Here is a 57671-nt window from a genome sequence, read left to right as displayed (position 1 = left end):
ACGGCCTCAACCAGGTCCGCACCGAACTGGATAAAAGAATGCCAGGCCAGCTCCCCGCCAAAAAACCAAAATTCCTCATGTGAGGACTGGCCGTCCAGGCACACGCGCCTTCGGCGCCATTCTTGCCTGATCACCCCCTGTACTGTCATCCTGAGCGACCCTGAACGGAGTGAAGGGGAGTCGAAGGACCCGCACGAACAAGAAGAGCTTCCCCTGAGCAGAGTCCAAGGGTTCGTGCGAATTGTTGCGCAGCAACAACCGCCCTTAGCAACGATAGCCACGAAAAAGGGTGCCCCATCCTTTCATCGGGGTTTTCGATGAAAGGGTGGGAACCACAAATCTCAACGAAAAAGCCGCTGCTTTCGCAGCGGCTTTAAGCATTTGTGGGATCAACCAACCAGCGACCAACGGGAGCGGGCAAGCAGAAGCACAATCCAACACAGAGGCAAGAATGGCGCCGAAAGGCGCGTATGCCTGAACGGCCAGTTCAGACTTGCATGATTTCGGCTTCCTTCTTTTTCGCCATCTCATCCATACGCTTGATTTCTTCATCCGTCAGCTTCTGAATCTCTTCAAGCGAGCGCTTCTCTTCGTCTTCAGAAATCTTCTTGTCCTTCGACGCCTTCTTGATCAGGTCATTCCCGTCGCGCCGGATATTCCGCACCGCAGTCTTGTGGTCTTCAAGCACGCGGGCAACATGCTTCACCACTTCGCGGCGGCGGTCTTCGGTCATGGGAGGAACCGGCACTCGCACAATCTTTCCATCGTTCTGCGGATTGAACCCAAGGTCGGAAGCTCGCAGCGCCTTTTCAATCTCACCCAGGATGCTGACATCCCACGGCTGAATCACAATCGTATTGGCGTCGGGAGTCGTGAGCTGCCCCACCTGGTTCAAAGGAGTAGGCGTGCCATAGTAATCGATCTTCACCTGGTCAAGCATGGCCACTGAAGCGCGGCCGGTGCGCGTGGATGAGAGATGTCCCTGAAAGTCTTTCACCGCCTTTTCCATGCGCGCTTTCAGTTGCTGATGCACTTCCTTGAGAGCCGGAATTCCGGCCATAGCTGAGACTGCCATCGTTATCTTCCTTGAATAGTGTGCAAAAGCTGTATTTTACTTGGCCTGAAGGGCAAACGTCATCCGGCAGGGACTCCTGGCAGAACACAATGAGTCATTGGATCAGTTCATGTCTGATTTGCGAGTCTCTGTGTTGAGTTCTTCAAAGTAGGCCTGAAGCGAGCGCGGTTCCCGGCCAAGAATGGCGCGCAGCGTCAGCGGATTGCCGAGCAGGCCGTGATGTTCGTAGTGCTCGAACATCGTTTTCATGGGAACAGGAATTTTGCCAGGCGCATTCGGATCGCGTCTTTCGACTTGAATCTCACGGCCAGTCACCTTCCCGATCAGTGCGGCCACATCCCAGCGGTTCAAGATTCCAGGTGAACAAAGCTCAAACGTCCCGTAGAGCAACTTGTCATCTGTAAGAGCCAGAGCAGCGACCTCTGCAACATCCCGATAATCGACTCGCGAAAAACGAGTATCAGCTGACCACGGCTCGGCCAGCACGCCGGTCTTCACAATCTCGGACCAGGATCGAGCGTAGTTCTGAAAATAAAGCGCGGGGTGAAGAAAGGTGTACTCCAGGCCGGAGTTGAGCACTGCTTCTTCCACCGCAATCTTGGCCGCGTGATTGACGAGACTCGTGAGCACAGGGTGAATCACCGACGAGAATACGAATCGGCGCACGCCGGCCTGCACCGCCGCTTCCACCATGCCTTTTCCCACATTGGCTTCGTCTGGAAGGAACGCCGGAGCGATGTAAAAAACAGCCTCGACGCCATGGAGGGCACGATCGAGGCTCGACCGGTCATTCAGATTTCCGGTGACAACTTCTGAAGCGCCATTTCTCCGCGCGAGTTCATTCTGCTCTGGCTTATGGATCAGGCCACGCACCCGCGCCCCGCGCTCGATCAATGCAGGGATGACAAGGCCAGCGAATTTACCGGAGGCGCCAACAGCAAGAATTGTCATATGGAAGGCTCAGCCTTCGACTCAATCTCACGAATGGCCAAGGTGCGCATTAATTCCAAACGCGCTCGATACCTTGCCCAGCTCGACCCGTACCTTCTCCCACTGCGTGGCCAGACGCCCGGTCACCTGCATGTTTATCAGGATCCGGTCAATCTCCTGAGCGCTGTTCATTGTGGCTTCGATCGCCACATCGCCCTTCTTCGACTTACGGAACTCATTCAGCATCTCGTCGGTCTTCTTCTCAAAGTCCTCAGCCAGCTTTCGCGCGTCCTTTTCCTCGCTTGTCTTGCGGATCGTGCTCTTCTTGAGCTCATCGTCAAAACCCGAGCGGAAGGACTTCGCATCCTCGTGCAGGTTTCTCATTAAAGCTTCCACATCCTTGTCGCTCAAACGCTGCGCATCGAGGGAAGGGCATGCATACGTACCCATCAAGCCCAGAAACACCGCAATCGAAAGCCACGCACGCAGCCGGCGGCCCATCTTCATTCCATTTCTCCTGCAACCCAAAACGCAGATTCCCCGGCCTGCGCGTGAGCGCAACCCGGCATTGGGCATTCATTTTCTACTATTTAGTACGATGCAATTCCCCGAGGCCCGTTATCCCACGAAGTACACCGGAAACCGAAAGTATAAACACAACAATAAGAAATTCCACTCGGAACCTGCATCAGCAGCAATTCCTTACAAATTGTCATCCTGAGCGGAGACGCGCCTGAGCGCGTCGCAGTCGAAGGACCCGCAGCGCAAGCTGCGCCCCAGTCGCGCGCAGCGCAACCTTCGACACCCTGGGAAATCTTGTCAAGCCCACCAAAAGTAACAATCTCCCCCAACCATCAGAAAAATAAGCAGATACAAGCCAAAGAAACTTGGCATATTATTACCGCTCAAAATGCTATCCTGAAATTAAGAAGAGAAAAAAGAAAAGCGCCCTCTGGAGATGGGGCGCTTTTTCATTTTCCGGGAGTCGTCACCCGGGCTCTCTCTTCAGCCCCATCGCACGAACGGATCCGTGCGATGGGGTTTCTTTATAGAGCAACCATGACCGGAATTCCTGGACTGCGCGGTGTCCGCAGGCTGGGAGCGAGCATCCACCGGCAGCTTTCATTCCTGAGAAGGACCATAATCTGATTTATCGGGACGGCACCTGGGGGACGGCACGGCCTCAGTCAGCTGAAACAGGCTGCCAAAGCTCCACACGATTTCCCTCTGGGTCGGTGATCCAGCCAAACTTGCCGAAGTCATAGCTTTCGCGCTTCGGATCGACCGTAACGCCTTCAGCCAGCAACCGGGCCAGTACTCCATCGAGGTCATCTACCTGAAGGTTGATCATCGCTTTCTGTGCCGGCGGAAAATATGCATTGTCTTGTTTGAAAAGGGCGAAGACGACCTGGGCATGTTGCGTCGGCGCAGGAAACGCATACGATCCTCCGGAATTCACCAGGCCAAGATGCCGCTCGTACCATTGATAAAGAGCTTTCGGATCATTCGTTCGCAAAAAGATACCGCCAAAACCTGTGATTGAAGGCATAGAGTCTCCTGTGAGGAACGTTTGTTGGAAGGTCGGGCTTATGGCCCGGCCTTTTGATTTTATGTCGTCATGACTGCGGCAGCAGCGATGGGCTAGACGGGAGCCTTGCGGCGGAGGACGGCTGCCGAGATGAGAGTAAGGATAAGGCCGACGGGCAGGGGCTCCATGAAGGTGTAGGCCATGTTGACCAGGGGATTCTGGTACAGCTGCTGGGAGCGTTGTATGGCAGAAACCCGCGCGGCGGTAGTGGCAGGATCAAGTCCGGAGGACTGGATTTTATGGATCTGCGCGGCGAAGTAGCTGTCCATGAAGTGGGGCATGAAGTTGAAATAGACGATCTCCCACATGGCTACGTAGCAGACGGTGGTGATGAGGGTAATGAGGATGCCGCAGACGAAAGCGCGTCCGAAGGAGATTTGGCCGGCGAGGGTGTTGTCGCGGTAGCTGCGGATGCCGAAGTAGACCAGCAGAAACGACGCCACCATGATGGTGTAGCCGAGTACCATGCTGTGGCCGGAGCCGATCTTGTCGGCGAAGAAAAGCGAGCCGCCCATAAGGACGGAAATCATAAGGCCGGATATAAGGCCAAAAGTGAGGACAACTTTCTTCATGTGAGTTTCCTGATGCCTGTGAGGATGGAGTCACCATGCAGTGTACCGGTCCGGATGTCGTCACCCATTCGGGTGATTTTGCAGGAATAGAGCAGAAATCATGTTTTCGGGTGATGCGATTACGGCAGGAGGCCCAGTTCCTTGCCGCGCTGGACGGCCTGGGTGCGTCGAACGGCTCCAAGCTTGTCGAAGGCGCGGGCACAGTGTGTCTTGACAGTATTTTCGGAAACGAAAAGCTGCGTCGCGATCTCTCGATTGCTGAAGCCGCGCGCGATCAGAGTGAGGACTTCGAGCTCGCGTGCCGTGATGCCGATGGTTTGCTGGTGAGCTGTGTTGGGAGCGAAGGGTTCGGGGGTGGAGGCTTCCGCAGGGACAAGCACTTCCCTCACCACGACCGTTTCACGTACAGTTTCGCGCCTGCGCGTGATGCGGAGGCCAAGCCAGATACCGAAGGCCGAAAAAAGAATGGCGACAAGCGCGCCGTAGAGCTCGACGGAATGCTCGATGACAACGAAGCGGTATTCGGTGTATTGGAGGATGGCGATCAAAAGACCGCCGACAAAACCGAAGACGAGGACGTGGCGCCTCATATAGACAGGGTGTTATCCGGAAGTATATCCAAAAGCTAATGCTTGAGCGCTGCGCCCTGCGACCTGTGCTTTGAAATTACTGTCAAGCCCGCCAAGATGTCATTCTGAGCGGAGCAACGCGGACCGGGGTCCCCGGACTGCGCGCTGTTCGCAGGCTGGGATGGGGGCGTCGAAGGACCCCCACGAGCAGAAAGAGCTTACCTTGGGCAGATCAAAGGGCTCGTGGGAGGTCGGCCAAAGGCCGACGGGATGCGGATCAAGACGACACAACCAAAGGAAGCCAGGAACAACGAACCAAAGAACGTTTTTCTGAGTGCCCTGACAAGGTAATACCTAAAACAGACCCCCCGCTAAATATATGAAAACACTGGAGTAGTGCGCAAGCAATAGAAGAATCAATAAGATAGGAGGGGTAACCCTCCGCTATCTCATTGAAAACAAACAAAACCAAGTGCTACATAGGGGGAGGGGGGTACCCCCTCCTAAGTCATTGAAAACAGATAAAATCAGCTATTTGGTCTCGAGCGTGTCGTACAACGGCTGAGCAGGCTTCACTGCCGGCTCTTCCTTGGCCACCGAGACCGCCAGGATCCGCACCTTGTCATTCGACGGGAGCGTCAGCGAGGTCGCATGGGGCGGCAGCGGAATCTCGTAGGCAAAGAGGTAGCTGTACTCATACGGCTCGTTCAGCCCCTCCGGAGTGTGGTGGTGGGAGGCGTACCACGCCAGGTCCGCCGTCTTGATAAATCCGGGGCGAAGTCCGACATAGTCCTCCGGATAGCGCGGAGCCCAGTTCGCCGATCCCCGGTTGCTCAGGTCCCAGGTCGCATGGTTGGCTGAAACCGCCCAGTCCTTGCGCAGCGGCACTGTCTTCTCCTGGCCGTTTGGACCGGGCGACGTCCGCACCGTCGTGGTGTCCGGCTCCGGCTTCCAGAGTCGCGTGTCCCACTGGCCGATGAATCCGCCCCAGTCCTCGACGGTGAAAGTCACCGGCTTGCCGCCGGCAGTGAAGGTCGCCTTCTGGTCTCCGTCCTCAGAAGCAGCCAGAACGTAGACCCGGTTGTAATCCCCCTCGGGGAGAGGAATCTTCTGGCCTCGGGCTACAACAGCATCGGACTTCGATGCGCCACCCGGAGCCAGCTGGAAATCAACTCCGCTGAACTTCAGGTCCTGTGGCAGCATTTCCGCTGGCAGAGCATCGCCCTTCGCATTGAAGCCGCCGGTCGACTTGGTGTCATCCTCGCTCGCCGCCGCCAGATCGTAGTGCAGCGTCACCGGCTGCGACTTCACCGGATCAAGACGTACCGGAGCAGCTCCCAGCTTCAGGGCAAAGGTGCGCGGCTGGTTGCCTTTGAACGATGTTTCAAGCGCTCCGCCGGCAACATTCGCCGGGCCGGTTGGAAGCTCCTGCCCGTTCACCTCGCGCGCTTCTGTGATCGGTCCGGCGAACTTCACCTGGACATTATCCGCCGGTTTGCCGTCCAGCTCCACCATGCGCAGGATGACATCGTCGCTCAGCTCCGCCTTCTTGAGCGCCAGCACCCGGACACGCGGATTGTTGATCGTTACCAGCGAAAAGTTCTTGCCCAGCGAACCCGCATGCTTCTCCGTCTCGAAGGCCACCAGAGGCGAGCTCAACCGATAGGCTTGCCAGTCCGTCTGGCCATCGCGCCAGTCACCGGAATGTCCAGCCAGACCGAAGATGATCTCATGGTGTCCCCAGTCCTGGTTGAGCTGGTCAGAGTATGCGCGGCGCGGGGGGCCCGGGGGCATGCCCGGCGCTGGCTGCGGGTTGTCCTTCCGGTAGCCCGGCGAGCGCAGCAGCGTCAACCGGATCGTCTGGTCATCGCGCTTGTCCGATCCGTTCTTCACTCCGGTAAGAACCGTCGCCCCATAGGAACCGCTCTGATCCGTCAGGTCGATCCAGTGGTGAGAGGCCACTTCGAACTGGCGGTCATACGCATTGGGCCGCTGGATGGTCCCCACCTCCCAGTTGTAGGTCGCCATCTTGTTCGTCGCCGAGAGCGGAAACACCGCCTTCAGGTTCGCCGACAGCGATTTCCAGTCAATCGACTCGCCGAACTCCACGCGGTTGCCCGCATCGCCCGCCGACAGGCTGACCCTCTGCACAAACTTCGAGCCTTCCGTCTCGCGCTCCACCTCGACCGCAACGCGCACCGGCCCGTTCTCGACCACCCGCACCTTCGCCGGCCCGCTCACATACGACCGCGGAGCAGCCTGCTCCTGGTCAAAGTCCATATTCCATGCCGGCCACATCTGCGGAGAATCCTCCGAAATGGCCAGCCGCATCGGCGCTGACAGCAGCTCCTTGTTGACCTTCTTGTCGAAGATGCTGCTCACATCGCCGTCTTTGTTCAGCTCAACCTTGTACCGCGCATTCTCAAGCGACGACTCGCTGACCTTCAACTCCGACGATCGCGCCGATGAATTGCCGCGCTGCACATCGTAAACCGCATATCCCACCGAAGGAGTCTTGGCCACAAACAGCACCTTGCCGTTCTCCACCTGTGCCGGAACAGCATTGCCATCCGGCCCCACAACGCGGACCGCTTTAGCGCCTGCGAACGGAACCGACGCTTCGACAATGTCCTCGCGCTCAATGTTCAGCGGGTTGTAAACCACCACTGGAACTCCGTTTACTTGAGTATTCAAGCCGGAGGCAATCGACTGGGTCGCGCTGGTCAGCACGCCGGCAAACTGGTTGAGCGCAATCACATCATCATTCTGAGCAAACTCATACGACCGCGGCGTTGCCGTTCCTGCGCCGGTGTCGTGGAACTGCCCGCCCATCACCAGGTACCAGGCATCATTCAGCCGCTGCTGCGGATAAGTGCGTCCGCCCATCCACGCCGCAGCCACCGACGCCTTCTCCGCCGCATCGGCCAGCAGCTCGTTCTCGCGGTTCCAGCGCTTGTGATATGCCTGCGATGTCAGCGAACCCGCCGAGTGATTGATGAGCTCAAGATCGCCCTTGTAGCGAGGCATCTTCGCCGTCATGTCCGGCTTGATGTCGAGGAACATCTGGTCCGCCGCCGTCGAGACAACGTTCACAGGTCCGTCACCCATGCGGACCGGAGATGTCGAGCCCGGAAGCTCGGCCTCGCCCTTCGTCACCATGGCTTCCAGCAGCTTGACCGAATTCTCATCAGTCGCGCCGCCAATATCGCCTGTGCCGATGTAATGATAATCGGCGTACACGCCCGTCACCTTGCCATCCAGCTCGATGCGCTTCGTCCAATCCGGCTCGTGCTGCTGCCGCGGCCCGGTCGTAGGAGTGCCCGGCGGCGGAGTCTTGCTCAAGTCCGAATGAATCTGGCCGTTGTAGCTGCCGGGGTTGAGCGCCGCCATCACCGTCTCGCCATCAGGCCCTTCCCACACGCCTACATTGAAAGGAATGCCTTCCGGAGTCTGCTCCGGTGAGTCAGGACCGCCCACCTGCGGAGCAGGCTGCCATGCCGCATTGAGCTTCTGCGTCGAAAAACCCTTCACGCCCGCATGCGCCAGAATGGTCGGCAGCGATGCTGGAAAACCGAAGCAGTCCGGCAGCATGTACTCCGCGCTCGCCTTGCCGAACTCCTGCCGGAAATAGGTGTTGCCGTACAGCACCTGGCGAAAGATCGATTCGGCGCTCGGCAGGTTTACATCGCCCTCTTCCACCGACGAGCCGGCCGGATACCAGTTGCCCGCCGCGATGTACTGCTTCATCTTGGCGTAATCGTTGGGAAAATACTCCTTCATCAGGCGGTAGCGGTTCGAGCCCGTCCAGTTGAAGACATAATGCGGATACTTCTGGATGTAATCGAAATTCACCCGCATTGTCTTCAGCAGGTACTCACTGATCGACTGCTGGAAGTTCCAGCGCCACTGCGTATCAAGGTGCGCATAAGGGACAACGTAAAGCGTAGGCTGCTTGGTAATATCAGGCGCCTTCATCGTCTGCGCCGAGGCGCTTAATGCAATAGCCTGCGCGACCGCGGCAGCAAGAAGGCGTTTTGAAAAACGAGGCATGACAAATCTCCGGGAGTCCATCAAGTTTTTGACTATCTGATTTTCGGTTTCGAGCCAAGGGAGCGCATACAGAGGAGTGGAATCGATACCATCCGCCGCCACACAGGATTACTGACAGAAAGCCTCTTGTCAAGCTCTTCAGTCGCCAGCGAAAATCCCCTCTGCGTAACCTCCGTGTCCTCTGTGCTCTCTGTGGTGAAAATTCCCTCTGCGAATACTCAGCGTCCGGGCCTGCCCTGAGCGAAGCCGAAGGGCGGTAAAAATGCCAGTGATGACATCGACGTAGAAGTGGTAGCCTTGGTGCGCCATCAAAATACAACCCGGCGCGGGCGCCCATGATCAAGATGCGACTCCTCTGCTCACTCAGCCTTCTCGTTCTCTCTCTTCTCCCGGCAACAGCGCAGCAAACTTCCTACCCCTTCAACGATCCTTCTCTGCCGATGGAGAAGCGCATCGACAATCTTCTCTCGCTGATGACCATCGACGAAAAAATCAACTGCCTCGGCACCATTACCGCCGTGCCCCGTCTCGGCGTGAAAAACTTCGGCGCCTCTGAAGGCATTCACGGAGTTGTCCAGCGCGGCGGAGGTTTCCTCAACCGGACAGCCATCACCACTACGCAGTTTCCCCAGCCTCCCGGCATGGGCGAATCATGGGACCCCGACCTCGTCCGCAAGGCAGGCGGCGTCGAAGGCTACGAAGCCCGCTTCATCACGCAGACCCCGAAATACGACCGCCAGGTTCTCATGCTCTGGGGGCCGCAGTCTGACCTCGCTCGCGATCCGCGCTGGGGCCGCAGTGAAGAAGTCTACGGAGAAGACCCATTCTTCAACGGAACCATGGTCACCGCCTTCATCAAGGGCCTGCAGGGCGATGATCCGAACTACTGGCAGGCCGCGGCATTGCTCAAGCACTTCCTCGCCAACAGCAATGAGGACTACCGCACCAGTTCATCCTCCAACTTCGATCAGCGACTCTTCTGGGAGTACTACTCCGTTCCCTTCCGCATGGGCTTCCTCGACGGCGGAGCCAAAGCCGTCATGGCCTCCTATAACGCCTGGAACGGCACGCCCATGGCCATCAATCCGATCCTCAAGAGCATCGTCCGCGACAAGTGGGGCGTCGACGTTCTTTCGAGCGACGGCGGAGCCGTCAGGCTCCTCGTCACCGCGCACAAGCGCTTCGCCAACCAGAAAGAAGCCGTCGTCGCCTGTCTCAAGGCCGGTATCAACCAGTTCCTCGACGTCTACAAAGACGAAACCAAAGCAGCTCTGAAAGACGGATCCATCACCGAGGCTGAGATCGACAGCCTGCTCCGCCCGAAGTTCCGCGTCTCCATCCGCCTCGGACTGCTCGATCCGCCGGAGATGGTTCCCTACTCGAAGATCAAAGACTCGCCCGAGCCCTGGAACACCGAAAAAGACAAATCCGTCTCGCAGCAGATGGCGCTCGAATCTGTAGTGCTACTCAAGAATTCCGATTCTCTTCTGCCGCTCAAGAAGGACGCAATCAAATCCATCGCCGTTATCGGCCCGCTCGCCAACGCAGTTCACTGGGACTGGTACGGAGGCACGCCGCCCTACGCCATCACGCCGCTTCAGGGCATCAGGGATGAAGCCGGCCCCGGAGTCAAAGTCACCTATGCAGAAAACGAAATCGGCAACGCTGTCTACAACGCGGCTAAATCATCCGACGTAGCCGTGGTCATGATCGGCAACGACCCCACCTGCGGCCCGGACATGGCGCACGACTGGCACGACACTCCCTACGACGGTGGCGGAACGCTGCCCTGCGCCTCGCCCAGCGATGGACGCGAAGGTCGCGACCGCGAAAGCATCGACCTCGCCCAGGAGCAGCTGGTGAAGCAGGCTTATGCCGCCAATCCGAAGACCATCGTCATGCTGGTATCGAGCTTCCCCTTCGCCATCAACTGGTCGCAGGCCCATGTCCCCGCCATCCTGCACATGGCTCACTCCTCGCAGGATGAAGGAACCGCTCTCACTAAAGTCCTCTTCGGCGACTACAACCCCGCAGGCCGCCTCGTCGTCACCTGGCCTAAATCCGTCGACCAGCTGCCGCCCATGATGGACTATGACATCCGCCATGGCCGCACCTATATGTACTTCAAAGGCGATCCGCTCTATCCCTTCGGCTATGGATTGAGCTACACCACCTTCCGCTACTCCAACATCAAAACCAGTTCCACCCGCATGGCAAAGGACGGGACCATCACTGTCAGCGTCGACGTCACCAACACCGGCACCCGCTCCGGCGACGAAGTCGTCCAGCTCTACGTCAAGCAGCCGCGTTCCAAAGTCGAGCGCCCGCGCGAGCAGCTGAAGGGCTTCAAGCGCGTGACCATACAGCCCAATGAAACAAAGACCGTCGAGATTCCCCTCAAAGCCTCTGACCTTGCTTATTGGGATGAGAAGCAGCAATCCTTCAAAGTAGAAGCCGAGCCCCTGGGTATCCTGATCGGCAGCTCATCAGCCGACATCAAACTAACCACCACTGCGCAGATCGAATGAAAATCGAGATTTCCTCTGCGAAACCTCCGTGTCCTCTGTGCTCTCTGTGGTGAAAAAAATTCCCTCGTGAACCTTGGAGACTTGGCGTAGATTTTGTCTCCATATCTTCCATTTGTCTGAACTATAAATGCTGTTTATACAAGCCTCCTGACCGGATTTTTCGGCAAAAAGACAAACCGGCTGACCTATGATTGGTGTCAGGCCATCCGCATAAAAACATGAATGACGCCACTGTGAAAGGCGTCATCCATATCTGTCGATCTGTCGGAAAATCATTCCGTTATTCCTGGCCGAAGTGTTTACGGACAACGCATTGTGCGCGGCAATTGATTTTTGAGGGAGGCAACAAATGGGAATCACAAGGCGCGACTTCTTAACCCGAGTGGGACTGGCCGGCGGATACAGCGCCGCCTTCACCACCATGCAGTCGCTCGGGCTCATGCCCATGCCGCACGCTGAAGCCGTCACCTGGAACACCGCGCCCAACGCCGGCAAAGGCGCGAGTGTCGTCATTCTCGGCGGAGGCATCGCCGGCCTGGTCTCCGCCTATGAGATGGGCAAGCTTGGCTATCGATGTACCGTGCTCGAAACACGCGAGCGCCCCGGAGGCCGCAACTGGACCATCCGCAGCGGCACTACCATTGAATTCACCGACGGCACAAAGCAAACCGCAGACTGGCAATCGGACAGCTATTTCAACGCTGGCCCTGCCCGCCTCCCTTCGATCCACAAAACCATGCTCGGCTACTGCAAAGAGCTGGGCGTTCCCCTCGAAGTCGAAGTCAACACCTCGCGCAGCGCGCTTCTCGTCAACGATAGCGTCTTCGGCGGCAAGGCCATCGAACAGCGCGAAGCCATTAACGACACCCGCGGCCATGTCTCCGAGCTCCTGGCAAAGTGCATCCATCAGAACGCGCTCGATCAGGAGCTGACCGCCGATGACCGCGAGCGCATGCTTGCCTTTCTGCGCCTCTATGGCGACCTCAAGCCCGACTTCACCTACAAAGGATCCTCGCGTGCAGGCGACAAATGCCTGCCCGGCGCCGGTGATGTAGCCGAAGAACCGAAACCGCCGCTCGACATGCATGCATTGCTCGACGCCGGCTTCTGGCAAGGCATTCTCTTCGAAGAGACCCTCGACATGCAGGCAACGATGATGCAGCCCGTCGGCGGCATGGATCGCATTCCCTATGCCTTCGCAAAAAAGCTCGGCAATGTCGTCGAGTACAAGTCCTCAGTAAAAGAAATCCGCCGGACCGCGAAAGGTGTCCGCATCGTCTATGCGCAGAACGGCGCTGAAAAAAGCATCGAGGCCGACTACGCCATCTGCGCGCTCCCCATCTCTGTCCTGAAAAACATCCCCAATGATTTCTCCCCGCGCATCAAGCAGGCCATCGACGAAGTCAGTTACGACGACGCCTACAAGATCGCCTGGGAATCCAAACGTTTCTGGGAAACCGATTTCGAAATCTATGGAGGCATCTCCTGGGTCTTCAGTGGGCCCGTGCGAGTCATCTGGTATCCCAGCGGAAAGCTCTTCAATGAAACAGGCGTCGTAGTCTCAGGCTATGGGGTTGAGCACATCACCGATCTCTGCAAGCTCCCGAACATGCAGGCCAAGTTCGATTGCTCCCGCGCCGCCATCGAAAAGCTTCATCCCGGATACGGCAAGTATCTGACCAAGCCCGTGTACGTGAACTGGGGCAAGATCCCGCATAACATGGGCTCCTGGGTAGGCCGCGCCCCCAGCTACGTCGAAGGCAAAACCACCGTCTACTACGACGGCCCGTACAAGCAGTTCATCGAGCCTGACGGCCCCTTCTTCTTCGCCGGCGATCACTGCAGCCACATCATAGGCTGGCAGGAAGGAGCAGCACTCTCAGCGCACCGCGCCTTAAAACTCATAGGCGACCGCATCCAGTCCACATAGCATCGGTAGCCACCACCACGGGTGCCCCAGAGCCTGCCCTGAGCGAAGTCGAATGGGTTCGCGCAGCTAACCTGGGGTTGTTCGTTTTGTTTTGACAGTCACGCCGCACCCACCTCAAGCCTTCGGCAACCGCCCCGCCATCTCCTTGCCGAAGCGCACGCTCTCCGACACCCCCCGATCCTCCGGATAGTAAAAACAGGTATCGGCAATCTGCAGCCCCTGAATCGGCGTCTCTACCGGCGGAAGCTTCGCGGCAAACCCCGGCTCGCACACCGGCTGCGCATAACGAAGACGCGCGACATGTGTCGCAATCAAGTCTTCCTTCGTCAGCGCCGGATTTACCCTCTGCAAATATCCGAAAGCCTCATCGAGCAGCGCCTCGTCCGTCCAGCTGAACTTCGGATGGTCGGTCGGCATGTAATAGGGAACATACACCACGCTCGCCCCTTCCACCGGCCTCAGGTTTGAAAACTCGATAATCCCGGGAACCGCAATGTCCGGCTCGCTGATGTTCACCCAAAAGTGCGGAGTGATCGAACGCTTCAGCTTGAAAACCAGGCAACAGATGCCTGTATTGATAATCGAATCGTAGCGCTGCTTCCAATCTTCCGGCAGGTCAGGAACCATAGCCGCAATCAAAGGCGTCGGCACAGTCGAAATCACCGCATCTGCCGTGACCGGACCTCCGCGAGTCAGCACGCCCGTCACCCGGCCATTTTCCACTACAACCTTCTCTGCCCCGCAGCCTGTCGAGATGCGCCCGCCGCGCTCCAAAATTGCCGCGCACAGCGCATCTACCAGGGTCTGGCTGCCGCCTTCGAGATACCCCAGCTCTTCCTGCATCATGGAACGGCGAGACCGTCCCACTCTCCGGATTCGCGTCCAGATCCATGCAGCCGAGATGTTGTCCGCATAGCGGTAAAACTTGAGCTCGAACAAGGGCCTCCACAGCCGGTCATAGACTTCTGTGCCGCACCACCGCGTGATCCACGAACGCGCTGACTCGGTCTCGATCGAGTCCCAACGGTCGCGGCGCACGGAAAGAAACGCGAATGCTGCATACCTCAACCGTGAGATGAGGCCGATCTCGTCAAAGCTCAGCAGCGCTACCGGCGTCCCCCATGCGTGCAACTGCCCGCCGGTAAAGATCCCCATCGATGTGTCTCGCCACCGCAGCCGGTCGCGGATACCAAGCTCTTCGAGTAGCTCCATCGTCGGCTGGTCGCTCTTGCAGATGAAATGGTAAAACCGCTCAATCGACAGCCCGGCCAGATCAAAGTGCGCGGCCATTCCCCCCGGCTCGGGAGCTGCCTCCAGCACTTCCACCGTATGTCCAGCATTGAGGGCATGAAAGGCCGCAGCCAGCCCCATCACTCCTGATCCAATCACAACAACGTTTGCGATAATGCACCTCTTGAGAAATTCCGCAGCAGCAAAAATTCAGAACCAGTCATAAGAAGAACTAAAAATCTAAAACGACCCGCGAATACACGGGATCCCGGAAGGTCTCCTCCAGAGCCTGCTCGAGCGGCGTCGCCCGCACTCCAAAGATTCCAGGCCAGTCAATCACTTCAAAGACATCCGGCGTTACCAGCGCCTGAAGCTGCTTGACCGTGAATGCCGGGTTCCGGTCAAAGAACGAGTTCACCTTCAGCAGCCCCCAGAACACGCTGTATGGAATCTTCTGCAGATGCGTCTTTGCGCCTATTGCTCTCTTTACTGCGCGGATCAGGTCGATGTAATCAATCCGCTCCTGCCCTGTGATGTTGTAGGCTCCCGTTTTTTCATTCATCAGCGAAGAGACAATAATCTCGCAGAAGTCCGCGGCATAGAGCGGCTGGCGCAGAAATTTCCCCGAGCCGGGAATAGGAAAGACCGGGACGCGCTGCATAAATCTCGCTAACCATCCCACATGCTTTCTGTCGAACCATCCGAACATCAGCGTCGGCCGCAGCACCACCTGCTTGATCCCGCTCGCGGCAACCAGAGCCTCCTGCGCCTTCTTCGTTTCCGTGTAGTTGTCCACCGCCATCGAATTCACCACCGACGACGAGATGCTCACGATGTAAGGAACCTTGTGCCGCACCGCTGCCTCTAGAAGGCGCTCCGTGGCTTCGACATTGTTGCGTATATACTCCTTCGCTTCGATACCCCCGATCTGCGCATGCCCGATCACCAGCGCGCGGCAGTCAGCCATCTCCGCTTCCCACGCGCTCACCTGAGTCCCATCGGCCAGATCGTTGTGGAGCACACGAACCTCAGGGTGATATTGCTCTAGGATTTTTACATTGGTGGGGTGTTTGTCGATAGCGACGATTCCCTGGAAGCCCTTTGCCGTCAATCGGGGAATCAGGTTCTGTCCGACAAGACCGGCAGCCCCGGTGATGATGATCTTTCCATTCTTTGTTTCTGCCATATTTTCAAGCGTCAAGGAGGCGAGCGAAGAGTCAGGTTTCGCCTCTCCCTTTACCATCTTCTCCTTCTAGGGCCTCTTTGTTTCGGGGGCAACCTCAGCGGGCTTGCAGCGCTCGACCTTTGACCCATGTAGATTCCACACTACCGGATAAAGGGAAAGGGAATCCGATTGCCGCTGTGCGCAAATAACCGATGACGTTTTAGACACCAAGCCGCTATCTCTTTATGAGTTCCATTGTCCATGGAACCGGCACGATTGGAATAACAACATGTTGTCCTGGTCTTGCTTTTTGCACCTGCTGCGCATAGACCTCAAAATGCTCATCAGGAAATGCCTTATACCTCCAGCCTGCAACGAGGCCCACAGGCATAAAAACGAGTGCAAGAGTCCCGGCCAGCCGTAACGGTCTAGCTGAAGCACGCAGCGCACACCAGACTGAGGCCCAAACAAAGACAAGAGAACTGAAAAACCAGTACCTACTACCGCCAGCCTGTGCGAGCACCTGCCATGGAGATCCTTGCCCAGAGGCAAGTGGGCTGCGTAGTCCAGCGAGGAGTATTGCCACGCCGTATACGATAACGAGCCTCAGTTCGAGACTGGCATGACGCAAGCAATACAGACAAATGGTGACTCCACCCATAAAGATGACGAGGAGTAGAGCGAATGGCAGTAAGACCGCAAATCTATGCGCGCCCAAAATTGCTGCGGTAAAGACGTTCCCACCGATCATTCGCACGAAGAGTTGAGGGGTAGCCCCGAGCGTTTCGACAAGCCGATTGCCTTGATAGTGGGCTAATGAAAGAAGTTGGGCGATCGTGCAAACCGCTGATATTACTAGTATCATCAGGCTCCAGGACTGACGGCGGAACCACCAGAAGACGAAGATAACAGGTGTAAGGAATATGCAGAACGGTCCGCTTAGAGCAGCGAACGTTATCACGATGCAATCGAAGAGATGCCCCGGCCACGCTTTCGGGGAGGTCGCTACTGCCAGCAAGACCGCGGCCAAGGCAAGATGCCACATGGCGTTGGTCAAGACAACATGGATCTCGCCGGCATTAGGAAGCTCAAGATAAGCTGCTGCAAACAGTACGCGTATTATGAATGGGGCCAGCCGGCAGCATCGTGGCGACAGCAGAATCGCTATCGGGAGCCATTGCACAATCATCCCTATGAACGCCATGATAAGCGGCGCAAACGACAACGGCACCAGCAACGAAATCGCTGCACCGAGCCGCTCGAGGAGGACATAATAGCCAACGTTAGACATTATGAGCGAATGTAGACCGCCCAGATTATATGCGTCTGCGTACCATCTGATTCCATCCTCTGCATAGAACTGCGCATGTGTGAATAGACTTGGATTGCGGCTGTAAATTAGAGGAATTGCAACTGCGAACACCACAATCTGCCATTTGGTATCTAAGCCTTTGTACTCGTCTTTTGCCGTCAGGCTTTCAAGTTTTTTGATCTTCTCACGTAGGTAGCCCAACATCATCCTTCTCCTATAGAGATAAAGCTGCTAACGCACCGCACAAGATGTATGTCCGCCTTGCCACAATCGGAATCAGATTGCTTCAAGTTTCTTCTCGCATTGTAGTCATCCTGGTATGGAACTACAGGTGCCGTGCGGTACAGGATGCCGAAAGAGGCAAGAGTCGGAAACAGCAGGGCTAGAAGCAGCAGGATGGTCGTCCATTGCCGGGCGCCCTGGCTTACCGGAACACGAGGACTCCCCTTCTCCTGGCTGGAAATCTTGGATGTCATGGTTTATGTCGGAATACGTAGTTTTTATTATCCATAAACATTCTTCACTCTACGCCTCATTCTTTAGTTACCAACGAGGGAGTGGGCTGCCTGCTGTTTATTGCTTCATGCCAAAATCTCTGCTTCCTCTTGACAATCTAGACGAGTCGAGGTCACTCTAGATCATCTAGGGGAGACTGCATGTCCGGAAAACCCAGCGATCTTGTTCAGGGCACACTTGAGATGCTTGTCCTGAAGACCCTGGCTCTCGAGCCTATGCACGGCTACGGCATTGCTTTGCGGATCGAGCAGATGAGCCATGGAGTCTTCTGCGTCAATCCAGGGTCGCTCTTTCCTGCTCTCAGCCGCCTTGAGAGAGACGGCCGCATTCAATCCGAGTGGCGCGCTACGGAGAACAACCGGCGAGCCAGGTACTATCTGCTGACTGAGCATGGGCACAAGGCCCTTCAAGATGAGACCCAGGCATGGGGGCGTCAGGTCGCCGCCATTGCCAGAATCCTGGAAGCCTGACGGAGGGTGCATGCTGCGCAATCTGCTTACCGGACTGAAGGCCGCCTTTCACAAAGATGAGCACAGCCGTGAGATGGATGAAGAGCTGCAGGGCTTTATTGAAGCATCCACGACGGAAAAGATTCGCCGCGGCATGACTCCGGAACAGGCGCGACGGGCGGCGCGAGCAGAGATGGGGAGCGTGGAAACAGTAAAAGAGAAAGTCGCGGCGGCTGGATGGGAATCGGTTGCGGAGGGCTTGCTGCAGGACATTCGTTATGGCTTGCGCTCGCTGGCAAAAAATCCAGGATTCACTTCTGTAGCAATCCTCTCGCTTGCGCTGGGGATTGGCGCAACCACTTCGATGTTCAGCCTCATTTATGCAGTGCTGCTGCATCCCGTACCTTATGCGGACTGGCAGCGCCTCACCTACCCTGCCTATTTCAATGATGATCTGCCTGGATCGCCTGTGTGGTGGTTATCGCTTCACTGGCCACAGTATCAGCAACTGCTCAAGGCAAACTCCATTGAAGATGTGGTTGGCTCACAAAACATGAATGGAGAGATCACAGGCCACGATGTTCCTGAAGATGTCTCTATCACTTACGTCACCGAAAATATTGGGAATTTTCTGCGAGTCACGCCGGTGCTGGGCCGTAATCTGCAGCTTTCCGATGCGAACACTGCCGGCCAACAGGCGCCGGTTGTTCTGGACTATAACTTCTGGATGCGCCACTACAATGGCGACCGCGATGTATTAGGTCAAGCGCTGGAAATCGACCACAGACCTTACACCATTGTCGGCGTCATGCCCAGGAACTATGCATGGTGGCCTGATGTTTATGTTCCTGCCTCGCTGCTGCCTGAGCGTGAGCGCAATCTCGTTCCAGTGATGAAGCTCAGGCCCGGCGTTAGTCTTGCTATGGCAGATGCTGAAATCGAGTCATTGTTTCACCAGCTTGCCATGCCGTATGGTTTTCCGAAGCATTTCCGAATACATTTTCAGCACATCTCCGACCGCATCCTCGAGACCATGGGGCGTGCACTGGCTCTTCTCTTCATTGCGGTGGCTGTACTGCTCATCATTGGGTGCGCGAATTGCTCTATTCTGCTTCTTGCCCGCGGCATGGCGCGTCAGAGTGAGCTGGCTGTCCGCACTGCGCTCGGCGCGAGCCGCTATCGCATTGTCCACCAGCTGCTGGTTGAAGCTCTGATGCTTGCTGTCACAGGTTCCATGCTTGGAATTGTGCTTGCCTACTGGCTGGCCAAGCTTATCTTCTCGCTGTTTCCTGACGTCTTCATGCACGAGTCCGTCATTGAGATCAACCTGCCCATTCTTGTATTTTCGATTGGGCTTGCGGCTTTCAGCGGACTTCTCTTCGGGCTCATTCCTTCGCTGCGCATGTCGCGGCCCGATGTCTCGCAGGTGATGCAGGCCACAGCGCGCAAAGTCACCGGGCGCCCGAGCCAGACCAGATCACTGAATATCCTGATCGCCTCGCAGATTACTCTCACGATCGTCATGATGAGCGCGGCCGGGGCCGCCATCGGAAGCTTCATGGAACTGATGCATCGCAATTTTGGCTACGACCCGACACATGTGATGTCTGTGTCCATTCCATTACATCGTAATTCTCTGCTGACAAGAGAGACGCGCATTTCTTACTTCGAAACATTGCGCCAGAAGATCGCTGTTATCCCCGGGGTTACCGAGGTAGCCACCAGCGTGAATGCGACACCGCCCAGCAGCGGGTGGGACCTTACCTTCGAAGTTCTCGGTATGCCTTTTGCCAGCCAGCAGCATTTTCGGCTCAATAGTGTCGGACCGGGCTATTTCTCCACGCTGCGAATTCCACTGCTCCATGGCCGCATCTGGGACGAGAGTGAAGAGACTCGCGGCGCTGCGGTTGCGGTCATTAATCAGACGCTTGCCCGCCACCATTTCCCCAAAGGCGACGCGATTGGGCAGCAGATTCGCATGCCTGATCTCAGAGCCACCTCTCCTGATCCTCCCTACACGGTCGGCGTTCCCGACACCAACGGCTGGCTCCAGGTAATTGGAGTGGTGGGAGACTCCGCAAACGACGGCCCGGACAGGCCTGTGCAGGCGGCGCTTTATATGCCCAGCACCCGTCTTGTGACAATGAGAACGCAGTTCCTTATTCGAACCCAGGGAGCGCCGCTAGCGATGCTGCAAGATGTGCGCCTTGCTGTTCAGTCAGTGAATCGCGACCAGCAGATAGGTGGCAATGTGCGTGACCTTCAGGGACTGATGGAGCGGGAGCCGGGCTGGCGTCAGCAGCGCATGTTTTCCATACTCTTCGCGGTTTTTTCCGGACTGGCGCTGGCCCTCGCGCTCATTGGCCTGTACAGCGTCATTTCCTACAGCGTTACGCAGCGAACGAATGAATTCGGAATCCGCATGGCGCTCGGCGCGCAGCGAGGACATGTACTGTGGATTGTCGCCCGCAGTGTTGCCGTCACAGTGGGCAGCGGACTGGCTTGCGGATTGATCATCGCGCTCGCCTCGCAGAAGTTCCTGGCCCAATGGACGGACAACCATTCGCACAATCCACTGATCCTCGTCTCGGTCGTTCTGCTTTTCATACTCAGTGCAAGCTGCGCCTGCATTCTTCCGGCGCTTCGAGCGTCGAGGGTCGATCCGCTGGTAGCGCTGCGCTATGAATAATGGCGAGACAATTTTGGGGCAATAAAAGAGGCAGCCTAAAAGGCTGCCTCTTTTTAGTTGATTCGGAAATCTGCTCAGTCGGCGCTTACAGGCTGGCGTGATTCGAGCTCAGCGAGACGCTTGGCCAGGAGCTGCTCGAGGTTTTCGAGCGCCTTGCTGAAGCCTTCGATGCCCTCTTTCAGCTTGTCGTGTGCCATGCGGTCTTCGGCGTGCATCTTGTCGAAGGTCGCCTTGTCGATGGTGAGCTTTTCGATCTCGAGGCCCTTCGCCTTTTCAGGATCGAGCTTGCGCGGGAGCTCGCCCTGTGCAGCCTGGAGCTCTTCGAGCAGGTGCGGCGAGATGGTCAGCAGGTCAGAGCCGGCAAGTTCGATGATCTCGCCCGTATTGCGGAAGCTCGCGCCCATGACCAGCGTCTTATAGCCGAACTTCTTGTAGTAGTTGAAGATGCGGGTGACGGACTGCACGCCCGGGTCGTCTGCACCCTTGTAGTCCTTGCCCGTGTCCTTTTTGTACCAGTCGAGGATGCGGCCGACGAAGGGCGAAACCAGGGTGACCTTGGCTTCTGCGCAGGCAATAGCCTGGTGCAGGCCGAAGAGCAGCGTCAGGTTGCAGTGAATCCCTTCCTTTTCAAGCTGCTCGGCAGCGCGGATGCCTTCCCAGGTGGAGGCGATCTTGATAAGGATGCGCTCGCGCGAAATTCCGGCCTTTTCGTAAAGGCCGATGATTTCGCGGGCCACCTTCATCGTGCCTTCCGTGTCGAAGGAGAGGCGGGCGTCGACTTCAGTCGAAACGCGGCCCGGGATGACGGCCAGAATCCGTTTGCCAAACTCAATGGCGAGGTGCTTGAAGGCAAGATTCGCTACCTCCTTATCGGCAGCGCCGTCGCCCAGCGACTTGCGTGCGTCAAGCAGCGTTCCGTCCACAATCGACTGGTACTGCGGCATCTGTGCGGCAGCCGTGATGAGCGACGGATTGGTGGTCGCATCCTGTGGCTTGACCTTCTCGATGGCTTCAATGTCTCCGGTATCGGCGACAACAGTCGTCATGGTACGGAGCTGTTCAAGCAGACTCTTTGCCATAATTCCTCCTCATGGGGTTTGCCCGCGCTTATGTCTATTAGATGCGCCGGGGCGAATTGCGGTCTCACCTACGATTATCCCACGACGACGGGATTTGATAGTGTTGCAATCCCTTCAATCGTGACTTCGACGCTGTCTCCGGGCTGCATGGGCGCCACGCCGGAGGGCGTTCCAGTAGGGATTAAATCGCCGGGATAGAGCGTCATGGCGGCGGTGATGTGGCGCAGCAGATGGACTATGGGGAAGATGAGATCGTGCGTGTTGCCGTCCTGTTTCAGGTCGCCATTGAGACGTGTCTGGACACGGATGCCGGCTTCGGGGTCGATCTCATCAGTCACAAGCGGACCAGCCGGACAGAAAGTGTCAAGGCCCTTGGCGCGCGACCACTGGCCATCGGACTTTTGCAGATCGCGGGCAGTAACGTCGTTGACGATGGTATAGCCGCGGATATATTGACGAACATCTTCATCAGGGCCGATCTTGGAACAGCGCTTGCCGATGACGACGGCAAGTTCGCCTTCAAAATCGACTCGCTGGGAAATTTCAGGGATACGAATCTCCTGCTTGTGGGCGATGACCGATGATGGAGCCTTGAGGAAGAGCAGCGGCTCTTTGGGGACTTCATTGCCGAGCTCGGCGGCGTGCTCGCGGTAGTTGCGTCCAATGCAGACGATCTTTGAAGGCACGACGGGCGGCAGAAGCGCGGCGCGTTCGAGCGGGACGGGATCGATGGCCTCGTTGGCGAACTTCGTCCATGGGTCTTCTTCAAAGGGAGGCAGCAGGCGCTCGATCCAGGGCGCGCCATTGCGGTCGATGATCTCGCCGTATTGTGGGCCGAAGTCGGATTGGAAGCGGCAGTATTTCATTGGTATCTCCCGTTTCTAGTACAGAAAAATCAACCGTCAAGACGCTAAGTACGCCAAGATTTCGCCAAGGAAAACTTCTTTCCACTACAGAGTGCACAGAGCCTCACAGAGGATATCAATCTCGCCGATTAAATTTGTAATCTTCGTGTCCGCTCGTCATTCATTGGGGCAGGGTTTCTTCTACTTCCTGTGAGCGGGAGCTTTCGTTGTGGTCCTGGTCAATGGCGCTTACCGAGTATGCGTAGCGGACGCCTGGTTTTGCCGCTGCGTCGCGGAACGCCGGGCCAGCGACAGGCTGCTGCGGCGAAATGCGGATAGGCGCGGCGCTCGATCCAGCCTCGTGCCGATAAACGATGTATCCGGCGAGGTCGTTTTCAGTATTCGCGGTCCATAGAAGGTTGATGGCATGCTCATCAGGACTGGCTACGGCGGTCAGGTCCGTGGGGACGGCGGGCGGGAAGACATCGCGTGTGTCGGTGGTGATGGTTTCGCTCAGGGTGCTGGCGACCTCGACCTTGTGACCGCTCAGCTCGACTGCGGTGATGCGCTGCGCCGTATAGCGGTAGACCTGGTTGAAGGCCGCATCCTTGTCAAAGGCGTGGGCCGGGTCGTGCTGCGGTGTGTATGGGACTTCAAGCATCTGCTGCGGAGGTGCTACGGCTCCCTTGCGCGTTGTTTCAGATGTGGGCTTGGCGGGCGCTCCGGATTTGGGAACGATAGTGCGCTGGATGCGGATCAGGTTGCCTGTATCCTGTGCCGGCTGCCACTGGAGAAGAACGCCATCGCCGCGTACCTGCGCGACTAAACCGGCTGCGGCTGCAGGTGCTGCTCCGGAAGCCGTCCAGGCAGGATTCGACGGGCCGGCGTTGTGGCCTTTGCGGTTGCTCAATTCGACAGTGTAGATAAGTAGCCGCTGCGGGCCAGATGTAAATTGCGCTGGCAGATGGTCAGTGAAATCAGCCTGGGCTCCGGGCGCGTATTTTGCCTTTCCGGCCGACTCGCATGCGCTGCCGGCAACGCTGCGGCAGATGGTGGTCTGCTGGTCGCCTTCGAGTTTTACACGATCGGTGGCGCGCTCGGGCATGGTCCAGTGGAGGTGAACGTCGTTGCCGGCGCGTGTGACGGTCAGGTCGGTGACAGGCCGGGGAAGGTAGAGGCTCGGGGCCTGCGGCGCTGTTTCGAGAGCGCAGGAAGTGAGCAGAGGCAGCACGGCGGACATACTGATCCAGATAAAAAGTGAAGCCCGCGCGCACTGTCTCATTCCGTTTTCAGCGTAGCAGAACTTCACCGCCCGAAAAATCAACCGCCAAGACGCTAAGTATGCCGGGAGCTGCAAGACTTCTTCACCATCGGCTTCGCTCAGGACAGGCTCCGAACACAGAGAGCACCGAGCTCGTTCGGGGGGATTCTGCATCCCCTACTTTGATTTAGAGAACATTGCCTCAAATGCACCTGCCAGTTTCGGGTGGATGAAGCGGAATCCTGGCCACGTGAGTTTTGTTGGGAGGACGCGCGTGCTGGCCAACAGGCCTTCTTCGGCAAATCCACCCAGCGCAGCACGCAGAGCGAAGGTCGGCATGGGAAATATGGACGGGCGATGGATGGCGTGCGCCAGCGTGCGCGTGAACTCGGCGTTTGTCACCGGATAGGGCGCCACCACATTGACCGGACCTGAGATTTTTTCGTTTTGAAGAATCGAAGAGACCGCGCGGACAACGTCAACAAGAGAAACCCAGCTCATCCATTGCTTGCCGGAACCGATTCGTCCTCCCATGCCTCGTCGGAAGACGGGAAGGAGCCGTTCGAGCGCGCCGCCTTCCGGCGAAAGCACCATGCCCATGCGCATCTGCACGACACGGATGCCGGCCTTGCATGCGGGCTGCGTCGCCTCTTCCCAGGCCACGCATGTCTGGGCCAGAAAACCGGAGCCGGGCGCGGACTGCTCGGTGAGTATTTCGTCTCCACGGTTGCCGTAGATGCCGATGGCCGAAGCGCAGACAAAGACCTTCGGCGGCTTTCTCAATCGCGCAAGGATCCCGGCAAGCTCATGCGTGTTGTTCACGCGGCTGCGAAAAATCACTTCTTTGTATTCGGGTGTCCAGCGGCGTGCGGCCACGTTTGCACCTGCCAGGTGCACGACTGCGTCGAAATTTTCCAGCTGGGAGATGTTCACGACCGGGCGGTCGGAGTACCAGCTGAGCTCCTTCGCGTCATACGGCTCGCGGTTGCGAACGAGCCTGATTACGGAATGCCCTCCTTGAGTGAAAACACGAACAAGAGTTGATCCGATCAACCCGGATGATCCACTTATAAGAATTCTCATTGTTTTCTTAAGAATGTCTGATGCCCATATTGAGGCAACAGATTGACCGGGAAATGACAATTCCGAGACAAAATATCCTTCTGAAATGGCTTACGATTCTCAACAACCGGAGCACAACTGTGTTCCAGGTGGTGAAACCGTTATCGATGCGGTGAAAATATTTATTTACCAAGACAAACGCGAATGGAATTTCATAGCATCAATTTTGTTATTCCACCGGGGAAGAAACTATGAACAGGAAACAGGAAAGCGAAAAGCAGATTGACCCGGGAAGCGCTGAAGCCTTTATAGCAGAAAAGCATATCGGCGAGCGCATCAAACGATTGCGCCTCAAGAAATCGATGGGGCTGGTGGAATTAGGCAGACACACGGGGCTTTCGGCAAGTTTTCTTTCTCAGCTTGAAACCGGCCGTGTTGTTCCCACTCTGCGCAATCTGGCCCGGATCGCAATCGTCTTCGGAAAAGACCTCTCTTACTTCTTCGAATCCGAACCACATACAGTCTTCCGCATCCACAAAAAGAATGAGCGCGTGCGCCTGCCGCAGACCGGAGTGGATGACCCTACGTACTACTTCGAAAGCATGGGCTTCATGGTACCGGACCGGCAGCTCGATCCCTACTATGCGGAGTTCATTCCGCTGAAGAAACCTGGACCAGTGCAATCACATGTCCACCCGGGCTGCGAATTTCTTTATGTGCTTGAGGGCGAGCTTGAGATCAGGCATGGAGATAGGACCCATGTTCTTGAAGCCGGCGACGGCGTTTATTTCGACGCGAGCACGCCGCATTCCTACCGCTGCGCCGGAAAGAATGCAGCCAAGGTCGTGATCGTGAGCATGCATCAGTCCGCGCCCCAGCCTGCGGTACACCTGCGGCCCATCGGTACACCTGTAGGCCCACGGCTTCCCCATCCGCCGGAAGCGCCACGGAATGGGGGCAAGGTTGAGGCGATGAGAACGCCGGTCTTCCGGCCAGCGCCTTAAAACTCCGTCGAACCTATCGGGTCTTTGCTACGGGAATGGCGTGGGGAGTGAGCTGCCGCGCCAGTACCGGAAGCCCGAAGGCCAGTCCTGTTACGACGCCCGTCGAGAGCAGGTCATTACGATAGAACGGCAGACCTGCAACATAGGCTGACATCAGTCCGCTGAAGGTGTGCGGATACATTCCCGGCAGCACATTCCACGCTACAAAATTACTTGCCAGAAAGAATGAGGTGGACGACAGCACCACGGCCGTCGCGATGCGCCGCGCAGACAGATGGCCGTTCAGCAGCAGATGTCCAAGGATGGCAACTGCGGCGTACCATGCCCAAGTCACCAGGTAATCCTGCACATGGAACGGGTAGTTGTAATACCGGGTGGTCATGAAGTAATCCGTGACCATGAAAGCGGCCAGCGGCAGAACGGCCTGTCCCGGCGAACGGCGTGCGCCAAAGAAAAGCAGCGAACCACCAACGGCAGTGAAATTGAGCCAGTCGTGATGCGAAGCCACGATCACACGGCTCAGAATCGCAAACAGAACGAGAAGATAAGCGGACATCTTCGTACCCTCAGGCAGAACGTTAGAGTCCATATTATTTCATGTTTAAGGCGGCGATCCTAGTAGCAAAAAAGGCGAAGGATAGAGGGTCAAAACGAGTTTTGTTCCTGCTGAAACATTGCCTGAAACGAAACGCTTCCTCTGTCATAGGGCCGTGTGCGGATGAAGCCTTCAGACCGCAGGAGGGCCCCGGTAGCGAGCACGCGATGGGAGCCACTCCGTCATTTTGCGCTGGCTGCGATGAATGCAAGGGCTGATTTTGTTTCGCGCTTTGCCTTGGCCTGCCCAATCAGTTCGAGCGAGTGCTCAGCACCGGGCACGTAGACGGTCTGCAGCGACTTACTTCCATCACCATGGAGGCGGAAGCTCGCGCCGGCGGCTGATTCCGGCGATTGAGCGGCTGCGGGATGCAACGGGAAGAATCTCGGGCTCCCGCTATTCACGTTGCGAATGGAGAGAGCCCAGTCGGAGAGACGGATAAACTGGTAAGTCCCGGCGGGAAATTCCTGGCTTCCCGCGCTGAAGGCAAAGGGAGCTTTTACAGTGATCGCCTGGGCTGTAGCCTTTTGCGACAGCATGCTGCTGAGGACGGCGACTGCGAATACAGAAGCGAGCTTTTTGCGATTCATGGATGCACCTCGATTCCATCTCAGCACCGGGCTTCGAGGCGTGCGATAAAGATTAGTTCAGGTTGGTAAAGTTCTGTAATCCAGCAACGGCAGGTAGATTTCAACGCGCAGGCCCTGCGGGGCAGCATTCTCGGCGCGAATCACGCCGCCGTGAATGCGGACGACGCGGTCAGCAATGGCAAGCCCAAGGCCGGTTCCTCCGGATTCGCGGTCGCGCGCATCGGCTACGCGATAGAAGGGCTGAAAGATATTGGCCAGCTCATTTTCCGGAACGCCGGGTCCGTGATCGCGGATGGAAAGAGAGACGCGCGGTTCGTCATCTGTATCGCGGCGCCTGATCCTGATCTCAACCGGCGCGCCATCCGCCGTATAGCGAACAGCATTGCGAACCACGTTTTCGATGGCGCTCGACAGCAGCTCCTCGTTTCCTTTGATGAAATATTCCTGTCCCGCCTCGAATGTGACTTTACCGTTGCGTTCCTGTGATTCAAAGCTGGCATCGTTCACAATTTTGGTGACGAGCGCGGTCAGGTTTACGGGCTTCATCTCGACCGGCGCAGCCGATGTATCGAGACGGGCAAGGGTAAGGATGCGCTCGATCATCTCGTTCAGTCGGGCCATGTCCTGCTCCATGTGATCGAAGGATGGATCATTGCCTTTTCTCTGGCGGGCAAGATCGAGGGCCACATTCAACCGGGCGAGCGGAGAGCGCAATTCGTGCGAGATGTCGTAGATGAGCTGGCGCTGGCGGGAGAGAAGTCCTTCGATGCGGTCGGCCATGATGTTGAAGTCGCGCACCAGGCCTCCGAGCTCATCACGGCGGTTCTCGATGGCGGGAGCGGCGCGTGTGCTCAGGTTGCCGGAGGCCAACTGCTGTGACGCCTCGCGCAGCTGCAGGATAGGACGGGTGAGATAGCGAGTGAGCAGATAGCAGACAGAACCCGAAACGAGAAGCGCTATGCCCCATCGCAGCAGGATTCCTATTGGCATAGCGCCGAGTGCCGTGCGAGGGCCGGCGGGAAGTTCGGTGGCAAAGATGTATTTGCGGCCGCTGCCGCCTTGAAGCAATATGGCAACGCGGGCGATGCCGTATTTCATGATGAAAATCGGCGGCCTGGGCCTACCTGTATTGTTGAGGTGTGAAAACATGTCGGCAAACGTGTCGCAGCCGGTACCGGCGATCGGAGTTCCGGCAAGATCAAAGAGGCAGGCTTTGAGCTGCGTCTCATTTTCCAGGCGCTCGACATAAGCCGATCCAGCAGAAATACCTCCTCGCTCTACTTCTTCGACTGCAAGCGATCCGGATGAGTGCGCCATTTGGATCAGGCTCGCACGCCAACGCGAAGGAACACTGTGGGGCTCAAGAACAAAAGTGAGGATTAATGCGGTGCCGGTGACAATCACCGTGACCCAGAACCACATGAAGATCTTGAAGAAGAGGCTGCGCATACGTTAACTCGGCGTCGCAATAGACCGCGCCACGAAGAGATAGCCGCTTCCTCTTACTGCCTTGATCCGGTCGCCTGCTGTCGCAGGTCCGAGCTTCTTGCGCACATTACTGACGTGCACATCGATGACGCGATCGAAAGGGCCGAGCTTTCGCCCGAGAACAGTCTCGGTGAGATGTTCGCGTGTTACTACTCGTCCGGCATCGTGCATGAGCGTTTCGAGCAAAGTGAACTCCACGCTGGTCAGCTGCAGAGGAGTTTCGTTGAGCCATGCCTCACGCGCAGCAGGATCGAGGCGGATATCTCCGACAGTAAGCGGATTCGACGTCGCATCGGATCGCTGGGTTCGCCTCAAAATAGCACGCAGCCGGGCGATGAGTTCGCGCGGGTTGAAGGGCTTGGGCAGATAATCGTCGGCGCCGATTTCGAGGCCCAGAATTCGCTCTACATCTTCGCCGCGCGCCGTGAGAATGAGCACCGGTACAGAAGACTGCGCGCGTAAACGGCGCAGGACATCGATGCCGCCCATCCCCGGCAGCATGAGATCGAGGATGACGAGAGCATGCTCGCGGGAAGCGGCGCGCTCCAATCCACGCGGCCCGTCATGCACGGCTTCGATGGCAAAGCCTTCGTTGCTCAGCCGTTCGACGAGGAGCCGGCACAGCTCCACATCATCGTCGACGATCAGGACCCGATCCATGCCTTCGACTTGATGCTAGTTCATCGGCTTGGCGTATGGAGGGGTATTTACACAACTTTACTTTTGCCTTGAAAAAGCAAAAGCCCCGCCAATTTTTCTGGCGGGGCTTGAACAGTGATTGCTGCAGACGCTTACTCTTCGACTACATCCACGAAGGCGCGCAGCTTGCGAGACCGCGACGGGTGGCGCAGCTTGCGCAGCGCCTTGGCTTCGATCTGACGGATCCGCTCGCGCGTAACCTGGAAGCTCTGGCCCACTTCTTCAAGCGTATGCTCGGAGCCGTCTTCGAGGCCGAAGCGCATCTTGATGACGCGCTCTTCGCGCGGCGTGAGCGTGCGCAGCACCTGCGAAGTGTATTCCTTCAGGTTGACGCTGATGACGGCGTCGGAAGGCGATACGGCCTGGCGGTCTTCAATGAAGTCGCCAAGGTGCGAATCTTCTTCTTCGCCGATCGGCGTTTCGAGCGAGATGGGCTCCTGAGCGATCTTAAGGACCTTGCGGACCTTCGCGACAGGGATGTCCATGCGGCGCGCGATCTCTTCCGAGGTAGGCTCACGGCCCAGCTCCTGCACCAGCTGACGCGAGGTGCGGATGAGCTTGTTGATCGTCTCGATCATGTGCACCGGGATGCGGATCGTGCGGGCCTGGTCCGCGATGGCGCGGGTAATGGCCTGGCGGATCCACCACGTTGCATAGGTCGAGAATTTGTAACCGCGACGGTACTCGAATTTGTCGACCGCCTTCATCAGGCCGATGTTGCCTTCCTGAATCAGGTCGAGGAACTGGAGACCGCGATTGGTGTACTTCTTCGCGATCGACACCACGAGACGGAGGTTGGCTTCGATGAGCTCGCGCTTGGCCTGCTCGGCGTCCATGTCGCCCTGGATCATCTCGCGCTGCGTGCGCTTGAGTTCAGCGATCGAGACGCCGGCTTCCTGCTCCAGCTTTTCGAGATCAACCTTGCAGTTCTTCTGCTGGCGGCGGTATTCCTTCCTGAGCTCCTCGCTCTTCGAGGCATCGTACTTCTGGTCGAGCGACTTGATCTGGCGCTCGAGCATGCGCATGGAGTCGACGGTCTTGTTGACCTTGTCGAGCAGCCGCTTGCGCTCCTGGTTGGTGTACTTGAGCTCGCGGATGATGCGGTGGCCGTAGATGCGCTCGCGGGCGATGGACCAGCGCAGCTTGCGCTGCTCCTTGGCCTTGGTCTTCTGGCCGGCAATAGCTTCGAGCTTCTCTTCAAACTGCGCGGCCTTCTTCTGATGCTTGACCAACGTGTCGATCTTCGATACGGTCTGCTTGACGCGCGCCTGCAGCACTTCCTCGGTGATCTCTTCTTCGTCGAAGATCACCACTTCCTTGATGTTGCGCACGCCGCGCTTCAGGTCTTCGCCGAGCGCAACGATTTCGCGGATCACAATGGGCGAGCGCGAAATCGCCTTCATCACCCGCAGCTGTCCGCGCTCGATGCGCTTCGCGATTTCGACTTCGCCTTCGCGCGTCAGCAGCGGCACGGTGCCCATCTCGCGCAGGTACATGCGGACGGGGTCATTGGTTTTTTCAAGGGTGCCCGGAGTCAGGTCGAGCTCAACGTCTTCGCCTTCTTCGCCTTCTTCGTACCGGTCGCCGCCAAACTTGGGGCCGCCCTCATCGAGCAGATCAATCCCCTGCGTCCCGATCGTGGTGATCAGGTCGTCGAGATCGTCTGGTGAATTCAGGTCATTCGGAATCAGGTCGTTGACTTCACCATAGGTGAGATAGCCCTTTTCCTTGCCTGTATCAATCAGTTTCTGGATGTCATCCTCGTACTTGTCTTCCATCGCCAAGCGAGTTTCCCCCTCCGGGAAAAAATTCGGATCTACTGTGCTTGGATCGGACGAGGTGCGGTTGAGGCCATATCAGGCATGTCCCGAGCGATCAGGTCGCAGGGTAAAAGGCGCACGTCCACCAAAGACTTATAGAATACCACGGACAAGACGGCTCAACAGGCCTAATATCATACATTTTCTGAGTCCGCTCTTCTCTGATCCCAATACTTTAGATGTATGAGACTTGCATTTTGTTTCGTGGGGACTGGCCGTCCAGGCACACGTGCCTTCGGCACCCACTCATTCACACCGCAAAGCCGTCATCGGATCGACCGAAGAAGCCCGTCTCGCGGGCAGCAAACATGCCAGCAAGGCAACTGCAAGTAGCAGAAAACAGGCGACTAAGACCAGAAATGGGCTATGGCCGGCATTTTCAAGCCAACGCCCGATGAGCCGGTTCAATCCAAAACTAAGTCCCAAGCCAACTCCGATACCCAAGCCAACGCTCACTCCAGCCGAAGCCAGCACGATTTTTATGACATCGCTCTTTTGCGCGCCCAGAGCCATGCGGATGCCGAATTCATTGGTCCGTTGGACAACCGAGTATGAAACCACGCTATAGAGACCAACGGCTGCCAGAGCAAGCGCCAGGATGGAAAAGGCTGCGAACAAAACTGAAATCAATCGTCCGCGCGCCCATTCTGGCTCTTGCCTGATCCAGCTTTCTAAAAAGGCGTTGTCCCACACACTTACCTGCTGGTCCGGATTTACGGAAGCGACCTGCTTTTTGATGCTGTGCAGGATGGATTGCGGTTCAACGCGGCTGCGGATGAGGATCTGCGTACCCATCCACATAAATGTGCTGTACGGCATATAAACTGCCGGCTGAACAGGTTTGTCCAGACCGTCATTCAGCGCATCCGCAACAACACCGATCACCTGCATCCAGCCATCACTTCCCGGCGCGGCCAATACATAGGGCGACGTGCTTTTCACACCCGGGACCTTTAATGAATGCCCCAGGATGTCACTACTTGGAGAATAGAGCTTCACAAACGACTGATTGACCAGGACCATTTGTGTTGCGTGCGCTATTTCTGTTGAACTCCAGATGCGTCCTTCTACCAGAGGAATACGCAACGTACCGAAATATCCCGAGTCGACAAAGCTAATTTGTACCTTCTGGTCTTCGTTGGATGGCTTTCCTAATATCTCTACAGCCTGATTCCAGCCAGTTTCGGGTGGAGTCCCGCTTGAGGAGATTCCGGTAGAAACAACATCCGGCAATTCAGCAATTTTCTTGCGCAGCTGATCGAAATAATTTACCCGCTCTGTCCATTGGGTAAAGGCATTCTCGTGCACCGCAATGCCGGCTGCCATCACGTTATGCGGATCGTAGCCGAGAGGCTCGCGCATCATGCGCACAAAACCTTCAATGGCCGCGCTGGCCGCAGTGAGCAATAACAGCGTCAGCGCAATTTGTCCGGCGATCAAAAACCTGTGTAGTGCTTTTCCCCATATGCTGCCTGCCACTTTCTGCGTACCCGATTGCATGACCTGATTGATTTCCGGCTTGGCCATCTGCAATGCCGGATACATTCCGAAGAGCACTCCAGTCAGCAATGCCAGTCCTACACTAAAAGCAAGAACCGGAATATTAACGTGGAAATTAGCTTCGTTCGGGAATGAGCTTGCAGGCAGCCATGCCACGATCAGCCCCAGTGTGCGGTAGGACAGAAGCACACCTAATCCCGTGCCAGTAAATGCCAATAGCAGAGATTCAGTAAGCAATTGCCGAACAATGCGAGCGCTACTTGCTCCTACCGCGGAACGTACCGCAAACTCATGCTGGCGGGCTGAGGCGCGCGCGAGCAGCAGAATGGAAACATTGGCGCAACCGATCAGCAACAACATCGCTACTGCTGAAAACAACAGGTAAAACGTGCTGCCCAGGTTACGAATAGTCCCATCTTTCAGCCTTTGGACGTCTACCTTGAAATGTTTTGGGAAGTGAGATGGTGTTTCCTTCGCAAACTGCTCCAGGAGCGGCTGCAATTCGGCGTTTGCCGCAGCGCGCGTAACTCCGGGTCTCAATTTTGCATAAGCGATAAAGCCAATCCCCGCAGACAAGTCATCTGAAAGTTTCAGCGGCAAGTAAACGTCAATTCTTCCGCCATTGCCGCCCCATCCGAAGCGAGGCTGCGTTACGCCGATGATGGTGTATTTCTTGTGGACTAGTTCCAATGTCTGGCCAATGACAGACGAATCCCCATTGAAATGCCGTTGCCAGAATTTGTAATTCAGCATGACAACAGGCTGTGGTTCCTGCCCATAAGGAGAATCAGAAGGGCCAAGATTACGCCCCAGCAAAGGCGCCATTCCCAGCATGGGAAAGGAATCGCCTGTCTGATATGAGGCCGTCACATTCTCGGGAACATCATGCTCGGTAACGGTCAAGTTCCAGATTTGCCTGCCCGATAATTTTTCAATTGCGTGGGTTTTCTCCAGTTCGCGCAATTGAGTGCTGGTGAAGCCAGGCCAGTCGAAATTTCCGGGATCGGTCCTCACCTGAAGAAGCACAATACGGTCAGCATCCGCATATGGATATGGATTCACCAGCACGGCATAGATAATGCTGAAAACTGACACAGTCGCGCCGATTCCGAGCGCAAGCGAAAGAATCGCCGTCAGCGCAAAGCCGGGATGATTGCGTAACTGGCGAAGAGCATAATGGACATCTTGCAGAAGTGTATGCACAGGTGTCTCCTTATATTTATTCGCAATATTTATTCGCACCGCAAAGCCGTCATCGGATCGACGGAGGAAGCCCGTCTCGCGGGCAGCAGACAAGCCAGCAGGGCAACTGCAAGCAGCAGAAAACAAGCCGCTAAGATCAGCATAGGGTTGTGGCTGGCATTCTCAACCCAAAGCCCGATCAGGCGGCTTAGTCCAAAACTGAGGCCTAATCCCGCCACAATACCCAAGCCAACACTTACTCCCGCCGAGGCCAGCACGATTTTCAGCACATCCGCTTTCTGGGCTCCTAGAGCCATACGGATACCGAACTCGTTGGTCCGCTGAACGACCGAATAGGAAACGACGCTATAGAGGCCAACTGCGGCCAGGGCCAGCGCAAGTATGGAAAAAGCGGCAAACAGGATGGAAACCAGCCGGCCTCTCTGCCATACCTGCTGGTTCTTGATCCATGATTCGAGAACTCCGTCGTCCCAAAGCGTGGCTTGCTGGTCAGGGTTCACGGAAATAATCTTCTGTTTGACGCTGTGCAGGACGCTGCGCGGGTCGATCCGGCTGCGCACCAGAATCTGGGTCCACATCCACATGTTCAGTGAATAGGGCAGGTAAATTGCGGGCCTCACCGGCTTGTCCAGGCCGTCATCGAGCACATCGGCAGTCACTCCGATGATCTGCAGCCAGCCGTCACTGCCGGGCGCGCAGAGATGGTTGGGCGGCTCACTCTTGAGTGAGGCGATCTTTACCGAATGCCCGAGGATGTCGCCGTTTGGATAGTAGTGCCTGGCGAAAACCTCATTCACAACCGCCATCGGCGCGCCATGAGCAAGTTCTGTTGCATCCCAAAGCCGCCCTTGCCGGAGTGGAATCTGCAGTGTGCTGAAATAACGCGAGTCTACAAAATTGACACTTGCTTTCTGGTCTTCCGTCGCGGTTTTCCCAAGCACTTCGAAAGGCTGATTCCAGCCGCTGTCGGGAGGAGTTGCATTTGTCGAGATGCCCGTGGAGAGTACATCCGGCAGGGTGGCAATTTTCTCGCGAAGCTGCGTGAAATAGTTCATGCGCTCCGCCCAGGTAGAAAAAGTATTTTCGTGAATTGGAATGCCGACGGACATGACATTGTGCGGACTATAACCGAGATTGACGCGCATCATGCGCACAAAACCCTCGATGGCCGCACCGGCGGCGGTGAGCAGCAGAAGCGTCAAAGCAATCTGCCCGGCAATGAGCGCATTGTGCATATGCTTGCCGCGAACGCTGCCGGCCACTTTCCTCGTGCTCGATTGCATGACCTGGTTGATTTCCGGACGCGCAAACTGCAGCGCGGGAAACATGCCGAACAAGATTCCGGTAAGCAACGCAAGGCCTACGCTGAACAACAGAATCGGCAAGTGCAGGTGGAAATCCGCTTCATTCGGGAACGAATTCTGCGGCAGGCGCGCGATCATGAATTGAAGGCTCAGGTAAGACAGGAGCACTCCGAGTGCGGCGCCGGTAAGAGCAAGCAGCAGAGATTCTGTCAGAAGCTGTCGGACAATGCGGGAACTGCTGGCTCCTACAGCTGAACGCACGGCAAACTCATGCTGGCGGGCAGTTCCGCGCGCCAGCAGAAGAATAGAGACATTTCCGCAGCCGATGGCCAGCAGCAATCCCACTGCGCCAAACAGCACGTAAAGAGTTTTGCCAAGCCGGTGGTTCACCCAATAGTCCAGGTTCTGTATCTGCAGCTTGTATTGCTTGGGAAAGTGATCGGGCGTCTGTTTCGCGAACTCCTGGAAGTAGGTCCGCAATTCGGCCTCAGCTGCGGCCTGCGACATGCCGGGCTTGAGCTTGATCGATGTGCCGTACTGCTCAGTGATTGAGGAAGACATCTTCAGCGGAAGATACACATCCGGCCCCATGAAATCCGCATGAGGCGGCATAATGCCGATCACCGTGTATGTCTTATGCACGAGCTGTATCGTTTTGCCGACGATGGAGCGGTCACCGTTATAGTGGCGCTTCCAGAACTGGTAACCCAGGACAAGGACAGGTTGCGGGTCTTGGCCGTCGGGAGCATCAGACGGGAAAAAGAACCGTCCGGCCATGGGTTGAATGCCGAGCATCTGGAATAGATTGCCGGTGAAATATATGGCCTGAACATCTTCCGGGACATCGCTTCCGGTAATGGTCAGGTTCCAGCCATTGAAGGCCACCACGTGTTCTAGCGATTTGGCCTTGGCCAGCTCACGCGTCTGCGGGCCGTTGAGTCCATAGCCCTGGTCGTTTCCGGATTTATCCAGCAAAGTAATATTAGCGATACGCTGTGCGCCGTCGTACGGCCAGGGATTCATCAACACCGCATAGATAATGCTGAAGACCGAAACCGTAGCGCCAATGCCAAACGCCAGTGAGAGGATCGCTGTCAGCGCAAAACCAGGATGGCTTTGCATCTGGCGAAAGGCATAGCGGATGTCCTGCAACAACGTGGTCATAAATTCCCCTTTCGGGTTCTTATTTCGTGCGCAGCGCCTCCATCGGTTCAACTCGTGCGGCCCTTCGCGCTGGAATGAGGGCTGCAGCAACAGAGATCATTAATACGCCTGCTCCGGCGGCGATCAGACTCCATGGATCATGCGCAGAGAGCTTATAGAGCATCGAGGCCATAAGTTTCGAGGCAAACCATGTCAGCGGCAGTCCCACGGCTAGTCCCACTGCAACCAGTAGGAGACTATCGCGCAGGACCATCCAGAGCACCTGCAAGCGCGGCGCACCCAGGGCCATGCGCACGCCGATTTCGAGCGTGCGGCGGCTTACGCGATAAGAGAGTGTTCCGTAGAGTCCCACAGCTACTAGAAGCGCTGCGAGTCCGCCGAAAAAGACTGCCAGGCGGGCGAAGAGCGCAGGCATGAGATAGGTTTCTTCAAACTGAGCCTGTAACACCTCAGGCTTATCAAGCGGCGCATTGGGATCTATCTCGCGGACGATGCGGCGAATTGCCGGAAGCAATGCAATGGGGTTTCCTGTGGTGCGGACCTCCACATTCTTGTTCCCGATGGAGTCCGACTGCTGGTAGCTGTACCAGGCCATGGGCATCGGATCTTCATCCGTGGAGCTGTACTTATTGTCGCGGACAACGCCAACAATCGTCACCGGATGCTTCGGATCACCAAGCGTATGCCCAAGAGGATTCGTGTTTTTCAGGAAGCGGTCTACCAGGGTCTGGTTCACGACGGCAACACGCTGCGCTGCCTGCGTGTCGGATTCGCGGATATCACGTCCGGCAAGAACAGGAATACCCAATGTATGGAAATAGTCGGGCCCTACTCCATTGCTGCGCAGCCATGTTTTACTGTCCATGTCGAAGGGATACGTGTGGCCATCGAGGATCAATTCATTGTTGTCACTCCAGCCCGAGCCGGGTCGATTGCCGGAAAGTGTTGCGGACTGGACTCCAGGCAACAGTCGAATACGGTTGATGAGCTGGGTGTAGAAAGCGAGGGTCTGCGCATAGTTATGCACGCCGACGGGATGGGCGCCAAAGGCAAGCACGCTGCCGGCCTGCATGCCCAGATCGACATTCTGATAGTTACGCAAGGTGCGCACCAGCAGTCCCGAAGCAAATAACAGCATCACGCAGAGAGCCATCTGAATGGCGATAAGGACTTTCCCTGCAAGCATGCGGCTGCGGCTGGCAGTGGCCTGCATGCCGGAAGAGCGCAGCACGAGCGTAATGGGGGCGTTGGCAGCCGCGCGCAACGGAGCAAGTCCAAAGACTGCTGCGGCCAGAACAGAGATACACAGTGTAAAGGCAAGCACCCTGGTATCAGGGGCGAGGCTCACTTCGAGTCGTGACCAAAGGGCGAGCAAGCGCGTGGCCTCGACAGCAAAGAACCAGCCGAGCAACGCTCCTGCTGTAACAAGGATCGCGCTCTCCGCCAGCAACTGGCGGAAGAGCGGCATACGACTCGCTCCCAGAGCAAGACGGAGAGAAAACTCGCGCTCACGCACGGAATTGCGTGCAACGAGCAGCATGATGATATTGACGCAGGCAATGACAAGCACCAGTGTGACCATGCCCATCAACACACGCAGAGGCGCTTCGTAGTCTCTGTTGGCTGTGCCCAGTCCTTTTGCCGGAGCGAGTTCCAGTTCCAGTTTTTCACTGCCAGGCTTTACGTCTTTTCCGATGGTTTCATATGCGGCATGAGCAAAAACCGGATTGATATGCGCCAGGGCCTGTTGCCGAGAAACGCCGGGCTTGAGACGCGCCATCAGCATCAGGTTCCACCAGTTGGGGTTGCCGTACAGTGTGCGATCTGGCGTACCCCAGGCGGGAGTTTCAGGACGATTCTGCAAAGGCACCCAGATATCTGTTGCCATACCACCAGATTCCACTCCGTAAAAATGCTGAGCGGCGACTCCAGTGATGGTGAAGGGTGCGCCATTGATGTAAAGTGTCTTGCCAATGACCTGAGGATCGCGGTTGAAGCGGCGGTTCCAATACCCGTAGCTAAGGACTGCAACCGGCGAGTGCCTGTCCTCATCTTCGGACGCAAAGGCCTGTCCGGCGGACATGTTTACGCCTAATGCATTAAAGAAGTTCCCGCTGACTTCGTCGGCTGCTACTTCTTCAGGCGAATCGCCATAGCGGATTGCAGTCTTCGTGGAGGAGAGCGGGACATAAGCGATTACGTCCGCAAAAACAGCCCGGTCTTCGCGCAGCCGGTTGTAGACATTGATGCCGTAGGTTAACTGAGTATCTCCTGTATCACCAACGTTAGGAGGGTTATGCTGATGCGTCAGATAGAAGAGCTGCTGCGGATCGCGGACAGGCAAAGTCCGCAGAAGTACGGCGTTCATTACGCTGAAAATGGCGGTGTTGGCTCCGACCCCAAGTGCCAAAGTGATAACTACAGTCAGGGCAAAGCCGGGATGGTTCCGCATCTGACGCAGGGCGTAGTGGACGTCCTGCAGAAGGGTGTGCACAGAGCGCCTCCAGGGAAAAAGCACTTCGATTGACCCTCAGGAGTGGCAATTTTCAGCCCACTTTAAACCTCTGTTAAGTGCCTGATTGGAAAGACAGAGATGAGGACGAAAGGTAACTACTTGTGTCCATTCGCGAACTTGGGCGTTCGTAAATGGACACGGATGAGACTTACTTCAGGTCGTGACGCATGATGGGGCGTGCCGGGATGCGGCGGACGACTGTCCTGAATCCGGCACGGGTGAAGGTGGAGACATAACCCGTTCCGGTGGCACTGGGGGAGACGGCTGCGTCGAAGGGATAGGCTTCGAGCGCTGGCGCTTTGGCCCGTCTGGCTATCTTCAATGCTTCTTGAATCAAGGACGAGGTCACACCTCGCCTGCGGTAGCCCTTGCGCACGTAGAGACAGGAGAGCGACCAGACGGGGAGATCGTCAATGCGCTTCAGTCGCCATTCTCGATCGAGCCAGGGCACGGCGTAGCGCGGCGTCAGCTGGCACCAGCCTACGGGCAGGTCTCCGTCGAAGGCGAGCAGGCCGGGCGGCGGACCCTTTTCCACCACTTCACGAAACGCTGTCTTGTTTTCCTCGCGCGGCCTCTTGCGGTAGGCTGCGCCGATCCGCCAGTACATGCACCAGCAGCCATTGCATGCGCCTCTTTCGCCAAAAAGGTCTTCGAGCGCAGGCCACAGGTCGGGCGTGAGCGGGCGGATAACTAGCTTCATGGCCTCTGGATGCATTCAGGGAGCATTTTCAAACTACCCCAGGTTAGCTCCGCGAACCTGGGGCACCTGGCATCCAGCTTAAATGTAGCGACAACGGGAGCGGACCGTAAACCACGAACCCAGCCAAGCTAAGAATGGCGCGCTTTAGCGCGCGTCCGCCAGGGAGCCTGCCCTGAGTGGAGCCGAAGGGGCCAGCACCCACTTGATGTTGCAGCCTATGCTTGGCTTCTGGATGGGGTGAACAGGTTGACCGGCAAGGAGGGCATCCATGGCGCTGCGCAGGTCTTTGCCGGTGACCGGGAATTCGCTGCCCGGGCGGCTGTCATCGAACTGGCCGCGGTAGGCGAGCTTCAGACCTTTATCGAAAAGGAAGAAGTCGGGCGTGCAGGTAGCGTCGTAGGCGTGGGCTACGTCCTGCGATTCGTCGTGGAGATAGGGGAAGACGAATCCCAGCTCACGGGCCTGCTCGGCAAGGCTCTCCGGAGCGTCATCGGGATAATTCGCCGCGTCGTTGCTGCTGATGGCGACTATGCCGATGCCTTTACCCCGATAATCGCGACCCAGTTGCGCGAGCGCCTTTTCCAGATGTTTGACGAAAGGACAATGGCGGCAGATGAACATGACCAGCAGCCCGTTAGGACCGGCTGCGGACTTGAGGTCAACGGTTTTGCCGCTCACTACATCGGGGAGTGAGAATTCGGGAGCGGCGGTTTCAAGTGCGAGCATAGCGGATTCCGTGCGGGCCATTGGAGATCTCCTTATGAAATTAAGATTCAGCTTCGCTTAAAAGAGCAATGAATTTTGTTTCCGCGGAAGCGGCAGACCGAAGTGCTCGTACGCCAGCCGGGTGGCGACGCGGCCGCGCGGCGTGCGTTCAAGAAAGCCGATCTGGATCAGGAAGGGCTCGTAGACCTCTTCAAGCGCGTCTTCTTCTTCGGCAAGTGTCGCGGCAAGGGTGCCCAGTCCTACGGGACCGCCATCGTATTTCTCAATGATGGTCATCATCAGCCGGCGGTCGAGCTCATCAAAGCCGTGCGCGTCTACTTCGAGCAGCTTCAGAGCCTGCTCGGCTGTGGTGCGGTCGATGATGCCCGATCCGCGTACCTGGGCGAAGTCGCGCACGCGCCGCAGCAGGCGGTTGGCAATGCGCGGCGTTCCGCGCGAGCGCATGGCGATCTCCGCCGCGCCGTCCTGGTCGATGGGAACATTCAATACTTCAGCGGAACGCTCGACGACGAAGCGCAGTTCGTCGTCAGTGTAGAACTCAAGCCGCAAGAGGATGCCGAAACGCGAGCGCAGTGGTGATGACAGCAGGCCGGGACGCGTGGTCGCTGCTACGAAGGTGAAGGGCTTGATGTCCATGACGTGCGTGCGCGCCGCCGGGCCCTGCCCGATGATGATGTCGAGCTTGTAATCTTCAAGCGCGGTGTAGAGCTTTTCCTCAAGCACTGGCTGCAGGCGGTGAATCTCGTCGAGAAACAGCACCTGGCGCTCGCGCAGATTAGTAAGGATAGCAGTGAGGTCGCCCTGAATCTGCAGCGCCGGGCCGGAAGTCTGCTGGAATCCGACATCGAGCTCGTTGGCGATGATCGAAGCGAGCGTCGTTTTGCCGAGACCCGGGGGTCCGAAGAGCAGGACATGATCGAGCGCTTCGCCGCGGCTCTTCGCGGCTTCAAGCGCGATGGCGAGCTGCTCCTTGGCTTTTGACTGGCCGATGAATTCCACGAGCCGCCGGGGGCGCAGCTTCAGCTCGAAGGAGTTTTCGTCCTCGGCGCGCGCCGCGCTTACCAGCCGTTCGGGATCATCTTTGGCAGCCATCACTCGGAGTGTAGCAGTTTGAGCACAGGCGAAGCGCCGCTGTGTCAGTGCCACAGCAAAGGCAGCGCGGCGATCGACAAGGCAATCTGCGCGGCCACAATTCCGCCCGTGATCCAGAGGAAGATCTTCCGATAGCCGGACTCGATCACATCGGCGAACACTCCACCGATAAAGGTGAGCAGAAAGGGCAGCGCCCAGAGCCACGTTTCAGTCGGCACGCTCTTTGTGATCAGCACCAGCAGCAGCGCGGCCACGATCAGCGGTGTGGTATTGCCGAAGTAGCGCGAACGGCGGAAGATCAGGTACAGCCCAGCGGCTCCAATAGCAGCAATGGTGATGCCCGCATTCTGCAATGGCACAAACAGGTCGCGGGACTGCGTCAGCGAAAACCATATCTTGCCTGCTTCGCTGCGGAAGACATAGCTGAATGCATCCGGCCGAAAAGCATATGAGGCAAAGAGCAGGAATAATGCGCCGAGGACCCAGACAATCAAGAGCGTTGGCAGATAGGCGCGGCGATCTTCGGCTACATAAGCCATGAATGCAAGCGCCAGCACCAGCGCGAGCATGAATGCCGAGATGTGCGCGGCAGCCGTAAATCCAAACGCAAGCGTGAGCAGACCAATGCGCGGACGCCACTTGCGTCTTGGCCCCTGCATGGCGTGCGCGACGCCAATGGCGAGATAGACGCTCGAAAATACTCCGAAGGCGGCGAGGATTTCGTTATTCGGATAAGTGCAGGCATGGATGACGGGCGGGGCAAAACAGTAAAGAGTAGCCGCAATGTATCCGCCGGTATTGCCGTAGAGGCGCCGTGTCACCCACCAGAGGCACGCGCCGAGCGCGAGTCCTACTGCAATAAACGGAAGCCGGATGAGCACTTTGATGTAGCCCACCTCATGGCGCATCTCCCATGTGGAGGTCGAGGACTCCTGCCCGGCAAGAATGCGCTGGATGGTCAGCGGCAGTCCGGCGGCGCGATAGGCCAGCGTGCCGTCATGGATATTGCCACAGGTGGTGAAGTATCCGGCAAGCGGTGACGGCTTCTCCCACATCTCGCGGCCACAGCGCGCGAAGTCGTAATCGGTGTCGGTGAGGATCTGGTGGCGCACTACCCAGAGGCACTGTGCCAGCAGGAGGGCCAGCAGCACTGCGGCGATTTGTTGCGGGCGATTAAAGCGGAATTTGCGCAGGCTGTGGCTGGTGGCTGGTGGCATCGTTTCGCTGGATTCTGCACCCAGTGTACCGAACCCCTGCCGGAATCTTTGCAAACCCATGAATCCAAGGGACTAAGCCCGCATTGCCGAGGCATAACTAATTTAGTATCATAGAGATAGATTCATTTCATCCGGCTCGCCCCGGTTCTTCCGGACTTCGTTCGCCGTGTGAAAGTTTCGTGAACGTATCTATGGCAGACGAACAGAACCCCCAGCTCCCTCTCGGCGGTGACAATGGCGATGGTGCCATTGGTCCCGGCGCAGCCAACCTTATCCCGATCAACGTTGAAGAAGAGATGCGGCGCTCGTATCTCGACTATTCGATGTCGGTCATCATCGGCCGTGCTCTGCCGGACGTGCGCGACGGCTTCAAGCCTGTGCATCGCCGCATTCTCTACACCATGCACGAGATGGGCCTGCAGCATAACAAGAAGTACACCAAGTGCGCCAAGGTTGTTGGGCAGGCAATGGGCCAGTACCATCCGCACGGCGACTCGGCCATCTACGACGCGCTGGTGCGTCTCGCGCAGCCCTTCAGCATGCGCTATCCGCTGGTGGATGGGCAGGGGAACTTCGGATCGGTAGACGGCGACCCTCCAGCGGCCATGCGTTACACCGAGTGCCGCATGATGCGTGTTGCCGGCGAGCTGCTGGCCGACATTGATCAGGAGACGGTCGACTTCAGCCCGAACTACGACGAATCGACCTACGAGCCTTCAGTTCTGCCTGCGCGCATTCCGAACCTCATCATCAATGGCGCAAACGGCATCGCCGTTGGCATGGCGACCAACATTCCGCCGCACAACCTGACAGAGGTGATCAACGCCGCCATTGAGATGGTGAACAATCCGCAGGCCGGGCTGGCTGAGGTCCTGAAGCATGTGCAGGGGCCTGATTTCCCAACCGGCGGCTTCCTCTACGGACGCGGCGGCATCGCGAATGCATACAAGACAGGCCGCGGACGCTTCCTGATGCGCGCCAAATGCGCGACGGAAAATCTGAACCAGGGCCGCCAGTCGATCATCGTCAGCGAGATTCCCTACCAGGTCAACAAGAACACGCTCATCAAGCGCATCGCCGAGCTGGTGAACGACAAAGTCATCGACGATATCTCCGATGTGCGCGACGAGAGCGACCGCGACGGCATGCGCATCGTCATCGAGCTGAAACGCGGTGCCGAAGCACAGATCGTGCTCAACCAGCTCTACAAGCACACGCAGATGCAGGAGAGCTTCTCGATGATTTTCCTGGCCGTGGTCAATGGCCAGCCGCGCGAGCTTGCGCTGCCTGACGCAATCCGCCACTTCATCGACCACCGCGTCGATGTGGTGCGGCGCCGCACCGCGTTCCTGTTGCGGAAGGCACGCGAACGCGAGCACATTCTGATCGGCTACCAGATTGCGCTCGATCATCTGGACAATGTCATCAGGATCATCCGCGGATCGAACTCCCGCGCCGATGCCCGCGAGAACTTGTTCCAGTTCTTCTCCGGCAAGACAATCACTGTGCGCGATCAGGCCTTGAAAGGCGTCACGCTCGATCCGGCAAAGTATGCCATCGATCCGGCAACGCTCATTACGCCGACGCTCACGCTGAGCTACCGGCAGATTGACGCGATCCTCGAACTGCAGCTCTATCGCCTCACCCAGCTCTCGATCGATGAGTTGCTCAAGGAACTGGCCGAGGTGCGCGAGCGCATTGCCGAGTACGAATCGATTCTTGCTTCAGAAAAGAAGCTGCGCTCGGTCATCGTGAAGGAGCTTGAGCAAATCCGCAAGGACTACGGCGATGAGCGGCGCACGGAGATCATTGATGAGACTGCGGAGCTGCAGCTCGAAGACCTGATCGCCGATGAGCAGGTTGCGGTGACGGTTTCGCACCAGCAGTATCTCAAGCGGACGCCGATCTCGACCTATCGCCAACAGCGGCGCGGCGGCCAGGGCCGCACGGGCATGAAGACGCGCGAGGAAGATTTCGTCTCTCAGCTCATCATCGAGTCAACGCACGCCTATCTGCTCTGCTTCACCAACACAGGACGCGTCTACTGGCTCAAGGTTTATGAGATCCCCGATGTAGGTGCAGCAGGCAAAGGCAAATCCATGCAGAGTCTGCTCAACCTGCAGCCGGGAGAGACCGTCCGCACTATTCTTGGCGTGCGCGATCTTGAAGAAGAGGGCAAGTACATCTTCTTCACCACGCGCAGCGGCACAGTAAAGAAGACGCCGCTCAAGGACTTCTCAAATGTAATGGCGCGTGGCATTATCGCCATCGGACTCGATGAAGACGATGAGCTGGTCGGCGTCCGCATCACCGACGGCAAGCAGGTTGTTTTCATTGCGACGCATGATGGCATGGCCATCCGCTTCGATGAAGAAGATGTGCGTTCGATGGGTCGTCCGGCGCGCGGTGTGCGCGGCATCGACCTCGGCAAGAACGATTACGTTGTCGGCATCGCTGTCACTCCGAAGGAACGCAAGATGGAGAACGGCGCGGCATGCGCATGCCTCATCCTGAGCGTGACGCAAAACGGCTTTGGCAAGCGTACGGATGTCGATGAGTACCGTCTGCAGACGCGCGGCGGCAAGGGCGTCATCAACGTCAAGACCACGGCGCGCAACGGCAAGGTCTCCTCGATCCAGCTGGTGGATGAAACCTGCGAGCTGATGGTTATCAGCCAGTACGGCAAAATCATCCGCATCGATACAAACACCATCCGCGCTGCAGGCCGCTCGACGCAGGGCGTCAAGCTGCTGAACCTCGAAGAAGATGACAAGGTGGCCGCGGCTGTCGTCATTCCGCCGGAAGAAGCGAAGCAGGAACTAGAGAACGGTACTCTGCTGCAGTAGGTAAATTTCAATTGATCGACAGGGCATCGGAGACGATGCCCTTTTCTTTTTAGTGCTGTCATCCTGACCCTGAACGTAGTGAAGGGGAAGGATCTGCTTTTCGCTTCGCCCGGCACAATACCAGCAATTCTGCCTGTCAATGAGAATACGGATAATCAAAATAAAAGCAGGTCCTTCGCTCCGCTCAGGATGACAGCTAGGTGGTTTGAAAACTTTTGTTTAAAAAGAAGGGCATGCAGTTTCGCACGCCCAGGAGGTTTGGGTTAAAAACTCTGGGCGCGGACCATTGCGAGCCCTGTAGAGGGGCTGTGCTCCGCAAGTTGTTTGGCCCGCTTGCCTTGATAAACACTGACCACAACGCCGCGCTCGTGCTCGCTGATTTCGCGCAGCACGTAATCCGTCGGATAGCGATTGAAGGTCAGCGAAGATACTTTTGCCGCGGCGGGATTGTTCTCAGTCGTCAGAACATGGAACAGTGCATTCGTCTTGTGGTCGGGAGTGGTGATCTTCCAGAAATGGTCGTAATCGACCGAGTACACCAGGTAGTACCCCGCAGGCAGGCGTGTATTTTCAATGCTAAAAGCGAAGGGTATGTTGACAGACATCAGAGGCCGGTCATCCATCTGAGCATGCAGCCAACCAGCGGACAGCAATACTGCCGCAGCAGCAAACAGTGTGCAAAGGGCTTTCATCGGAATCCTCCTCGGACTTGCCTTAAAAGCATCCTTGCGCAACCCGGAAAATTGCGCGATCTACTTTGGGCCAACGGCTATGAGCGGCTGGCAAAGCGTATTCCCCGTATGATTTTTCATGCAGTTGAAACAGCTCTTTTGCCTCATTCCTCGTATAGGCGTGAAATGTTTTATAGTGCGTAGCGTAGAAATGCGGGCGAACACTCACTTCCGGGACGTGTTCGAAGTGACGTCGGTTTATGGGCTCATCCTCGCAGTGATCTGGACACCGATGCCGCTGCAGCGCGTTCTCTTCTGGACTGTCTTTGTCTGGATCATTCTTTCCACGATTCTGCGCGGCGAAAATTTTCACGCCATGGGTATGTCTCTTAGCGGCCTGTGGCGCTCCTCATGGATTGTGCTGGCCGCTTTCGCGTTTTCAGTGGTTGCGATGTTCGTTGCCGCCCGGGTCGGTACACTGCATCATCTCTTCGGCAGAAGCGCGCCTCTCGGCATGCGCATCGGCGGATACACCATCTGGGCCTTTCTGCAGGAGTTCATCCTGCTGGTGTACATACTTATGCGCCTGCTGCGTGTGCTTGCCAGCCGCACGGCCGCAATTCTCATTGCCGCATCGCTCTTCGCCGTCGCGCATATCCCGAACCCTGTTCTGACCGCGCTGACATTGCTCTGGGGAGTCATTGCCTGCTCGCTCTACCTGCGGTACCGCAACCTGTTTGCTCTCACCATTGCGCATGCCATTCTCGGGCTCTGTGTCGCTGTTACTGTGCCGGATGCAGTGCATCACCACATGCGCGTGGGCATTGGTTATCTCACCTACAGGCCGAACACGCATATGTGGGCCGTGCATGCGCGCCGCTCACCGCAGTAGCGCGCCCCATATCGTGTCAATCGACGCGTGCGTGATCGCTGAAGTTGCCACTCTTCTTTCCGAGCGCCATGCGCGTCCGTAGAAGACGCCGGCAATCGCCGCCAGCAGTACATAGCGCCAGTTGAAGTAGACAGCGCGCTTGTTGAAGTGCGAAAGTCCAAACAGGATTGCTGTGATGAGGAGCGAGGCCGTCCTGCCCATGCGCCGCTCGAAGAGATTCTGCATCCATCCGCGAAAGAAGATTTCTTCCGGCAGCGCAATCAGCGCGTAAGTGAAGATCCACACTGCGGGGATCATCCATGGCCGGTCTACATGCGTGTGCAAGTGCAGGAAGCCGATGGCCAGTCCGAGAATGATCGCAATGGGCGTATAGAAAAGGAACTCACGCAGGCCGGTCTTCCAGTCCGACAGCTTCCAGCGCAGATCAAAGCCAATGCCATTCAATTTCCGGACAATGTGGAAGCCGTACAGGCCCGCATCGAGCAGCAGCACCTTGTTCATTGCTACCAATGAATGTGGCCATGCAGGCTCAAACCAGCGCAGATCGACTGCAAGCCCCAATGAGAAGAGCACGATGTAATCGAGCAGGTGCCCTTTCTGTTCCGGATCGAACCTGACAGCAAGCGTCAGGAGCAGGCTCACTGCGACAGGAAGAAGTAGATACACTAGCAGCCACTGGATTCGAAACAGATGCAGCGGAACAGTGACGAGCAAATAAGGAACAGAGCACGCTGCAGGAAGCAGAAACCGTATTACCTGTGGTAGACGCAGCACTGCTGCGACAAGGCGCCCTTCAGCAAAGCCAAAGGCGGCGAGCGGAGCCAGCGCCAGTATCGCCGCAATGACTGTCCAGGGGGAGATAGAACTCACGGATTCATGCTACAGGAGCAGGCAAAATTATCTTTGCCCGCCCCGCAGCTTAAAACGTCCGTGTGTAACTGGCGATGATCGTGTAGTCAGCAAACGCGGCGTCGCCATGCGTATGGTTCGCGTAGTCAGAGACGCTGGTCTTGCGGTTGCGCTCCATCGCCCACGGGCCGCTCACGTTGAACAGGTTGCGTCCGCGCGCATACATCAATCCAGGCTCGAAGGAGATGACATATCCCGGACGGCGAAAGCCATTGCTGCTGCCGAAGGCATCGCGTACCGGAACACCTTCCATGCGTCCGCCCGCGCTCAGCGCGAGACCGCGAATCTTCGGCACCCCATGCGAGAAGCCGCCGCGCCACAGATATTGATCTGTCGCGGAGACCACCTGCTCGCCAGGCTGAGAACGATACGTGAGTACACCGGTCGTGTCCTGTGGACTGAAGAGCCACGAGCCGGTGAAGTATCCCGTGGTATGGAAATAGAATTCGCGATACGCCTGCGTTCCCAGAGCAAAGCCCCATGTTCCGTCCCCGGGCTGGATGGATTCATCAAAGGGGCGCGTCTGTTTCTGGCCGTTCGCAAGAATCGTCGTGCCCTTGGCATCGTTGATGCCGGTGGGGAGTTTCAACTGCATGGAAAGGGCGATGTTGCCGTGGCTCTCTGTTGGCGGACGCCACACCCATGCCTGCGCTCCCACGAGCATGTCGCCGATGCCGCCCGAACGGTAGACATTCACATTACCCTGCTGATGGCGCGTCGCCGTCATCCCGGGGATGTCGGCAATGATGCTCCAGCGCGGCGTGACCTGGTAGTTCAGCGAGAGATCGTACAGATCAACGTGGTTCTGCACCTCGTTGTGCAGCACCGCACGCTGCACCTGGTAAACCGTGCCGATGTAATGCTTATACGAGCTATAGGTACGGAAGCCCACTGTGACGGAAAGCCCGCGCAGCAGGCCGCTCATGCTCTGCTGGCTGGTCGGGTCGAGTCCTGAGATGACGGGCTGCTGTGAGTGTGCGGCCACGCAGCCCTGCGCCGATGCCTTTGTTTGCGTGAAGAATGTAACAGTGATAGCGACAAATATCTGCAGCCCTGACTTCCAGGCGATTTTCATGAGTCTGCTCCGTGCAACTGGCCTGTGAAAAGACTTGTTGCACGGTAGCAGCCCGGGGATATATCAGTCTTGCGCCTGTAGGTAGAAATCCATCTCCATCTTTCGGCGGATGTATTTACTGCATGCGTGCGGCGATCAGGGCTCCGCTTCTGTTGCGGCGGCGCGGCACTGTCCTGGGCTTTGCTTCGGGAACATATGCCTTGTAGACAGTGATATGGAAGCAGGATTGATAGAACTCTTCCTCCACATCAATCTTGCCTGCCGTCTGCAAAGGCAGCAGGTAGGCGCGCATCCAGGCAATTTCTGAAACCGAAAGCCCTTTCTTGGCGATGTCGATGGTCGCTCCCGTCAGATGCGGCGAAGCAATATCGCCATCTGCCGGAGCAGCATTTCCATTCACCTCGATCAGGCGGCGCTGGTATTCCACCGTCCGCACAGCGGAATTGACCTGCAGCGGGCGGCGGAAGCGCGCATAGTGCACGCGAGAAAGATCACTTAAAAAGCGCGATGTCCACGGGCGGCAATAGCGGCGATTCACCGGAAGGTCAGGGTTCACGCGCAGCGACATGCTCACCGGCACAGTCACCAGCCCGCCCTGGCGGCGAAGTTCGTTCAGCTGATCGTCGTCTTCAATGCGCTCAAGACCATCGGCTTCGCTGCGCTCATTCTGCCGGATCAGCGATGCGCGCGATCCTTTGAGCGGCGGCAGAAGAACCAGCTTCGCCTGCTTCAGCGGAACTTCAGGGATGGTGGTCGAAGGCGAATCGTCTCTTGCTTCGAGAACGGCATGGCGCAGACGGGCCTTGCGTCCATGTTGAACCTGCTTATGGACGGTAACAGCATGCGCGCGACGATGCGATTTCTTCGTCGCGGCAAAGGCAGAAGTCCCAGCGCCCGTGACCAGCACGGCGGCAAGGAAAAGCGAAATACAACGCATGAGCGGGACCGCGGAGGGTACCAGGAGCTTTTTCAGCCTATCGAACCCCAGCCAAAGCGGGAAGTATTGAGCTTGGTTCCGGCCGCATATCACCGATTTTCATCGCCATAAGCGCGATAGAGCGATAGAATCCCGCCATTGGAAAAATCCAGAGCATTAAGCGAGGGGGCTTATGCCAGATGCAATTCCAGAAACAGCAGCTGCTCCATTGACGGAAGGGCAGCGTATTGTCGATACCTTCGTGGCTCCATCCAAGACGTTTACTGACATTCTGCGGAAAGCGTCGTGGTGGGGGCCGTTCCTCATTCTCGTTGTGATGTCGATTTTGTTCTGCTACGCCGTGCAGTCAAAAGTCGGGTGGGACAAAGTCTATGACAACATCCTGCACCAGACCCCGAAGGCCGAAGAGCGTTTTGCGCAGATGCAGCCGGAGCAGGCGGCTTCCGCAAAAGCCATTGCTGCCAAAATCACGGCGATCTCGTCCTATTGCACGCCGGTCATCCTGCTCATCTTTACCGCGATCTATGCGCTTCTGGCCTGGGCAACAGTGAACTTCGGCTTTGGCGGAACATCCAAATACGGCCAGGTGTATGCGGTTTACATGTATGCGAACCTGGTGCTCAACATTAAATACCTGCTCGCCGTAATTTCGCTCTTTGCTGGAGTTGCGCCCGAGTCCTTCCTGATTTCGAATCCGGCAGGCACAAATATCGGCTATTACCTGAGCACAGATGCGCCGCGCTGGCTCTACGCACTCACTACACATATTGATATTTTCGAAATCTGGTCGCTCGTCCTGAGTGTGATCGGCATCGCCATTGTCGCCAGGGTCAAGCGCGGCAGCGCTGCGATCGTCGTTTTCGGCTGGTGGCTGCTGACGGTCCTCATCCTTACTGGAGTAGCCGCGGGACAGAGCTGATCTCTTCGCGAACTGCCTTCAAAAGCGAGGGCAGTTCGCGAAATACGATATACTAAAGTCACGCTCGATTCCGAGTGGGTTTTTGTAGCACGTAATGCGTTTTAAGCACTGCCTGCCCTACACCTTACCCGTTTTCAGCGCTATCTCAATACAAAGGAATACCCCCAAAATGGAACAGGGTACAGTGAAGTGGTTTAACGACGCCAAGGGTTTTGGCTTTATTACGCGCGACAGCAATAACGAAGACATCTTCGTACATTTCTCCGCGATCGCCTCGCAGGGCTTCCGCAGCCTGCAGGAAGGCCAGCGCGTGCAGTTCAACGTGGTGAAGGGCGCCAAGGGCTTCCAGGCCGAGAACGTTCAGGCCGCCTAAGACAGAAGCGCCCTTCATCGGGCGCTTTTCATTTCTTAATCCCTAATCAGACCATCTCGCCATTCACCTGATGCAAACAGGCGGATGGCCGCAATCCCCCTCGCTCCTGCCTTGATGCAGTCCGCGGCATTGTGTGCCGTCACCCCACCCAGGGCAAACACCGGCATCGGTGCAGCAATCCGGCAGGCCTCAGTAAGCGCCGCCAATCCCTGACCCGGAACTTTTTCCACTCCCACTCGCTTCTCGAAGACCGGAGCGAACAGAGCCAGAGACACTCCATGATCGCGCATCTGCTCGATCTCAGGAATCGTGTGGCAGGAGACGCTGATGACAGCATCGCCCAGCACCTTTCTGGCCCTGTCTATAGCTTCTACAGGCAAGCCGGAGGGCAGATGCAAGCCGTCGCACCCGGATGATGCCGCCAGCTCTGCAGGACCATTTAGCAGAACCTGGGTTTTCGAACCGGTGCTGCGCACTACGCGGACAATTTCTGCCGCCAAAGTCAACAATTCTTCCGGCCCAAGGTCTTTCTCGCGGATCTGCACATAATCCACGCCGCCGCGGGCCCACGAGGCAACGGCATCGAGCAATGCCTGGCAGCTTGAAAAAAGGCTGCGATCGGTAACGGCGTAAAGTTGCACTCAAGTTCGAGTGTAGTGACTTTCGGCAGAAGTTTTTACACGATCACAAAATACGTTTGCACAAAGTTGATGTAAGGGGAGTTACATTAAAGAGTTGCACTCTTAAAACCCCTCATGGACACATACGATCTGCTTGTTATCGGCTCCGGCCCCTCAGGACAACGTGCCGCCGTGTCCGCCGTAAAGAAGGGCAAACGCGTCGCGCTGGTGGAAATGCGCAGCGTGGTCGGCGGCGTCTGTATTAACACCGGCACCATCCCCAGCAAGACCATGCGCGAGGCAGTGCTGCACCTTTCCGGATACACCTACCGCTCCATCTATGGCATGAATTATCGCGTGAAGGAAAAGATCACCATGTCCGATCTTGCCTTCCGCGTGCAGCATGTCATCAAGACGGAGATCGATGTGACGGAAGCGCAGCTCTCGCGCAATGGCGTGGAAGTATTGAGCGGCGCTGCCAGTTTCGTCGATGCCAATACTCTGCGCGTTGACGGTATCCGGGGATCGAATACCTATAAAGCTGAGACCATTATCATCGCCGTCGGCACCAAGCCGGCCAGCTCGCCGAAGGTACCGATCAACGGCAAGACCATTGTCAACAGCGATCAGGTATTGGAGATTCCGGAACTTCCGAAAACGCTCATCGTTGTCGGCGGCGGCGTCATCGGCGTCGAATACACCTGCATGTTCGCAGCACTCGGCGTGCGCGTCACACTCATTGAAAAGCGCCCCAAACTGCTTGAGTTCGCCGACCAGGAGATCGTGGAAGCGCTGAGCTATCACTTGCGCGACAGCCGCGTGACCATGCGTCTTGCCGAAGAAGTGGAAAGCGTCGAGCAGCTTCCCGACGGAACCGTGGTCGCAAATCTTGAGAGCAAGAAGCGGCTCTCCGGCGACGCACTGCTCTATGCGGTAGGCCGCCAGGGCAATATCGAAGAGCTGAATCTCTCAGCGGCTGGAATCGAAGCCGACGGCCGCGGCCGCATTCCCGTCGATAAGGACTTCCGCACCAAGGTGCCGAACATCTTCGCCGTCGGCGATGTCATCGGATTCCCCAGCCTTGCCTCCGTTTCCATGGAGCAGGGCCGCATTGCCGTGGCGCGCGCTTTTGGCGACGAGGAGGAGCAGTCGAACCCCAGCTTCTATCCCTACGGCATCTACACCATTCCGGAAATTTCCTTCATCGGTAAAACAGAAGAGCAGCTCACCGAAGAAGATGTGCCTTACGAAGTGGGCGTCGCCTATTACCGCGAAATCGCCCGCGGGCAGATTCGCGGCGACACCACCGGCCGCCTCAAGCTGATTTTTCATCGCGAGACCAGAGAGATTCTCGGCGTGCACATCATCGGCGAGGGCGCGGCGGAACTCGTGCACATCGGCCAGGCCGTCATGGCGCTGAAGGGCACGGCAGACTACTTCATCGACACGGTTTTCAATTATCCCACCCTGGCTGAGTGCTACAAGGCCGCTGCTTTCAATGGCATCAACCGGCTGGCGCGTTTATAGTCTTTAAGGTTGTAGGGTTGGAGAGGGGCAAGAATGGCAAAGACCATCGGCGTCGTTATGACCGATTCCATCCGGTCAGCATTTGTAGACAATCATAAGATTTCAGGTTCCCTGCGCAGGTTCCCGGAGAACATGGACGAGTCTACCGGACTGATCGACCTGCCTGCCGATGCCCTCTGTGAGAGCATCGGCGACGAGATCAAAGCCATTCTCCCTGATGGCGATCAGGCGGAAGCCATCGGCGTGGCCATGCCCGGCATCGTGCGCAACGGCATCGTGGAGGATTCGCCCAATCTCCCGCAGCTAAAGGGCGCGCACATCGAAGACATGGTCGAAACCAGCCTCAAAGAGCGCGGCATCAAGAACCGCGTCGCTGTCTTCAATGACGCGGACGCTGTCGCCGCAGGCCTCGCCGCTACCCGCGGACACCTCGACCGCCTCATCCGCGTCTGGACCATCGGCAACGGCATCGGCTTCGGACGCTATCCTTATGCCGAAGGCCCCTGGGAAGGCGGGCACACGATTGTCACGCTCGACCCCAAGGAAAATTATTGCGGCTGCGGAGGACGAGGGCACCTCGAAGGCATCATGGGCCACCGCGCCATGCGCCTGCGCTTCCTGGACTTGGAGCCGGACGAAGTTTTTGCCGCAGCAAAAAAAGGCGACAAGCGCTGCCTCGATTTTGTGGAGCGCTACCACCGCGCGCTGGCCGCTGCCACTGCTACACAGATTCACATTGAAGGCCCGGGCAAATTCTTTCTCACCGGGCGCGACATCCAGCGGCTAGACCTCTCGCGCTTGAAGCAGTATCTCTACGAAATGGTCAAGATGAGTCCGCTCCAGAACTACACGTTGGAGGTTCTGCCGGAAGATCCGTCCTTGGCGGTTATCGGAGCTGCAGTTGCCGCAGAACAGGCACAGAGCTCGTATCGTTAAGCACTTGCTTTCATTAGGAGTGCACATTAATCATGTACATGATGTACATGATTAATGTACACTCCTATCCATGGAAGTCACGATCACACAATTTCGCCGTGAATTATTTCGCCTGATCGATCAGGCAATGGAGGGCGAACCTCTATATGTGACTCATCGCAACCGTCGCTTCAAGGTCGTACCCGAAGAGCCGAAACTTCATGGCTTGGAGGCCCTGACACCTTTGCAAATCGTCAATCCTAACGCGCCTGACCTTGAGGATCAGAGCTGGAAAGAAGAAATGATTCGGGAGTGGGAAGAAGACTGGTCCCAGCTATGACGGCCACATATCTGGATACCAGCGTTGCGGTCTGGCTGGCTCAACGCTCACTGGATCGCATAAGCCAGCACGCAATCGATCATCTGATGAACCCGGGCACTGATCGCTTACTCTCTCCCACTGTACTTCTTGAATTGCAATTCCTCTACGAGATTAAGCGCATATTGCTTCCGCCGACAGACGTCCGGCGAAAATTGGAATACGAATTCAACGTGCGTGTCTGTGATCTGGATTTTCTTTCGGTCACCAGTACAGCGCTTGATGAAGTGTGGACACGTGATCCATTCGACAGGTTGATCACAGCGCATGCCAGAGCAAATGGCCTGGCATGGCTAATCACATCGGATCGACGCATTCGCGACTTCTACCCCCGGGCAGTCTGGTAACAGCCGGTTTTTCTCATGACGATTTTTCTGTACCTTGCTCTTTCGCAGCACTGCGTATTGCCTTGACATCTGCAATGTCCTGCTCACGTCCAGAGGCAGGCTCTCTACCTTGTTTTGCCAGGCTTCCTCAAATGCCACGCCGTCGATGCTTTGCAAAATATCAATCCTGGTGGGGGCCACGCCTATCTGATACACCGAATTTGGATCGTCTTTGAAGTCCTTTGGCGGCTACGGTCGCATCCCACACAGCACTGAGCTTCTCTCCCGCAGAAACGCTTTGCCAATAGCGGTACGTCTCCGCCCGCTGTTGTTCATGAGTTGTTCTGCGAATCGTCTTGTCCATTGTTTTGGAGGTAAAGCTTCTTCTATTAGTTTAACTCCCGAAAATAAAGCTCGGAAGCAGTTCCTTACCGATAGCTTCTCTGATACGTCCGCGTGATGCGGTCGTGCCAGCCGAGATGGTCTTCATCAAACAATGACCACAGGAATCCCAGCCCCATGGGCAGGGCTGACAGCAGCAGCGCTCCTACGCGGTTTTGCATCGTCTTGCGCGTCGGGTTGTCGTCGTCGAAGGTGCAGAGCGCGATCTTTGCATAGCGCATGCCCAGCGTCGCATCGGAATACGTGAAGAAGAGCCACTGGTAGAGCACGAACAGCACACCCAGCGCGATGCCCGCTCCGGCAATCGCAGTCTTGCCCGTGGGTGGATGCGCCGTGCAGGCCACAAACACTAGCACGAACACAAAGAATGCGCCCAGGACCAGAGCGGCATCCACAATGCCGGCCATCAGGCGGTCTTCGAGCGATGCAACTTTCAGAGGCAGATCGAAAAGGTGGGTGTAGCTCTCCCGCGTAGCAGTCTCGAGAGTGGCAACTTCCTCTGCTGCAGGCCTGGCATCTAACCGGATCGAATGCCATTCCGGCAGTGCCTGATCAGCGGCCATTTCTTTCGAGATGGTCTCCGGCTCCACTTCAAAGATGCGCAGCTGGGAGCCTTCCGGCCCCGGTTCAGCATCGCGCAGTGGCCCTTCGGCCAGCCGGGGGCGCGCCTTACGCGTGGCCACCAGCTCGCGCGGGAATTCGAGCAGTTTCGCAGGCAGAGGCTGCGGAGGCGCGGGCGCTTCAACGATAAAAGGATCGATTGCCTCGGCTTCCTGCACCCGTTCCATCTTTGGCGGCTCTGGCTCGGCAAAGACAACAGGAGGAGCAGAAGAAGAAAATTCTGCTTGCTGCTCGGTCGCTTCCATCTCTGCGAGCATGGCCTGTGCCGCGGCATGCGCCTGAGCAGCAGCTTCGGCCGCCGCCTCTGCAGCATGAGCAGCAGCAGCCTGCGCAGCCAGAACCTCGTTGTATGAAGGCGCTTTGGAGTAGCGCTCAGCTACGCGCGCAGCTACATTGCTTTTGCGCGCGCCGCTGTTTTCCTGGCGCACGTCAAAGCCCGGGAGCGCTGCCTGCTCCTCCGGTGTGCGCGAGCGGCGGTTGCGGTGGGCAGCCAGGCGCGCGTTTACTTCGTCTTTCCAAGTAGCAGGATCCAACTGCAAGTTCGACGTCGATGTGCTCAATGGAATTCCCCGTAATAGTTCGGATGCGCGTTGCAGCGCATCGTTTTTCTCATTCGAGGAACCGGAGGCAGCGGAGACACGAACAGTGCGCGCATCGGAACCGATCCCGACCGGGCACAGGTTCGATTTTTGGTAAGCCAGAGCAGCGGTGCTTTCCTAGCGTGTTACTGAGCCTGTTATGCTGAAATTGCCCCTCGCGATGAGAGCCCGCATCTTTTTGTGTATCACGCTGTTTTGCCTCTGTCATCCGCAGCTTTGGCCACAGGCAGTGACAAAGCAGTTTCCTCCGGCAGATCAGGCAGCCTCGTCTCCGAAATCCAGCTCAAATGAGCTTCCTGACGCACCTGATATTCCTGTAGCGCGCGTTGTGCCCGCTCCGCCCACTGGAGTTCCGGTCGAAATCCATGCCATCTCTCAGCGCGAGAAGGACAATATTTATACGCTCGAAGGCAACGTCGTCATCCATTACCGCGACTACGTTATCCAGGCTGACAAAGTCACCTATAACAACGACACCGGCGGAGTGACAGCAGAGGGCCATCTGATCGTCGACGGCGGCCGGGACGATATGCACGTCACCGCGACCCACGGCGAAATGAACGTCAATGACGACACCGGACATTTTTACGACGCGATAGGAACCATCGGTGTAGCCGAAGGACCGCGCAACAAAACCGTCTTTACTTCACCGAATCCCTTCGCCTTTACCGGGCGCGAGGTCTTCAAACTCGGCCCTGAGCGGTACAAAGTCATCGACGGCACCATGACCTCCTGCCGCCTGCCCAAGCCCGACTGGCAGCTGCTTTCGCGGCAGATCAACGTGGACAACGGTATCGCCAAGGCGCGCAACACGACCTTCGAACTGCTGCACGTGCCGCTGTTCTACCTGCCTTATGCCACGCATCCCGTGAGTGAAGACCAGCGCAGCTCCGGATTTGAGCTGCCCATCATCGGCAATGACACTACACGGGGACTGATCCTTGGCGAAGAAGTCTACTTCGCCCTGAACCGGAGCATGGACCTCAGCCTGGGCACCGAATACTTCTCCAAGCGTGGATTTGCGCCCATGGCGATGTTCCGCTATCACGGCTTTGGTGAAGATTTCTTCCGCGTCCACTACCGCGCTTTGTTCGATCGCGGGCTGCAGCCGGGCAACATCGACCAGGGCGGCACCGATCTGCTGATCGATGGCCGCCGCGACTGGGGCAGCCATACGCGCGCCATCGTGGATG

General features: G+C 57.1%; 47 protein-coding genes (2 of these 47 cut by a window edge). 15 read left to right on the top strand and 32 right to left on the bottom strand.

Going from position 1 to position 57671, the window contains the following annotated elements:
* Nucleotides 1-83, top strand: the final stretch of a protein-coding gene (locus tag AC5S16_RS17240; RefSeq protein WP_493931342.1) for a hypothetical protein. 466 nt of this gene lie to the left of the window's left edge; 83 of the gene's 549 nt are visible here — the last part of the coding sequence; its start codon lies beyond the left edge, outside the window; it ends in the stop codon at nucleotides 81-83.
* A 404-nt stretch (nucleotides 84-487) separates the two neighbouring features.
* On the opposite strand, the gene frr is transcribed toward AC5S16_RS17240, so the two are convergent.
* The 7 genes from frr to AC5S16_RS17205 form a co-directional block, all read right to left on the bottom strand.
* A complete protein-coding gene (frr, locus tag AC5S16_RS17235; protein WP_493931341.1) occupies nucleotides 488-1075 on the bottom strand; it encodes a ribosome recycling factor in 588 nt (195 codons plus the stop codon).
* A gap of 102 nt (nucleotides 1076-1177) precedes the next feature.
* Nucleotides 1178-2026: an SDR family oxidoreductase gene (locus AC5S16_RS17230; protein WP_493931340.1), complete on the bottom strand. Its 849-nt coding sequence runs from the start codon at nucleotides 2024-2026 to the stop codon at nucleotides 1178-1180.
* 27 nt (nucleotides 2027-2053) lie between these two features.
* Nucleotides 2054-2512 carry a hypothetical protein gene (locus AC5S16_RS17225; RefSeq protein WP_493931339.1) on the bottom strand — a complete coding sequence of 153 codons (459 nt, stop codon included), beginning with the start codon at nucleotides 2510-2512 and terminating at the stop codon, nucleotides 2054-2056.
* A 676-nt stretch (nucleotides 2513-3188) separates the two neighbouring features.
* Nucleotides 3189-3554, bottom strand: coding sequence for a VOC family protein (locus AC5S16_RS17220; protein ID WP_493931338.1), 366 nt, complete (start codon nucleotides 3552-3554; stop codon nucleotides 3189-3191).
* Nucleotides 3555-3646: 92 nt separating this feature from the next.
* Nucleotides 3647-4165, bottom strand: a complete 519-nt coding sequence (locus AC5S16_RS17215) for a DUF4199 domain-containing protein (protein ID WP_493931337.1) — start codon at nucleotides 4163-4165, stop codon at nucleotides 3647-3649.
* Between the two features lie 119 nt (nucleotides 4166-4284).
* Entirely contained in the window at nucleotides 4285-4755 is a 471-nt protein-coding gene (locus tag AC5S16_RS17210) for a response regulator transcription factor (protein WP_493931336.1), read from the bottom strand.
* A 510-nt stretch (nucleotides 4756-5265) separates the two neighbouring features.
* Nucleotides 5266-8784, bottom strand: a complete 3519-nt coding sequence (locus AC5S16_RS17205; protein WP_493931335.1) for an alpha-mannosidase — start codon at nucleotides 8782-8784, stop codon at nucleotides 5266-5268.
* 335 nt (nucleotides 8785-9119) lie between these two features.
* On the opposite strand from AC5S16_RS17205, the gene AC5S16_RS17200 reads away from it, so the two are divergent.
* Together AC5S16_RS17200 and AC5S16_RS17195 are read left to right on the top strand one after the other, a co-directional pair.
* Nucleotides 9120-11312, top strand: a complete 2193-nt coding sequence (locus AC5S16_RS17200) for a glycoside hydrolase family 3 C-terminal domain-containing protein (protein ID WP_493931334.1) — start codon at nucleotides 9120-9122, stop codon at nucleotides 11310-11312.
* A gap of 349 nt (nucleotides 11313-11661) precedes the next feature.
* Entirely contained in the window at nucleotides 11662-13242 is a 1581-nt protein-coding gene (locus AC5S16_RS17195) for a flavin monoamine oxidase family protein (RefSeq protein ID WP_493931333.1), read from the top strand.
* A 114-nt stretch (nucleotides 13243-13356) separates the two neighbouring features.
* Here the strand turns inward: AC5S16_RS17195 and AC5S16_RS17190 are convergent, their stop codons facing one another.
* The 3 genes from AC5S16_RS17190 to AC5S16_RS17180 form a co-directional block, all read right to left on the bottom strand.
* Nucleotides 13357-14631 (bottom strand): NAD(P)/FAD-dependent oxidoreductase, encoded by a 1275-nt coding sequence (locus tag AC5S16_RS17190; RefSeq protein ID WP_493931332.1) that lies wholly within the window; start codon nucleotides 14629-14631, stop codon nucleotides 13357-13359.
* A gap of 73 nt (nucleotides 14632-14704) precedes the next feature.
* Nucleotides 14705-15658, bottom strand: a complete 954-nt coding sequence (locus tag AC5S16_RS17185) for an NAD-dependent epimerase/dehydratase family protein (RefSeq protein ID WP_493931331.1) — start codon at nucleotides 15656-15658, stop codon at nucleotides 14705-14707.
* 214 nt (nucleotides 15659-15872) lie between these two features.
* The gene (locus AC5S16_RS17180) at nucleotides 15873-17156 is read right to left on the bottom strand and encodes a hypothetical protein (protein ID WP_493931330.1); all 1284 of its coding nucleotides are present in this window, start codon (nucleotides 17154-17156) and stop codon (nucleotides 15873-15875) included.
* A 449-nt stretch (nucleotides 17157-17605) separates the two neighbouring features.
* Between AC5S16_RS17180 and AC5S16_RS17175 the strand changes: the two genes are divergently transcribed.
* Together AC5S16_RS17175 and AC5S16_RS17170 are read left to right on the top strand one after the other, a co-directional pair.
* Nucleotides 17606-17935 (top strand): PadR family transcriptional regulator, encoded by a 330-nt coding sequence (locus AC5S16_RS17175; protein WP_493931329.1) that lies wholly within the window; start codon nucleotides 17606-17608, stop codon nucleotides 17933-17935.
* A gap of 10 nt (nucleotides 17936-17945) precedes the next feature.
* The gene (locus tag AC5S16_RS17170; RefSeq protein WP_493931328.1) at nucleotides 17946-20603 is read left to right on the top strand and encodes an ABC transporter permease; all 2658 of its coding nucleotides are present in this window, start codon (nucleotides 17946-17948) and stop codon (nucleotides 20601-20603) included.
* A 74-nt stretch (nucleotides 20604-20677) separates the two neighbouring features.
* Here the strand turns inward: AC5S16_RS17170 and AC5S16_RS17165 are convergent, their stop codons facing one another.
* The 4 genes from AC5S16_RS17165 to AC5S16_RS17150 form a co-directional block, all read right to left on the bottom strand.
* Nucleotides 20678-21682: a transaldolase gene (locus AC5S16_RS17165; RefSeq protein WP_493931327.1), complete on the bottom strand. Its 1005-nt coding sequence runs from the start codon at nucleotides 21680-21682 to the stop codon at nucleotides 20678-20680.
* Nucleotides 21683-21756: 74 nt separating this feature from the next.
* Complete coding sequence (locus tag AC5S16_RS17160; protein ID WP_493931326.1) at nucleotides 21757-22548, bottom strand: fumarylacetoacetate hydrolase family protein; 792 nt, start codon at nucleotides 22546-22548, stop codon at nucleotides 21757-21759.
* A 160-nt stretch (nucleotides 22549-22708) separates the two neighbouring features.
* Nucleotides 22709-23767, bottom strand: a complete 1059-nt coding sequence (locus AC5S16_RS17155) for a fibronectin type III domain-containing protein (RefSeq protein WP_493931325.1) — start codon at nucleotides 23765-23767, stop codon at nucleotides 22709-22711.
* A 198-nt stretch (nucleotides 23768-23965) separates the two neighbouring features.
* Complete coding sequence (locus AC5S16_RS17150; protein WP_493931324.1) at nucleotides 23966-24871, bottom strand: TIGR01777 family oxidoreductase; 906 nt, start codon at nucleotides 24869-24871, stop codon at nucleotides 23966-23968.
* Between the two features lie 230 nt (nucleotides 24872-25101).
* Here AC5S16_RS17150 and AC5S16_RS17145 point away from each other — a divergent pair, with 230 nt between their 5' ends.
* Nucleotides 25102-25854: a helix-turn-helix domain-containing protein gene (locus AC5S16_RS17145; protein WP_493931323.1), complete on the top strand. Its 753-nt coding sequence runs from the start codon at nucleotides 25102-25104 to the stop codon at nucleotides 25852-25854.
* Between the two features lie 13 nt (nucleotides 25855-25867).
* On the opposite strand, the gene AC5S16_RS17140 is transcribed toward AC5S16_RS17145, so the two are convergent.
* The 12 genes from AC5S16_RS17140 to AC5S16_RS17085 form a co-directional block, all read right to left on the bottom strand.
* Complete coding sequence (locus AC5S16_RS17140; RefSeq protein ID WP_493931322.1) at nucleotides 25868-26443, bottom strand: DUF6580 family putative transport protein; 576 nt, start codon at nucleotides 26441-26443, stop codon at nucleotides 25868-25870.
* A gap of 188 nt (nucleotides 26444-26631) precedes the next feature.
* Nucleotides 26632-27039 carry a hypothetical protein gene (locus AC5S16_RS17135; protein WP_493931321.1) on the bottom strand — a complete coding sequence of 136 codons (408 nt, stop codon included), beginning with the start codon at nucleotides 27037-27039 and terminating at the stop codon, nucleotides 26632-26634.
* A 57-nt stretch (nucleotides 27040-27096) separates the two neighbouring features.
* On the bottom strand, nucleotides 27097-28488 hold the full coding sequence (locus AC5S16_RS17130; protein ID WP_493931320.1) for an ATP-binding protein: 1392 nt from the start codon (nucleotides 28486-28488) through the stop codon (nucleotides 27097-27099).
* A 3-nt stretch (nucleotides 28489-28491) separates the two neighbouring features.
* A complete protein-coding gene (locus AC5S16_RS17125) occupies nucleotides 28492-29187 on the bottom strand; it encodes a response regulator (protein ID WP_493931319.1) in 696 nt (231 codons plus the stop codon).
* A gap of 131 nt (nucleotides 29188-29318) precedes the next feature.
* Complete coding sequence (rpoD, locus tag AC5S16_RS17120; RefSeq protein WP_493931318.1) at nucleotides 29319-31010, bottom strand: RNA polymerase sigma factor RpoD; 1692 nt, start codon at nucleotides 31008-31010, stop codon at nucleotides 29319-29321.
* A 282-nt stretch (nucleotides 31011-31292) separates the two neighbouring features.
* On the bottom strand, nucleotides 31293-33749 hold the full coding sequence (locus AC5S16_RS17115) for an ABC transporter permease (RefSeq protein ID WP_493931317.1): 2457 nt from the start codon (nucleotides 33747-33749) through the stop codon (nucleotides 31293-31295).
* Nucleotides 33750-33778: 29 nt separating this feature from the next.
* Nucleotides 33779-36217 (bottom strand): ABC transporter permease, encoded by a 2439-nt coding sequence (locus AC5S16_RS17110; protein ID WP_493931316.1) that lies wholly within the window; start codon nucleotides 36215-36217, stop codon nucleotides 33779-33781.
* A gap of 19 nt (nucleotides 36218-36236) precedes the next feature.
* A complete protein-coding gene (locus AC5S16_RS17105; RefSeq protein WP_493931315.1) occupies nucleotides 36237-38711 on the bottom strand; it encodes an ABC transporter permease in 2475 nt (824 codons plus the stop codon).
* Nucleotides 38712-38880: 169 nt separating this feature from the next.
* Nucleotides 38881-39432, bottom strand: a complete 552-nt coding sequence (locus tag AC5S16_RS17100; protein ID WP_493931314.1) for a GNAT family N-acetyltransferase — start codon at nucleotides 39430-39432, stop codon at nucleotides 38881-38883.
* A 144-nt stretch (nucleotides 39433-39576) separates the two neighbouring features.
* On the bottom strand, nucleotides 39577-40179 hold the full coding sequence (locus AC5S16_RS17095) for a thioredoxin family protein (protein WP_493931313.1): 603 nt from the start codon (nucleotides 40177-40179) through the stop codon (nucleotides 39577-39579).
* A 36-nt stretch (nucleotides 40180-40215) separates the two neighbouring features.
* On the bottom strand, nucleotides 40216-41250 hold the full coding sequence (ruvB, locus tag AC5S16_RS17090) for a Holliday junction branch migration DNA helicase RuvB (RefSeq protein ID WP_493931312.1): 1035 nt from the start codon (nucleotides 41248-41250) through the stop codon (nucleotides 40216-40218).
* A gap of 44 nt (nucleotides 41251-41294) precedes the next feature.
* Complete coding sequence (locus AC5S16_RS17085) at nucleotides 41295-42467, bottom strand: glycosyltransferase family protein (protein WP_493931311.1); 1173 nt, start codon at nucleotides 42465-42467, stop codon at nucleotides 41295-41297.
* 191 nt (nucleotides 42468-42658) lie between these two features.
* Between AC5S16_RS17085 and gyrA the strand changes: the two genes are divergently transcribed.
* Nucleotides 42659-45313 carry a DNA gyrase subunit A gene (gene gyrA, locus AC5S16_RS17080; RefSeq protein WP_493931310.1) on the top strand — a complete coding sequence of 885 codons (2655 nt, stop codon included), beginning with the start codon at nucleotides 42659-42661 and terminating at the stop codon, nucleotides 45311-45313.
* Nucleotides 45314-45576: 263 nt separating this feature from the next.
* On the opposite strand, the gene AC5S16_RS17075 is transcribed toward gyrA, so the two are convergent.
* Complete coding sequence (locus AC5S16_RS17075; protein ID WP_493931309.1) at nucleotides 45577-46005, bottom strand: hypothetical protein; 429 nt, start codon at nucleotides 46003-46005, stop codon at nucleotides 45577-45579.
* Between the two features lie 190 nt (nucleotides 46006-46195).
* On the opposite strand from AC5S16_RS17075, the gene AC5S16_RS17070 reads away from it, so the two are divergent.
* Nucleotides 46196-46876 carry a CPBP family intramembrane glutamic endopeptidase gene (locus AC5S16_RS17070; RefSeq protein WP_493931308.1) on the top strand — a complete coding sequence of 227 codons (681 nt, stop codon included), beginning with the start codon at nucleotides 46196-46198 and terminating at the stop codon, nucleotides 46874-46876.
* Here AC5S16_RS17070 and AC5S16_RS17065 read toward each other — a convergent pair.
* The 3 genes from AC5S16_RS17065 to AC5S16_RS17055 form a co-directional block, all read right to left on the bottom strand.
* Complete coding sequence (locus tag AC5S16_RS17065; RefSeq protein WP_493931307.1) at nucleotides 46865-47746, bottom strand: CPBP family glutamic-type intramembrane protease; 882 nt, start codon at nucleotides 47744-47746, stop codon at nucleotides 46865-46867. The two genes, AC5S16_RS17070 and AC5S16_RS17065, sit on opposite strands and share 12 nt — an antisense overlap.
* 49 nt (nucleotides 47747-47795) lie before the next feature.
* Complete coding sequence (locus tag AC5S16_RS17060) at nucleotides 47796-48860, bottom strand: hypothetical protein (RefSeq protein WP_493931306.1); 1065 nt, start codon at nucleotides 48858-48860, stop codon at nucleotides 47796-47798.
* A 115-nt stretch (nucleotides 48861-48975) separates the two neighbouring features.
* Nucleotides 48976-49797: a DUF5715 family protein gene (locus AC5S16_RS17055; RefSeq protein WP_493931305.1), complete on the bottom strand. Its 822-nt coding sequence runs from the start codon at nucleotides 49795-49797 to the stop codon at nucleotides 48976-48978.
* 172 nt (nucleotides 49798-49969) lie between these two features.
* Here AC5S16_RS17055 and AC5S16_RS17050 point away from each other — a divergent pair, with 172 nt between their 5' ends.
* Together AC5S16_RS17050 and AC5S16_RS17045 are read left to right on the top strand one after the other, a co-directional pair.
* Nucleotides 49970-50716: a YIP1 family protein gene (locus tag AC5S16_RS17050; protein WP_493931304.1), complete on the top strand. Its 747-nt coding sequence runs from the start codon at nucleotides 49970-49972 to the stop codon at nucleotides 50714-50716.
* A 169-nt stretch (nucleotides 50717-50885) separates the two neighbouring features.
* Complete coding sequence (locus tag AC5S16_RS17045; RefSeq protein WP_493931303.1) at nucleotides 50886-51089, top strand: cold-shock protein; 204 nt, start codon at nucleotides 50886-50888, stop codon at nucleotides 51087-51089.
* Nucleotides 51090-51124: 35 nt separating this feature from the next.
* Here AC5S16_RS17045 and AC5S16_RS17040 read toward each other — a convergent pair whose 3' ends face one another.
* Nucleotides 51125-51730: a thiamine phosphate synthase gene (locus tag AC5S16_RS17040; RefSeq protein ID WP_493931302.1), complete on the bottom strand. Its 606-nt coding sequence runs from the start codon at nucleotides 51728-51730 to the stop codon at nucleotides 51125-51127.
* Nucleotides 51731-51844: 114 nt separating this feature from the next.
* Here AC5S16_RS17040 and sthA point away from each other — a divergent pair, with 114 nt between their 5' ends.
* The 4 genes from sthA to AC5S16_RS17020 all read left to right on the top strand — a co-directional run bounded on the left by sthA (nucleotide 51845) and on the right by AC5S16_RS17020 (nucleotide 54877).
* Nucleotides 51845-53236, top strand: coding sequence for a Si-specific NAD(P)(+) transhydrogenase (gene sthA, locus AC5S16_RS17035; RefSeq protein WP_493931301.1), 1392 nt, complete (start codon nucleotides 51845-51847; stop codon nucleotides 53234-53236).
* A gap of 33 nt (nucleotides 53237-53269) precedes the next feature.
* Nucleotides 53270-54172, top strand: coding sequence for an ROK family protein (locus tag AC5S16_RS17030; RefSeq protein ID WP_493931300.1), 903 nt, complete (start codon nucleotides 53270-53272; stop codon nucleotides 54170-54172).
* 70 nt (nucleotides 54173-54242) lie between these two features.
* Complete coding sequence (locus AC5S16_RS17025; RefSeq protein WP_493931299.1) at nucleotides 54243-54491, top strand: type II toxin-antitoxin system prevent-host-death family antitoxin; 249 nt, start codon at nucleotides 54243-54245, stop codon at nucleotides 54489-54491.
* A complete protein-coding gene (locus tag AC5S16_RS17020; protein WP_493931298.1) occupies nucleotides 54488-54877 on the top strand; it encodes a type II toxin-antitoxin system VapC family toxin in 390 nt (129 codons plus the stop codon). The genes AC5S16_RS17025 and AC5S16_RS17020 overlap by 4 nt, the downstream gene beginning before the upstream one ends.
* Nucleotides 54878-55284: 407 nt before the next feature.
* Here AC5S16_RS17020 and AC5S16_RS17015 read toward each other — a convergent pair whose 3' ends face one another.
* Nucleotides 55285-56439, bottom strand: coding sequence for an RDD family protein (locus tag AC5S16_RS17015; protein ID WP_493931297.1), 1155 nt, complete (start codon nucleotides 56437-56439; stop codon nucleotides 55285-55287).
* Between the two features lie 268 nt (nucleotides 56440-56707).
* Here AC5S16_RS17015 and AC5S16_RS17010 point away from each other — a divergent pair, with 268 nt between their 5' ends.
* A protein-coding gene (locus tag AC5S16_RS17010; RefSeq protein ID WP_493931296.1) for an LPS-assembly protein LptD crosses the window boundary here: on the top strand, nucleotides 56708-57671 show its 5' portion. 1430 nt of this gene lie beyond the right edge of the window; 964 of the gene's 2394 nt are visible here — the first part of the coding sequence; its start codon is at nucleotides 56708-56710; its stop codon lies off the right edge, out of view.

This window comes from Acidobacterium sp. FHG110202_01 (genome assembly GCF_059115305.1).
Note: the sequence above shows the minus strand (reverse complement) of the source record. Positions and strands in the feature narration are given on the sequence as shown.

Coding starts and splice junctions, on each gene's coding strand:
- frr (WP_493931341.1), bottom strand. CDS start 1,075: ATGGCAGTCTCAGCTATGGCCGGAATTCCGGCTCTCAAGGAAGTGCAT.
- AC5S16_RS17230 (WP_493931340.1), bottom strand. CDS start 2,026: ATGACAATTCTTGCTGTTGGCGCCTCCGGTAAATTCGCTGGCCTTGTC.
- AC5S16_RS17225 (WP_493931339.1), bottom strand. CDS start 2,512: ATGAAGATGGGCCGCCGGCTGCGTGCGTGGCTTTCGATTGCGGTGTTT.
- AC5S16_RS17220 (WP_493931338.1), bottom strand. CDS start 3,554: ATGCCTTCAATCACAGGTTTTGGCGGTATCTTTTTGCGAACGAATGAT.
- AC5S16_RS17215 (WP_493931337.1), bottom strand. CDS start 4,165: ATGAAGAAAGTTGTCCTCACTTTTGGCCTTATATCCGGCCTTATGATT.
- AC5S16_RS17210 (WP_493931336.1), bottom strand. CDS start 4,755: ATGAGGCGCCACGTCCTCGTCTTCGGTTTTGTCGGCGGTCTTTTGATC.
- AC5S16_RS17205 (WP_493931335.1), bottom strand. CDS start 8,784: ATGCCTCGTTTTTCAAAACGCCTTCTTGCTGCCGCGGTCGCGCAGGCT.
- AC5S16_RS17200 (WP_493931334.1), top strand. CDS start 9,120: ATGATCAAGATGCGACTCCTCTGCTCACTCAGCCTTCTCGTTCTCTCT.
- AC5S16_RS17195 (WP_493931333.1), top strand. CDS start 11,662: ATGGGAATCACAAGGCGCGACTTCTTAACCCGAGTGGGACTGGCCGGC.
- AC5S16_RS17185 (WP_493931331.1), bottom strand. CDS start 15,658: ATGGCAGAAACAAAGAATGGAAAGATCATCATCACCGGGGCTGCCGGT.
- AC5S16_RS17180 (WP_493931330.1), bottom strand. CDS start 17,156: ATGATGTTGGGCTACCTACGTGAGAAGATCAAAAAACTTGAAAGCCTG.
- AC5S16_RS17175 (WP_493931329.1), top strand. CDS start 17,606: ATGTCCGGAAAACCCAGCGATCTTGTTCAGGGCACACTTGAGATGCTT.
- AC5S16_RS17170 (WP_493931328.1), top strand. CDS start 17,946: ATGCTGCGCAATCTGCTTACCGGACTGAAGGCCGCCTTTCACAAAGAT.
- AC5S16_RS17165 (WP_493931327.1), bottom strand. CDS start 21,682: ATGGCAAAGAGTCTGCTTGAACAGCTCCGTACCATGACGACTGTTGTC.
- AC5S16_RS17160 (WP_493931326.1), bottom strand. CDS start 22,548: ATGAAATACTGCCGCTTCCAATCCGACTTCGGCCCACAATACGGCGAG.
- AC5S16_RS17155 (WP_493931325.1), bottom strand. CDS start 23,767: ATGTCCGCCGTGCTGCCTCTGCTCACTTCCTGCGCTCTCGAAACAGCG.
- AC5S16_RS17150 (WP_493931324.1), bottom strand. CDS start 24,871: ATGAGAATTCTTATAAGTGGATCATCCGGGTTGATCGGATCAACTCTT.
- AC5S16_RS17145 (WP_493931323.1), top strand. CDS start 25,102: ATGAACAGGAAACAGGAAAGCGAAAAGCAGATTGACCCGGGAAGCGCT.
- AC5S16_RS17140 (WP_493931322.1), bottom strand. CDS start 26,443: ATGGACTCTAACGTTCTGCCTGAGGGTACGAAGATGTCCGCTTATCTT.
- AC5S16_RS17135 (WP_493931321.1), bottom strand. CDS start 27,039: ATGAATCGCAAAAAGCTCGCTTCTGTATTCGCAGTCGCCGTCCTCAGC.
- AC5S16_RS17130 (WP_493931320.1), bottom strand. CDS start 28,488: ATGCGCAGCCTCTTCTTCAAGATCTTCATGTGGTTCTGGGTCACGGTG.
- AC5S16_RS17125 (WP_493931319.1), bottom strand. CDS start 29,187: ATGGATCGGGTCCTGATCGTCGACGATGATGTGGAGCTGTGCCGGCTC.
- AC5S16_RS17110 (WP_493931316.1), bottom strand. CDS start 36,217: ATGACCACGTTGTTGCAGGACATCCGCTATGCCTTTCGCCAGATGCAA.
- AC5S16_RS17100 (WP_493931314.1), bottom strand. CDS start 39,432: ATGAAGCTAGTTATCCGCCCGCTCACGCCCGACCTGTGGCCTGCGCTC.
- AC5S16_RS17095 (WP_493931313.1), bottom strand. CDS start 40,179: ATGGCCCGCACGGAATCCGCTATGCTCGCACTTGAAACCGCCGCTCCC.
- ruvB (WP_493931312.1), bottom strand. CDS start 41,250: ATGGCTGCCAAAGATGATCCCGAACGGCTGGTAAGCGCGGCGCGCGCC.
- AC5S16_RS17085 (WP_493931311.1), bottom strand. CDS start 42,467: ATGCCACCAGCCACCAGCCACAGCCTGCGCAAATTCCGCTTTAATCGC.
- gyrA (WP_493931310.1), top strand. CDS start 42,659: ATGGCAGACGAACAGAACCCCCAGCTCCCTCTCGGCGGTGACAATGGC.
- AC5S16_RS17075 (WP_493931309.1), bottom strand. CDS start 46,005: ATGAAAGCCCTTTGCACACTGTTTGCTGCTGCGGCAGTATTGCTGTCC.
- AC5S16_RS17070 (WP_493931308.1), top strand. CDS start 46,196: ATGCGGGCGAACACTCACTTCCGGGACGTGTTCGAAGTGACGTCGGTT.
- AC5S16_RS17060 (WP_493931306.1), bottom strand. CDS start 48,860: ATGAAAATCGCCTGGAAGTCAGGGCTGCAGATATTTGTCGCTATCACT.
- AC5S16_RS17055 (WP_493931305.1), bottom strand. CDS start 49,797: ATGCGTTGTATTTCGCTTTTCCTTGCCGCCGTGCTGGTCACGGGCGCT.
- AC5S16_RS17050 (WP_493931304.1), top strand. CDS start 49,970: ATGCCAGATGCAATTCCAGAAACAGCAGCTGCTCCATTGACGGAAGGG.
- AC5S16_RS17045 (WP_493931303.1), top strand. CDS start 50,886: ATGGAACAGGGTACAGTGAAGTGGTTTAACGACGCCAAGGGTTTTGGC.
- sthA (WP_493931301.1), top strand. CDS start 51,845: ATGGACACATACGATCTGCTTGTTATCGGCTCCGGCCCCTCAGGACAA.
- AC5S16_RS17030 (WP_493931300.1), top strand. CDS start 53,270: ATGGCAAAGACCATCGGCGTCGTTATGACCGATTCCATCCGGTCAGCA.
- AC5S16_RS17025 (WP_493931299.1), top strand. CDS start 54,243: ATGGAAGTCACGATCACACAATTTCGCCGTGAATTATTTCGCCTGATC.
- AC5S16_RS17020 (WP_493931298.1), top strand. CDS start 54,488: ATGACGGCCACATATCTGGATACCAGCGTTGCGGTCTGGCTGGCTCAA.